This window comes from Streptomyces sp. CBMA123, assembly GCF_014596465.1.
In the GTDB taxonomy this organism is placed as follows: Bacteria; Actinomycetota; Actinomycetes; order Streptomycetales; family Streptomycetaceae; genus Kitasatospora.
The window spans coordinates 1-42467 of the sequence record NZ_MECK01000601.1 but is presented as its reverse complement, the minus strand read 5'-3'; the positions used below and the strand labels follow the sequence as shown (position 1 = coordinate 42467).

The window sequence follows — 42467 nt, the reverse complement described above, 5'->3', positions numbered from 1 at the left end:
CTCCGGCCGGGCCGCCGCCGCCGGTGCCGCCGGCAGCGCCGGGACCCGTGAGCCGGGCGACACCACCGCGGCCGGCGGGAGCAGCAGCACCGGCGGCACCACCGCGGGCCGCGACGCCAGTGACCACACCACCGGACCGACCTTAGAAGGAGCCGAGCAGTGAGCAGCTCGCCCAGCCCGACCGCCGCCGAGATCTCCTGGGTGCTGAGCCCGCTGCTGGAGCTGCCGGGGGTGCTGCACGCGGTGGTCGCCACCGGTGACGGCCTCGTCGAGGCCGCCTCCGACGGCCTCGGCCGGGCCTCCGCCGAGCGGGTCGCCGCGATGACGGCCACCGTGCACGCCGCCGCCCGCGCCTTCACCACCGCGTTCACCGACACCGAGCGGCCGCGGCTGGCCCAGACCGTGGTGGAGTCCGACCTCGGCTACGCCATCGTCGTCCCCGCCGGAGAGAACACCTCGCTCGCCGTGTTCACCGCCCCGGACGCCCAGCTCGGCAACGTGGCCTACCAGATGCAGCTCCAGGTCGCCGCCCTGGGCCGGGCGCTCGCGAGCCCGCCCCGGCAGCAGAGCGCCGGGCCGCAGGGCGCCGGCCGGCGGGCCACCGGGCAGCGGGCCGCCGGGTCGCAGGGCACCGCCGCCGGGTCATGAACGAGCGTGCGCGGATGAGTGAGCGAAGCGAGGTGGAAGCATGAGCGCCGTCCCCCGCAGGCGGATGGTGCCTGCCTACCTGGCCACCGGCGGCCGCAGCCGCCCCGGCACCGAGGGCTTCGAGCGGCTGACCGTGCTGTTCGCGGACCGGGCCGACCGGGCCGAACCGCCGGCCGACCTCGAACCCGAACACCGCCGGCTCTGGGAACTGCTGCGCCCCGGCGCGCTGACGGTGGTGGAGGCCGCCGCGCACCTGAGCCTGCCGGTCAGCGCCACCGTCTTCCTGGCAGCCGACCTGGTCGAGGCCGGCTGCCTGCACGCCCGCGCGCCGATCCCGCGGGCCCAGCAGACCGACCGCTCCATCGTCGAGAGGCTCCTCGTTGGACTCCGTGCGCTCCGGTGACCCCGGCCCCGGCTCTCCCGCCGGGCGGTCGCGCCGGGTGGGCTACCTGCCCGACCGGGACCAGACACTGATGAAGCTGGTGGTCGCCGGCCCGTTCGGGGTCGGCAAGACCACGCTCATCCGCACCCTCTCCGAGATCGCCACCCTGCACACCGAGGAGGCGATGACCGAGACCGGACGACCGGTGGACGACCTGGCGGGCCTGCCCGAGAAGTCCACCACCACCGTCGCGGTGGACTTCGGCCGGCTCACGCTGCCCGGCAACACGGTGCTCTACATGTTCGGCACCCCCGGCCAGCGGCGCTTCTTCCCGCTGTGGCAGGACATCGCCCGCGGCGCCCTGGGCGCCCTGGTGCTGGCCGACACCCGCCGGCTGGCCGACTCCTTCGAGATCATGGACATGGTCGAGGAGCAGGGCCTGCCGTACGCCGTCGCCGTCAACCGCTTCCCGGACTCCCCGGACCACCCGCCCGAGGTGCTGCGCGCCCACCTGGACCTGCACGCGGCGACCCCGCTGCTGCTGTGCGACGCGCGCGAGCGCGGCAGCAGCATCGACGCGCTGATCGCCCTGGCCGAGCACGTCCTCGACACCCTGCCCGCAGGCCCCGACACCCACGAGGGACAGTGACCACCGAAACCCGACCGACCCCGATCTACGGCCCGGTCTTCGCCGCCGACCCCCAGCTGGTGTACGAGCGGCTGCGCCGCCACGGCGCGGTCGCCCCGGTGGAGATCGCCCCCGGGGTCGCGGCCCTGCTGGTCACCGACTACCAGGCCGCCCTGGACTTACTGCGCGACACCGACACCTTCTCCAAGGACTCCCGCGCCTGGCAGGCGACCGTCCCGCCGGACTCCCCGCTGCTGCCGGTGCTCGGCTACCGCCCGACCGCGCTGTTCAGCGACGGCGCGACGCACGCCCGCTACCGCGCGGTGATCACCGACGGCCTCGCCCTGTTCGAACCGCACCGGCTGCAACGCCAGGTCGCCGAGGTCGCCCACCAGCTGATCGACCGCTTCGCGGCGGTCGGCAGCGCCGACCTGATCGCCGAGTACGCCCGCCAGCTGCCCGCCTTCGTGCTGACCACCTGGTTCGGGGTGCCCGAGGACGAGCACGCCCAGGTGGTCGCCGCGATCACCGGGCTGATCGAGTCCACCGCGAAGGCCGGCGCCGCGTACGGCAAGCTCGTCGCGGTGGTCACCGCGATGGTCGCCGAGCGCCGCGAGCGCCCCCGGCACGACCTCGCCTCCTGGTTCGTCACCCACCCGGTCGGGCTGGACGACGACGAGGTGATCCGGCAGATCACCCTGACCATGATCGCCGGACACGAGCCGACCACCAACCTGATCGGCAACGCCCTGCTGCGCCTGCTCACCGACGCCCGTTACGCCGGCTCGCTGTTCGGCGGCGCGATGACCGCCCACCAGGCGATCGACGAGGTGCTGTGGCACGAGCCGCCGTTGGCCAACCTCTCCGCCCACTATCCGCGGTACGACATCACCTTCCACGGCCGGGAGATCGCGGCCGGCTCGCTGGTGCTGGTCTCGTACGCGGCCGCCAACTCCCAGGCCGCGCCGCCGACCGACGGCGACGGGCTGCGCAGCGGCGAGAGCGCCCACCTGGCCTGGGCGGCCGGCCCGCACGCCTGCCCGGCCCGGGACCCGGCCCTGCTGATCGCGATCACCGCCATCGAGCAGCTGACCAGCCGGCTCAGCGACCTCGAACTCGCCACTCCGGCCGAGGAGTTGCTCTGGCGCCCGGGGCCCTTCCACCGAGCCCTGGTGCACCTGCCGGTCCGCTTCGCGCCGCTGGCCGGATAGCCCGAAGGCCCGGACGGCGATCGTCCGGGCCTTCGGTGCCGGCTGCTACTCGGCCGGCCGCAGCGTCAGCGAGATGCTGTTGATGCAGTACCGCTGGTCGGTCGGCGTGCCGTAGCCCTCACCCTCGAAGACGTGCCCCAGGTGCCCGCCGCACTTGGCGCAGCGCACCTCGACCCGGCGCATGCCGAGGGTGGTGTCCTCGATGTACTGGACCCGGTCCTCGGCCAGCGGCGCGTAGTACGAGGGCCAGCCGCAGTGGCTGTCGAACTTGGTCTCGGAGCTGAACAGCTCCGCCCCGCAGGCCCGGCAGCCGTACACGCCGACCGTCTTGGTGTCGGTGTACTCGCCGACGAACGGGCGCTCGGTGCCCGCCTCGCGGAGCACGTGGTACTCCTCGGGGCTGAGCTGGGCGCGCCACTCGGCCTCGGTCTTCTGGATCTCGTAGCTCATCACGACTCCCGCTCGGCGTACGTCGGACCTTGTCGGACGTTGTCAGACGTTGGAGGCAACGTTCGCGAGGTGCTTCAGAATTTCGGGCCCGAGGTTGGTGACGTCGCCGGCGCCCATGGTGAGCAGCAGGTCGCCCGGGCGGGCCAGGCCGGCCAGCAGGGCGGGGGCGGCGGCGAAGTCGTGCTCGGGGGTGACGTCGGCGCCGGCCCGGCGGGCGGCGTCGATGATCAGCTCGCTGGTGACGCCCGGGATCGGGTCCTCGCGGGCCGGGTAGATGTCCAGCACCACCGAGGCGTCGGCCAGCGCCAGGGCCTGGCCCATCTCCTCGGCGAGCTGCTGGGTGCGGCTGAACAGGTGCGGCTGGAAGACCACCAGCACCCGGCCCGCGCCCTCCAGGCCCTCGCGGATGGCCTCCAGATCGGCGGTCATCTCGGTCGGGTGGTGGGCGTAGGAGTCGATCACCTGGACGCCGGCCGCCTCGCCCTTGAGCTGGAGGCGGCGGCGCACGCCGGTGTAGGCGCCGAGCGCCTTGGCCAGGTCGGCGGCCGGGACGCCCAGCGCGACGCCGGCGGCCAGCGCGGCGACCGCGTTGTGGGCGTAGTGCCGGCCGGGCACCGAGACGGTGAAGGCCAGCTCGGCGCCGTCCAGTTCCACGGTGACCTCGCTGGTCATACCGCGGGCGACGACGGACAGGACGCGCAGGTCGGCGTCCTCGGCGGCGCCGACGGTGACCACGTTGAGCCCCTCGCGCCCGGCCACCCGGGCGGTCAGCTCGCGGGCGCCGTCGTGGTCGGCGGAGACCACCAGGGTGCCGCCGGGGGTGATCCGGCCGACGAAGGTCTCGAAGGACTCGTAGATCTCGTCGATCGAGGCGTAGTTGGCGTGGTGGTCCAGCTCCACGTTGAGCACGATCGCCACCTCGGGCGCGTACTTGTGGAAGCTGCGGTCGCTCTCGTCGGCCTCGGCGACGAAGATCTCGCCGGTGCCGTGCTGGGCGTTGGAGCCGGGCGCGTCGAGGTCGCCGCCGATCGCGTAGGACGGCTCCAGACCCAGCTCGCCGAGGGCGACGGCGAGCATGCTGGTGGTGGTGGTCTTGCCGTGGGTGCCGGCCACCGCCAGCGCCCGGCGGCCGCCCATCAGCGCGGCCAGCGCGTCGGAGCGGTGCACTACCGGGATGCCGCGCTCGTGGGCGGCGACCAGCTCCGGGTTGTCGGCGCGGATCGCGCTGGAGACCACGATGCTGCTGGCGCCGTCCGGCACGTGCTCGGCGGCGTGGCCGACGTGCACCGCGGCGCCGAGGGCGCGCAGCGCGAGGACGGTCTCGGACTCCTTGGAGTCGCTGCCGGAGACGCTGGCACCGCGCACTGCGAGGATCTTCGCCAGGCCGGACATCCCGGCGCCGCCGATGCCGATGAAGTGCGGGGCGTGCAGGTCGTGCGCGGCGTCGTTCAAGGCGTGGCTCCGTACGGGCGATGGCTGTGTGGGCAGATGGGTCCGGCGAGGCGCGGGACGCGCGAGAGGTGCGACGCGTACGAGACGCGCGAATCGTCCTCGCGGAGGGACCGCAAGGACGATTCTGCACCACCGGCGCGCGGTGCTACGCGGAGCTACGAGTCGCTGGCGAACAGCCGCAGCACCGGCACCCCCACCTTGTGGCGGGCCTGGGAGGCCCAGTCGCGGTGGAAGAACTCCTCCACGAAGTGCGGTGAGGTGAGCACCACCACCTCGTCCGCCCGGTGCTCCTCGACCGCCGCGCGCAGCCGGTCCAGCGGCTTCTCCTCGACCAGCTCGCCGATCGCCTCGGCGCCGGCCCGGCGCAGGTGGCGCAGGCTGTGCTCGAGCGATTCGCCGGCCACGGTCGGGCCGCCCTCGGACTCGTCGTGCTCGTGCACCACCTTGTCGAGGTGGCCGAGGGCGACGTCGTCGAGCGCCCGCAGCAGTTCGTCCTGCTTGCCGCGCGGCTGCATCAGGACGACGAAGGACACCTTCTCGTCGCTGTGGAGCGTGGTGACGAGCTCCACGTCCGCGTCCGAGAGCGCCTTTTCGATCATCAGTACCGTCTTGAACACGTGAGTCCCTTCCAGTGGCCGGCCCCCGGGCCCCGGCATCGCATAACGGGATCACGATCGGGGGGTCACGGGGTCATCCGAACCCAGGTGACGCAGGTAGCGAGTGAAGAGGAATCCTTTCTGCTCGATCAATGAGACCAGCCGCATCCGCTGCACGTCAGGCATTTCCGCATCGTGGACGATGCGCGGCGCGTCGCCGCCGGTGAGCAGCGGGGCCAGCGACAGGCACAGCTCGTCCAGCAGGCCCGCCGCCGCCAGCTGCCCCAGCAGCCGCGGTCCGCCCTCGGTCAGCAGCCGCGTCCAGCCCCGTTCCACCAGGGCCGCCACGCCCGTCCGCAGGTCCACCGAGCCGCGCCCGGCGAGCACCAGGTCGGCCACCGCGGCGACCTCCCGGCGGCGCTCCTCGGGGGCGTCCTCGACGGTGATCACCACCGTCCTGACCAGCGGTTCCGTGAACAGCGGCGCGCCCAGGTCGAGGTTCAGCGAACGGCTCACGACCGCGATCGCCGGGGCCGTCGACTGCCCCGCCGCCGCCCGCGCGGCCGCGAACTCCCGGCGCGCCCGGGCCGGCCGGTAACCCTCCGCCCGGACCGTCTCGGCGCCCACCAGCACCACGTCCGACAGGGCCCGCAGCACGCCGAAGATCCGCTTGTCGGCGTCGCCGGACAGCCCCTCGGACAGCCCGTCGAGCTTCGCCGCGCCGTCCAGCCCGGCCACCATGTTGGCGCGCAGCCACGGGCGCCCCCGATTCACCTGGTCGGGGTACGCGTAGACGGCGGCGAGCGATTCCAGGTCGGACGGATCCGCGACCGGAGCGCCCAGCGGGCTGATCAACTGGTGCATGCCCTCAGTGTTCCACCGCGGGCCCTCCGGAGGGGTTTCAGGGGCGGCCGGGACCAGGCGTACCCTCTACTACCGTGCCCGCAGCCTCCCGCCCCGCCACCGCGACCGAGTCGATAGCCGCCGCGAGCGCGGCCGGCGCCCCGATCGCGCTCACCGACCGCCGCCCCGTCGTGCCCGCCGAGCGCCTGGTCGCCGAGATGGTCCCGCCGCCCCGGTTCGCCGACGTGAGCTTCGGGACGTACATCCCGGACCAGACCCAGCCCAGCCAGTACGAGGCCGTCCAGGTCCTGGAGGAGTTCGCGGCGACCCTCGGAGGAGGAAACGGTTCCGCGCCCAAGCGCAGCTGGTTCCGCCGCTCCGCCCCCGCGCCCACCGGCCCGGCCGGGGTCTACCTCGACGGCGGCTACGGCGTCGGCAAGACCCACCTGCTCGCCTCGCTCTGGCACGCCGCCCCCGGCCCCAAGGCCTTCGGCACCTTCGTCGAGCTGACCAACCTGGTCGGCGCGCTCGGCTTCCAGCAGGCCGTCCAGACCCTCTCCGGGCACACCCTGCTGTGCATCGACGAGTTCGAACTGGACGACCCGGGCGACACCGTGCTGGTCTCCACCCTGCTCGGCCGGCTGGTCGAGAACGGCGTCAAGCTGTGCGCCACCTCGAACACCCTGCCGGAGAAGCTCGGCGAGGGCCGCTTCGCCGCCGCCGACTTCCTGCGCGAGATCCAGGGCCTGTCCGCGCACTTCCGCCCGATGCGGATCGACGGCCAGGACTACCGCCACCGCGGCCTGCCCGACGCCCCGCCGCCGTACGCCGACGACGCCGTCGAGGCCGTCGCCACCCGCACCCCCGGCGCCTCGCTGGACGACTTCGACGCCCTGCTCGCCCACCTCCCCGCCGTCCACCCCAGCCGCTACGGCGCGCTGCTGGACGACGTCACGGCGGTCTGCCTGCGCGGCGTGCGGCAGGTCGACGACCAGTCCACCGCCCTGCGCCTGGTCGTCCTCGCCGACCGGATGTACGACCGCGAACTGCCCATCACCGCCTCCGGCCTGCCCTTCGACCAGGTCTTCCCGGAGGACATGCTGCGCGGCGGCTACCGCAAGAAGTACCTGCGCGCCATCTCCCGCCTGGTCGCCCTCGCCCGCGACAGCGAGAAGCTGAAGCAGGGATGAACCCCTTCCGGGGCGGGGGCCACGAGCTCGACCTCGGCAACGGCGCCACCGAGGTGCTGGTCGAGGTCCTGATGCTCGCGGTCACCGCCCCGGCCCGGGACGACTGGCAGCACGCCTTCGCCGCCGAGCTGGCCCGCCAGGACCAGAACCTGATGGGCCGCGGCACGGTCGGCCTCGACCTCGACGCGCTCGACTGGGGCCCGGACCCGGAACGCGGCCGGGCCTTCGCCCTCGCCGTGGTCGATCTCGCCCTCACCCACCACCGCTGGGACGAGCTCGACTACCACCCCGCGTCCGCCGAGGCCGACCTCCACGCCCTGCGCCGCATCCTCACCGCGAGCGGGGTGGACCCGACCCGGCCGCTGATCGAACTGCTCGCCGCGGCTTTCGACGCCGCGGTCCGCATCGACCCGGCCCGCGAGCCTGCCAGAAGGTTCGAGGCCCACGCGGCCTGACCGGAACGGCGTCGGTTGTCGGTGGGGGGTCGTACGGTGGAGGCGTGCGTCCCATCACGAGTATTGAGCGGTCCGTGGCGCCCTTCGAGGTCGTCAGCCCTTTCCAGCCGAACGGTGACCAGCCGGCGGCGATCGCCGAGCTGGAACGGCGGATCAGGGGAGGGGAGAAGGACGTCGTGCTGCTCGGTGCCACCGGCACCGGCAAGTCGGCCACCACGGCCTGGATGATCGAGAAGCTTCAGCGCCCCACCCTGGTGATGGCGCCGAACAAGACCCTGGCGGCCCAGCTGGCGAACGAGTTCCGCGAGCTGCTGCCCAACAACGCCGTCGAGTACTTCGTCTCGTACTACGACTACTACCAGCCCGAGGCGTACGTCCCGCAGACGGACACCTACATCGAGAAGGACTCCTCGATCAACGAGGAGGTCGAGCGGCTGCGGCACTCGGCGACCAACTCGCTGCTCACCCGCCGCGACGTGATCGTGGTCGCCTCCGTCTCCTGCATCTACGGCCTCGGCACCCCGCAGGAGTACGTGGACCGGATGGTTCCGCTCAAGGTCGGCCAGGAGATCGACCGCGACGTCCTGCTGCGCCGCTTCGTGGACATCCAGTACGCCCGCAACGACGTGGCCTTCACCCGCGGCACCTTCCGGGTCCGCGGCGACACCATCGAGATCTTCCCGGTCTACGAGGAGCTCGCCGTCCGGATCGAGATGTTCGGCGACGAGATCGAGTCGCTCTACACCCTGCACCCGCTCACCGGCGAGATCATCAGCCAGGACGAGCAGATCTACGTCTTCCCCGCCTCGCACTACGTGGCCGGCCCCGAGCGCATGGAGCGGGCGATCACCGGCATCGAGCAGGAGCTGGAGCAGACGCTCGGCAAGCTGGAGAAGCAGGGCAAGCTGCTGGAGGCCCAGCGGCTGCGGATGCGCACCACCTACGACATCGAGATGCTGCGCCAGATCGGCACCTGCTCGGGCGTCGAGAACTACTCGATGCACTTCGACGGCCGCGAGCCCGGCTCGGCGCCGAACACCCTGCTGGACTACTTCCCGGAGGACTTCCTCCTGGTCATCGACGAGTCGCACGTCACCGTGCCGCAGATCGGCGCGATGTACGAGGGCGACGCCTCGCGCAAGCGCACGCTGGTGGAGCACGGCTTCCGGCTGCCGTCCGCGATGGACAACCGCCCGCTGAAGTGGGAGGAGTTCCTGGGGCGGACCGGCCAGACGGTGTACCTGTCGGCGACGCCGGGCCCGTACGAGCTGTCGCGCGGTGACGGGCAGGTCGAGCAGATCATCCGCCCGACCGGTCTGATCGACCCCGAGGTGATCGTCAAGCCGACCGAGGGCCAGATCGACGACCTGGTGCACGAGGTCCGTCAGCGGGTCGAGCGGGACGAGCGCGTCCTGGTGACCACGCTGACCAAGAAGATGGCCGAGGACCTCACCGACTACATGCTGGGCCTGGACATCCGGGTCCGGTACCTGCACAGCGACGTGGACACCCTGCGCCGGGTGGAGCTGCTGCGCGAGCTGCGGGCCGGCCGGTACGACGTGCTGGTCGGCATCAACCTGCTGCGCGAGGGCCTGGACCTGCCCGAGGTGTCGCTGGTGGCGATCCTGGACGCGGACAAGGAGGGCTTCCTGCGCTCCGGCACGTCGCTGATCCAGACGATCGGCCGCGCCGCCCGTAACGTCTCCGGCCAGGTGCACATGTACGCGGACCGGATCACCCCGTCGATGGAGAAGGCGATCGACGAGACCAACCGCCGCCGGGCCGTGCAGCAGGCCTACAACAAGGAGCACGGGATCGACCCGCAGCCGCTGCGGAAGAAGATCGGCGACATCCTGGACACCCTGGCCCGGGAGGACGTGGACACCGACGAGCTGCTCTCCACCGGCTACCGCGGGGCGGGCCAGAAGGGCGGCAAGGCCCCGGTGCCGATGCTGGGCGCGGAGCGCAAGCCGGCCAAGTCGCTGCCGGCCGCCGAGCTGGCCGAGCTGATCCAGGAGATGACGGACCGGATGCACACGGCCGCCGCCGACCTGCAGTTCGAGGTGGCGGCCCGGCTGCGCGACGAGGTCAAGGAGTTGAAGAAGGAGCTGCGGCAGATGCGCGAGGCCGGTGTGGCCTGATCGCGGGGCGCCGGGCTTGGCCGGTTCGGCACCGGTCAAGCTCGGCGGTGTCTCAGCCTTGCCACAAACCGGGTAACCCGGAGGAGTCGCGGGTGCCGCAGGCCCTAGGCTGGCCTGCGGCATCGCGCCCTCGGGACGGGGTCGCGGGCCGTCAGCAGAGGGGGCCTCAGCCGGGGGACGGCGACGGGGTGTTCCACCGGGGAGCCGTGCGGCAGCGACCGCGTGGCCGGCAGAGAGGACAACGTCGTGTCGGTGAACCTGGCCAAGGGGCAGCGGGTCAGCCTCCAGAAGGGGGCGGGCGCCACCCTGACCGTGGTGCGGATGGGGCTGGGCTGGCAGGCCGCCCCGAAGCGGGGCCTGTTCGGCAGCCGGACCAGGAAGATCGACCTGGACGCCTCGGCGCTGCTGTACGCCGAGCGGACCCCGTCCGACGTGGTGTTCTTCCAGCACCTGGAGTCCACCGACGGTTCGGTGTGGCACACCGGGGACAACCTGGAGGGTGGCTCGGGCGACGAGGACGACGAGGCGATCCTGGTCGACCTGCTGCACGTGCCGCCGCACATCACCCAGGTGGTGTTCACGGTCAGCTCGTACACCGGGCAGACCTTCGCCGAGGTGCGCCAGGCGCACTGCCGGCTGGTGGACGAGACCACCGGGCTGGAGCTGGCCCGCTACGAGCTGGCGGGCGGCGGGCCGCACACCGGGCAGATCATGGCGAAGGTGGTCCGGGACGGCAACGGCGGCTGGGAGATGCAGGCGATCGGCGCCCCGGCGAAGGGGCGGACCTTCCAGGACCTGCTGCCGGCGATCGAGCCGTTCCTCTGACGGTTTTTTACCTTCTTTACCTTTCCTTGCCTCCCCTGTTACTCTCGATGGCAGCGGAGGGGAGTATTCCTCGACAGCCGACCCCGTCATCACGGGTGCCCGTCGTGGCACCCCGGGGCGCTGGTCCCGGGTGAGCCTGTGGGCGGAAGAGACCTCCGGCAGTGACGATCTGTCTCGCCTAGCTGCCGGAGGAGCAGTAATGGACGTTTCCGTAACCATGTGGGCCACCACGATCGGTGTGCTGATCGCACTGATCGCGGCGGACTTCTTCATCGGAGGGCGCAAGCCGCACGAGGTCTCGATCAAGGAGGCCGGGATCTGGACGGTCGTCTGGGTCGTGCTGGCCCTGCTCTTCGGCGGTTTCCTCTGGTGGCACTCCGGCGGGCGGCCGGCGGGTGAGTTCTTCGCCGGCTACATCACCGAGAAGTCGCTCAGCGTCGACAACCTCTTCGTGTTCATCCTGATCATGGGCAAGTTCGCGGTGCCGAAGATCTACCAGCAGCGCGTGCTGATGTTCGGTGTGATCATCGCGCTGGTGCTGCGGGCGGGGTTCATCGCCGGCGGTGCCGCGCTGGTCACCCAGTTCTCCTGGGTGTTCTTCCTCTTCGGCGCCTTCCTGATCTGGACCGCCTGGAAGCTGATCAAGGAAGCCAGGGCCGACGAGGAAGAGGAGGAGTTCGAGGAGAACCGGCTGCTCAAGTCGATCACCCGGCGCTTCCCGTCCACCGACGACTACCGCGGCACCAAGCTGTTCGTGGTGGAGAACGGCCGCCGGCTGATCACCCCGATGCTGATCGTCATGCTGGCGATCGGCACCACGGACGTGCTGTTCGCCCTGGACTCGATCCCGGCCATCTTCGGCCTGACCCAGGACCCGTACATCGTCTTCACCGCCAACGCCTTCGCCCTGATGGGCCTGCGCCAGCTGTACTTCCTGATCGGCGGGCTGCTGAAGAAGCTGGTCCACCTGAGCTACGGCCTCTCGGTGATCCTCGGCTTCATCGGCGTGAAGCTGGTGCTGCACGCCGCCCACGAGGCCGGCGCGCACGTCCCGGAGATCGGCATCCCGTTCTCGCTGGGCTTCATCGTGGTGGTGCTGGCCGTGACGACGGTGACCAGCCTGATGGCCTCGAAGAAGGCCGAGCGCGCCGAGCAGGCCGAGCAGACCGAGCAGGCCGAGCGGCGGGAGCCCGAGAAGCTGGACGCCTGAGCCGTCCGACGACCGCGCGGGGGCCCCGCGACGCAGACCGCGTCGCGGGGCCCCCGCGCGTCCGGGAGCGGAGGTCACCAGCCCCGCTCGCGCCACTCGTCGAGGTGCGGGCGCTCCGCGCCGAGGGTGGTGTCGTTGCCGTGGCCGGGGTAGACCCAGGCCTCGTCGGGCAGGACGTCGAAGATCTTCTCGTTGACGTCCCGGTAGAGGGTCTTGAAGGCCTCCGGGTCGCCCCAGGTGTTGCCGACGCCGCCCGGGAAGAGGCAGTCGCCGGTGAACACGTGCGGGTGGCCCTGGGGGTCGTCGTAGACCAGCACGATCGCGCCCGGGGTGTGCCCGACCAGGTGCCGGACGGTGAGCCCGACCTCCCCGACCCGCAGCGTGTCGCCGTCCGCGAGCCGCAGCTCGGTGGGCACGTCGATGCCCTCGGCGTCGTGCTCCCCGGCGGCGGTGCGGGCGCCGGTGGTGGCGACCACCTCGGCCAGCGCCCCCCAGTGGTCGTGGTGCCGGTGGGTGGTGACCACGGTCGCGAGCTCGTCCCCGACCGTCTCCAGCAGCGCCGGGGCGTCGGCGGCCGCGTCGATCAGCAGCTGCTCGTCGGTGGCCCGGCAGCGCAGCAGGTAGGCGTTGTTGTCGTACGGGCCGACGGCCACCTTGGTGATGATCAGGTGGGCCAGCTCCCGCACGTCCGGCGGCCCGCCGACCTTGACCGCTCCGTGGTACGTCATCCGTCCGCTCCTCGTCCGGGTCCGGTTGCTACAGGGTTCAGGATCATCCTCGCGCCGTCAGCCCAGCGGGGGAAGCTGGGGGAGCGCGGTGTCGGGGGTGCGCTTCAGGTCGGCGCCGTCGGAGCGGCCGGAGAGCCAGGCGAGGAGGGCGCGGACGGGGCCCTGGACGGTCAGGGCGGGCTCGCCGGTGCCGATCAGGCCGCGGTCCCCGGTGTCCTCGGTGACCAGCTCGACGGCGGGCAGGTCGGCGCCGGCCAGCTTGGCGACGAGCTTGCGGAACTCGACGACCGCGAAGGCCTCCGGCCAGCGGGCGGGGGTGTAGCCGCCGTCCAGGTCGACCGCGTGGTACTCGAGCTCGCCGAGGCGCTTCCAGACGAGCTCCCAGGCCGGGAAGACCGCGCCCGAGCGGTGCCGCACCTCGGCGGCCCAGTCCTCGTCGGTCATCAGCGCGGCCGCGGCGAGGAAGCGCTCGTCGGACTCGCGCAGGTCGGCGAGCTGCTCGTCCAGCGGGCGGCCGGCGCCCTCCTGGATGTCCTCCTCGCGGGCGTTCTCGCTGGCGTACTGCGGGATGTCGGTGCCGGTGCGGGCGCCGGTCAGCAGGTTGACCAGGGAGTCGGCGTTGCGGGCGATGTGGGTCAGGACGTGGCCGCGGGTCCAGCCGGGGAGCGCGGAGGGCTCGGTGACGGCCTCCGGCTTGAGCTCGGCGACGGTCTGCAACAGCTCCCGGGTGCTGTCCGCCACCAGGGCGAGCCGCTCGGCGGCGTGGGCGGCTGCGGACTGCGGGTCGGTCATCGAATCTGCCTTCTGTACGGGGCGGCGCGTTGCCCGGAGCGGGCCTCGCTCGTTGACCCGTCGACGCTACCGCCGAATCCGAGCCCTGAGCAGGGCCTTTTTCGGTCCGGGTACGGACGGTCCGGCGGGCGCTCTCACTCGTTCGGGTGGACTCCGCTGGACAAAGTCGAGATTCGAACGTCTGAGCTATAGGCTGGCTGCCGCATCCTGGAAGAAGAACACCCCACACACCGCAAGCCCTCTCGTCCGGAGAAAGGCGCCAGAAGCAGTGGCCGACCGCCTCATCGTCCGCGGTGCTCGCGAGCACAACCTCAAGAACGTCTCGCTCGACCTGCCCCGCGACTCCCTCATCGTCTTCACGGGCCTCTCCGGCTCCGGCAAGTCCTCGCTCGCCTTCGACACGATCTTCGCCGAGGGCCAGCGCCGCTACGTCGAGTCGTTGTCCTCCTACGCCCGCCAGTTCCTCGGGCAGATGGACAAGCCCGACGTGGACTTCATCGAAGGCCTCTCCCCGGCCGTCTCGATCGACCAGAAGTCCACCAACCGCAACCCCCGTTCGACCGTCGGCACGATCACCGAGGTCTACGACTACCTGCGCCTGCTGTTCGCCCGGATCGGCAAGCCGCACTGCCCGCACTGCGGCCGCCCGATCGCCAAGCAGTCGCCGCAGGCGATCGTCGACAAGGTGCTGGAGCTGGCCGAGGGCACCCGGTTCCAGGTGCTCAGCCCGGTGGTGCGCGAGCGCAAGGGCGAGTTCGTCGACCTGTTCGCCGACCTCCAGTCCAAGGGCTACTCGCGCGCCCGGGTCGACGGCGAGACGATCCAGCTCGCCGAGCCGCCGAAGCTCAAGAAGCAGGAGAAGCACACCGTCGAGGTGGTCATCGACCGCCTGACCGTCAAGGAGAGCGCCAAGCGCCGGCTCACCGACTCGGTGGAGACGGCCCTGCGGCTCTCCGGCGGCATGGTCGTGCTCGACTTCGTCGACCTCCCCGAGGACGACCCGGAGCGCGAGCGGATGTACTCCGAGCACCTCTACTGCCCGTACGACGACGTGTCGTTCGAGGAGCTGGAGCCGCGCTCGTTCTCCTTCAACTCGCCGTTCGGCGCCTGCCCGGACTGCTCGGGCCTGGGCAACCGGATGGAGGTCGACCCGGAGCTGGTCGTGCCGGACGTCGAGCGCTCGCTCGACGAGGGCGCGATCCACCCCTGGTCGGCCGGGCACGCCAAGGAGTACTTCCAGCGCCTGATCGACGCGCTGGCCGAGGAGCTGGGCTTCCGCACCGACCTCCCCTGGGCCGGGCTGCCCGCCCGCGCCAAGAAGGCGCTGCTGTACGGGCACAAGCACCAGGTGCAGGTCCGCTACCGCAACCGCTTCGGCCGCGAGCGCTCGTACAGCACCGGCTTCGAGGGCGCCGTCCCGTTCATCCAGCGCCGGCACACCGAGGCGGAGAGCGACAGCAGCCGCGAGCGCTTCGAGGGCTACATGCGCGAGGTGCCCTGCCCGACCTGCCAGGGCACCCGGCTCAAGCCGGTGGTGCTCGCGGTCACCGTCGAGGAGAAGTCGATCGCCGACGTCTCGTCGATGTCGATCAGCGACTGCGCCGAGTTCCTGGGCGCGATGAAGCTCAACGACCGGGACAAGCAGATCGCCGAGCGGGTCCTCAAGGAGGTCAACGAGCGGCTGCGCTTCCTGGTCGACGTCGGCCTGGACTACCTGTCGCTGGACCGCGCGGCCGGCACCCTGTCCGGCGGCGAGGCCCAGCGCATCCGGCTGGCCACCCAGATCGGCTCCGGCCTGGTCGGCGTGCTGTACGTGCTGGACGAGCCGTCCATCGGCCTGCACCAGCGGGACAACCACCGGCTGATCGAGACGCTGGTGCGGCTGCGCGACATCGGCAACACCCTGATCGTGGTCGAGCACGACGAGGACACCATCAAGACCGCGGACTGGGTGGTGGACATCGGCCCGGGCGCCGGCGAGCACGGCGGCAAGGTGGTGCACTCCGGTTCGCTGAAGCAGCTGCTGACCAACAAGGAGTCGCTGACCGGCCAGTACCTCTCCGGCAAGCGGTCCATCCCGATCCCGGCGGGCCGCCGCGACCGGGACAAGAAGCGCCAGCTGACCGTCCACGGCGCCCGCGAGCACAACCTCAAGGACGTCACGGTCGGCTTCCCGCTCGGGACGCTCACCGCGATCACCGGGGTCTCCGGCTCCGGCAAGTCGACGCTGGTCAACGACATCCTCTACACCCACCTCGCCCGGGAGCTGAACGGCGCCCGCAGCGTGCCCGGCCGGCACACCCGGATCACCGGCACCGACCTGGTGGACAAGGTGGTGCACGTCGACCAGTCGCCGATCGGCCGCACCCCGCGGTCCAACCCGGCCACCTACACCGGGGTGTTCGACCACGTCCGACGGCTCTTCGCGGAGACCCAGGAGGCCAAGGTCCGGGGCTACCTGCCCGGCCGGTTCTCGTTCAACGTCAAGGGCGGCCGCTGCGAGAACTGCACCGGTGACGGCACCATCAAGATCGAGATGAACTTCCTGCCGGACGTCTACGTGCCGTGCGAGGTCTGCCACGGCGCCCGGTACAACCGGGAGACGCTGGAGGTGCACTACAAGGGCAAGTCCATCGCCGAGGTGCTGGACATGCCGATCGAGGAGGCGCTGTCCTTCTTCGAGGCCGTCCCGGCGATCGCCCGCCACCTGCGGACGCTCAACGACGTCGGCCTCGGCTACGTCCGGCTCGGCCAGTCCGCGCCGACGCTCTCCGGCGGCGAGGCGCAGCGCGTCAAGCTCGCCTCCGAGCTGCAGAAGCGCTCCACCGGGCGGACGGTCTACGTGCTGGACGAGCCCACCACCGGCCTGCACTTCGAGGACATCAGCAAGCTGATCACGGTGCTCAGCGGGCTGGTCGACAAGGGCAACACGGTGATCGTGATCGAGCACAACCTCGACGTGATCAAGACCGCCGACTGGGTCGTCGACATGGGCCCCGAGGGCGGCTCCGGCGGTGGCATGGTGGTCGCCGAGGGCACCCCCGAGCAGATCGCGGCCGTCCCGGAGAGCCACACCGGCAAGTTCCTCCGGGACATCCTGCCGGGCGACTTCGCGGACGCCCCGGTCCCGGCGCCCGCCAGGAAGGCACAGGCCAAGAAGGCGGCCGCCAAGAAGGCCCCGAGCAAGCGGGCCGTCGCGGCGAAGAAGTGACCCCGACCGCCCCGCCGCTCCCAGGACGTCCCGGGAGCGGCGGGGCGCGTGCGGCATAGACTTCCGTGGTCCCTCGCAGCAGCAACAACCGTAGGAGCGCACCGATGTCCGAGGCCCCCGAGAGCCCCGCCACCTCCCGCCGCACCCTGCTCTGCGGCGCCGCGGCCGTGCTGGCGGCGGCACCGTGGCGGTCACCGGCTGCGCCTCCTCGGCCGGCTCCAGCGACTCCAACAGCGCCGCCCCCAAGGGCCCGGTGGACCTCGGCCCGGCCTCGGCCGTGCCGGAGGGCGGCGGCACGGTGTTCCGCGAGCAGAAGATCGTGGTGACCCAGCCGACCGCCGGCCAGTACAAGGCGTTCAGCGCCAAGTGCACCCACGCCGGCTGCATCGTCGACCAGGTCAAGAACCAGCAGATCCAGTGCCCCTGCCACGGCAGCCGCTTCGCCATCGCCGACGGCGCGGTGCAGGACGGCCCGGCCCCCAGTCCGCTGCCCGCCTACACCGTCACGGTCGAGGGCGGGAACCTCAAGGTGACCCCGAGCTGAAGCAGTTGAGCGCCTCCCGATCGATCTCCTCCCCACGGCCCCGACCGCACTCGGTACGGTGGACCCATGGCTGACCCGAGCACCTACCGCCCGGCGCCGGGCGCGATCCCGACCTCCCCGGGCGTCTACAAGTTCCGTGACGCCCACGGCCGGGTCATCTACGTCGGCAAGGCCAAGAGCCTGCGGCCGCGGCTGTCGTCCTACTTCCAGGACCTCGCCGGACTGCACCCGCGCACCGCGACCATGGTCACCACCGCCGCCTCGGTGGAGTGGACCGTGGTCGCCACCGAGGTCGAGGCGCTCCAGCTGGAGTACTCCTGGATCAAGGAGTACGACCCCCGGTTCAACGTCAAGTACCGCGACGACAAGAGCTATCCGGAACTCGCCGTCACCCTCGACGAGGAGTACCCGAGGGTGCAGGTGATGCGCGGGGCGCACAAGAAGGGCGTGCGCTACTTCGGCCCGTACGGGCACGCCTGGGCGATCCGCGAGACGGTCGACCTGCTGCTGCGCGTCTTCCCCGTCCGCACCTGCTCCAACGGCGTGTTCAAGCGCGCCCGGCAGGTCGGCCGCCCCTGCCTGCTCGGCTACATCGGCAAGTGCGCCGCACCCTGCGTCGGCAAGGTCTCGGCGGACGAACACCGGGCGCTGGCCGAGGACTTCTGCGACTTCATGGCCGGGCGCACCGGCAACTACCTGCGCCGGCTGGAAGACCAGATGCAGGAGGCCGCCGCCGACCTGGAGTACGAGAAGGCGGCCCGGCTGCGGGACGACATCGGCGCCCTCAAGCGCGCGATGGAGAAGAACGCCATCGTGCTCGCCGACGCCACCGACGCCGACCTGCTGGCCCTCGCCGAGGACGAACTCGAGGCCGCCGTCCAGATCTTCCACGTCCGCGGCGGCCGGGTGCGCGGCCAGCGCGGCTGGGTCACCGACAAGGTCGAGGACGTCGACACCGCCGGCCTGGTCGAGCACGCCCTCCAGCAGCTCTACGGCGGCGCCGCCTCCGAGGAGCGCAACGAGTCCGTCCCGCGCGAGGTGCTCGTCCCCGCCCTGCCCGAACCGGCCGCCCCCGTCCGGGAGTGGCTCAGCGGGCTGCGCGGCAGCCAGGTCGACCTGCGCGTCCCGCAGCGCGGCGACAAGAAGGACCTGATGGCCACCGTGCAGCGCAACGCCCAGCAGGCGCTGGCGCTGCACAAGACCAAGCGCGCCTCCGACCTCACCACCCGCAGCCGCGCCCTGCAGGAGATCGCCGACGCCCTGGAGCTGGACTCCGTCCCGCTGCGCATCGAGTGCTACGACATCTCCCACCTCCAGGGCGAGGACGTGGTCGCCTCGATGGTCGTCTTCGAGGACGGCCTGGCCCGCAAGAGCGAGTACCGGCGCTTCCAGATCAAGGGCTTCGCGGGCCAGGACGACGTCCGCTCGATGCACGAGGTGATCAGCCGGCGCTTCCGCCGCTACCTCCAGGAGCGCGAGCAGACCGGCGAGTGGGCCGTCCCGGAGGAGGACGAGCCCGACACCGGCACCCGCGACGAGGAGGGCCGCCCCAAGCGCTTCGCCTACCCGCCGCAGCTTCTGGTGGTCGACGGCGGCCAGCCGCAGGTCGCTGCCGCCCAGCGCGCCCTGGCGGAGCTGGGCATCGACGATGTCGCGCTGTGCGGCCTGGCCAAGCGCCTGGAGGAGGTCTGGCTGCCCGGCGAGGACGACCCGGTCGTGCTGCCCCGCTCCAGCGAGGGCCTCTACCTGCTCCAGCGGGTGCGCGACGAGGCCCACCGCTTCGCCATCGGCTACCAGCGCGCCAAGCGTTCCAAGCGACTCACCGCCGGGGAACTGGACTCCGTCCCGGGCCTCGGAGAGACTCGCCGCCGGGCGCTGCTCAAGCACTTCGGCTCGCTGAAGAGGCTCCGGGCCGCCACCGTCGACGAGATCTGCGCGGTACCCGGCATCGGGCGCCGCACCGCGGAGACTGTTGCGGCGGCGTTGTCGTCCCGTACACCCGCCGCACCCGCGGTCAACACCGCGACCGGCGAGATCATCGACGACGGGGCCGCCGAGCCGGTGGCCGCAGTACCGCAGACCGCACCATCCCAGGAGACGCCATGACGGCCGACGCCGCCCGTCCGTCGGCGCGCCCCGACCCCGCCCGCCTGTCCGGGACGGGGAAGGGCGGCCGTGCCGTGTGCGTTCTCCTCAGCAGAAAGACCGAGAGCGGGGAACCGAAGTGACCGTGTCAGACGTGGCCGAGAACGCGCCGGAGCTGGTGATCATCTCCGGTATGTCCGGAGCCGGCCGTTCCACCGCCGCGAAGTGCCTGGAGGACCTGGGCTGGTTCGTGGTGGACAACCTGCCGCCGGCCCTGATCCCGACCATGGTCGACCTGGGCGCCCGCTCCCAGGGCAACGTCGCCCGGATCGGCGTGGTCGTGGACGTCCGCGGCCGGCAGTTCTTCGACGACCTGCTCACCTCGCTCGACGAGCTGGAGAAGCGCGGCGTCCGCCTCCAGGTGGTCTTCCTGGACTCCTCCGACGACGCGCTGGTCCGCCGCTTCGAGAGCGTGCGCCGCCCGCACCCGCTGCAGGCCGACGGCCGGATCGTGGACGGCATCGCCCAGGAGCGCGACCTGCTGCGCGACCTGCGCGGCGAGGCCGACCTGGTGATCGACACCTCCAACCTCAACGTGCACCAGCTGCGCGCCAAGCTGGACGCCCAGTTCGCCGACCACGACGAGCCCGAGCTGCGCGCCACCGTGATGTCCTTCGGCTTCAAGTACGGCCTGCCGGTCGACGCCGACCTCGTGGTGGACTGCCGATTCCTGCCCAACCCGCACTGGGTGCCCGAGCTGCGGGCCCGTACCGGCACCGACGCGGACGTCGCCGACTACGTGTTCCAGCAGCCCGGCGCCAACGAGTTCCTGGACGGTTACGCCCAGCTGCTGCGCATCATCACCGAGGGGTACCGACGGGAGGGGAAGCGCTACATGACGCTTGCCGTAGGCTGCACCGGTGGCAAGCACCGTAGCGTCGCCATGTCCGAGCGTCTGACCAAGCGTCTCATCGCCGACGGAGTCGAGACGGTGCTCGTCCACCGTGACATGGGACGGGAGTAACCGCCGCCTTCCCTGCCGGGCCGCCGGCGGAGCCGGTGGCGGGTCAGAGGAACGCGAGGTGATTGTGGCGGGATACGTGCCCGGGCGGCAGCCGCAGAGCAGGACCGGCGAACGGGCGGGCAGCCCCTCGCCGAACCGTCTGCGGAGCAGTCCCGCCCGGGCCAATCCGGCCCCCAGGATCACCGCGCTGGGCGGCGGCCAGGGCCTGTCCGCCTCGCTGTCGGCGCTGCGCCGGCTCACCAGCGACCTCACCGCGGTGGTCACCGTCGCCGACGACGGCGGCTCCAGCGGGCGGCTGCGCGAGGAGCTGGGCGTCCTGCCGCCCGGGGACCTGCGCAAGGCGCTGGCCGCGCTGTGCGGCGACGACGACTGGGGCCGCACCTGGTCAGAGGTGATCCAGCAGCGCTTCACCGGCAACGGCGAGCTGGGCGGCCACGCGGTCGGCAACCTGCTGATCGTCGCCCTCTGGGAGAAGCTCGGCGACCCGGTGGCGGCGCTGGACTGGGTCGGCCGGCTGCTGAACGTCCAGGGGCGGGTGCTGCCGATGTCGGCGGTGCCGCTGGACATCGAGGCCGCCGTGCGCGGCCACGACCCGGACCGCCCGGCCGAGGTCTCGGCCGTCCGCGGCCAGGCCAGCGTCGCGGTCACCCCCGGCACCGTGCAGTCGATCCGGCTGCTGCCGGACGGGCCGCCCGCCGTCCCGGAGGCGGTCACCGCCGTCCGGGAGGCGGACTGGGTGGTGCTCGGCCCCGGCTCCTGGTTCACCAGCGTGCTGCCGCACCTGCTGGTGCCCGAGCTGGCCAAGGCGCTGGTCGAGACCCGCGCCCGCCGCCTGCTCACCCTGAACCTGGCCCCGCAGCCCGGCGAGACCGAGGGCTTCACCCCGCAGCGTCACCTGGAGGTCATCGCCGACCACGCTCCCGACCTCGCCGTCGATGCGATCCTGGTGGACGAGCGCGCCGTCACCGGCGGTGCCTTCGGCCAGGCGGACCTGGCCGGTCTGGAGAAGGCCGCCGAGCGGATGGGCGCGGCTCTGGTGCTCGGCACGGTGGCCCGCACCGACGGCACCCCGCGACACGACCCGGAGCTGTTGGCAGCCGCGTACGACCGGATTTTCCGGACACATGGAAGGATCGGGCCATGGCGATGACTCCAGCGGTGAAGGACGAGATCAGCCGGCTCCCGGTCACCCGGGCCTGCTGTCGCAAGGCGGAGGTGTCGGCGATCCTGCGGTTCGCGGGCGGACTGCACATCGTGAGCGGCCGCATCGTGATCGAGGCGGAGCTGGACACCGGGGCGGCGGCACGGCGGCTGCGCAAGGACCTGCTGGAGATCTTCGGGCACTCCTCCGACCTCGTGGTGATGGCCCCCGGCGGGCTGCGGCGCGGCAGCCGCTTCGTCGTCCGGGTGGTCAAGGACGGCGAGCTGCTGGCACGCCAGACCGGTCTCGTGGACGGCCGCGGCCGGCCGATCCGGGGCCTGCCCCCGGCGGTCGTCTCCGGCGCCACCTGCGATGCCGAGGCGGCCTGGCGCGGGGCCTTCCTCGCCCACGGCTCGCTCACCGAGCCGGGCCGCTCCTCCTCGCTGGAGATCACCTGCCCCGGTTCCGAGGCGGCGCTGGCGCTGGTCGGCGCGGCCCGCCGGCTCGGCATCCCGGCCAAGGCCCGCGAGGTGCGCGGGGTGGACCGGGTGGTCATCCGCGACGGCGACGCCATCGGCGCGCTGCTGACCCGGCTCGGCGCCCACGAGTCGGTGCTCGCCTGGGAAGAGCGCCGGATGCGGCGCGAGGTCCGGGCCACCGCCAACCGGCTCGCCAACTTCGACGACGCCAACCTGCGCCGCTCGGCCCGTGCCGCGGTGGCGGCCGGTGCCCGGGTGCAGCGCGCGCTGGAGATCCTCGGCGAGGAGGTGCCCGAGCACCTGGCCGCGGCCGGCCAGCTGCGGATGCAGCACAAGCAGGCCTCGCTGGAGGAGCTGGGCGCGCTCGCCGACCCGCCGCTGACCAAGGACGCGGTGGCCGGCCGGATCCGCCGCCTGCTGGCGATGGCCGACAAGCGGGCCGCCGAGCTCGGCCTGCCGAGCACCGAGGCCAACCTGACCGACGAGATGGCGCTCAACTGATCTGTTCCGCAGGGCGCGCCCGCCCCGAGTCGAAGGTCCGAGCGGCCCGGCGGCGAGTGGGTGGGCAACAGCGGCCGGTGTCCGGATTCCGGGCACCGGCCGTCGTCGTGTCCGGGCCCGCGCCGAGAGCCGAAATTGGTCAAGACCACTTGACCAGGACCAACGGCCCCGGCGGGCAAGGACGGAGGGCCCGGAATCACGCCACGCCACGTCTTGCCAGGTGGCGCGATGTGCCCTCCCAGGGTCCGGAGGGGTAGGGTCGTAGGCGGTCGGGGACTTCCCAAATCTCATCCCCGTCGGCTCAGCGCCGGCGTACCTAACGAGGAGATCGGTTCGTGACGATCCGGGTAGGCATCAACGGCTTCGGCCGCATCGGCCGCAACTTCTTCCGCGCCGTCAAGGCCCAGGGCGCGGACATCGAGATCGTCGGTGTCAACGACCTCACCGACACGAAGACCCTGGCTCACCTGCTGAAGTACGACACCACCCTGGGCACCTTCCCGGGCGAGGTCTCGCACACCGAGGACAGCATCACCGTCGACGGCCACACCTTCAAGGTGACCGCCGAGCGTGACCCGGCCAACCTGCCGTGGGCCGCCCTGGGCGCCGACATCGTCGTCGAGTCCACCGGCATCTTCACCAAGGCCGAGGCCGCGAAGAAGCACCTCGCCGCCGGCGCGAAGAAGGTCATCATCTCGGCGCCCGCCACCGACGAGGACGTCACCATCGTCCTGGGTGTCAACGACGAGAAGTACGACGCCGCCAACCACCACATCATCTCCAACGCCTCCTGCACCACCAACTGCGTGGCGCCGATGGCGAAGGTGCTGAACGAGAGCTTCGGCATCGTCAAGGGTCTGATGACCACCGTCCACGCGTTCACCAACGACCAGGTGACCCTGGACTTCCCGCACAAGGACCTGCGCCGTGCTCGTGCGGCCTCGCAGAACATCATCCCGACCTCGACCGGTGCCGCCAAGGCGACCGCCCTGGTCCTGCCGGAGCTGAAGGGCAAGCTGGACGGCACCTCGCTGCGCGTCCCGGTCCCGACCGGCTCGATCACCGACCTGGTCGTCACCCTGGAGCGCGAGGTCACCAAGGACGAGGTCAACGCGGCCTTCCAGAAGGCCGCGCAGGAGGGCCCGCTCAAGGGCATCCTGGCCTACACGGAGGACCCGATCGTCTCCTCGGACATCGTCAACGACCCGGCCTCCTGCATCTTCGACAGCCAGCTCACCATGGTCCAGGGCAACCAGGTCAAGGTGCTCGGCTGGTACGACAACGAGTGGGGCTACTCGAACCGCGTCGTCGACCTGGTCACCCTCGTCGGTGGCCAGCTCTGACGCGGTGGGAGCTGACGTGATGTAGGGGCGAGGGCCCGGACGGCGAAACGAGCCGACCGGGCCCTCGCTCTGCGTACAAGGACTTCTCAGGCGGCCCCTGCGCCGTGCCGCCTCTGCGCATCAACCATCTCGCCAGGAGACCGAAGAACCCGTGAAGACCATCGAAGACCTGGACGTCGCCGGCAAGCGCGTCTTCGTACGCGCTGACCTGAACGTCCCGCTGTCGGACGGCCGGATCACCGACGACGGCCGGATCCGCGCCGTCGCCCCGACCATCGCCAAGCTCGTCGAGCGCGGCGCCAAGGTCGTCGTCGCCTCCCACCTCGGCCGCCCCAAGGGCGCGCCGGACCCGCAGTTCTCGCTCGCCCCGGTCGCCGTCCGCCTCGGCGAGATCCTCGGCCGGGACGTCGCCTTCGCCACCGACACCGTGGGCGACTCCGCCACGGCCGCCGTGGCCGCGCTGGCCGGCGGCGAGGTCGCGCTGCTGGAGAACCTGCGCTTCAACGCCGGTGAGACCAGCAAGGACGACGCCGAGCGCAAGGCCTTCGCCGAGCAGCTGGCCGCCCTGGCCGACCTGTACGTCGGCGACGGCTTCGGCGCCGTGCACCGCAAGCACGCCTCGGTGTACGACCTGCCGGGCCTGCTGCCGCACGCCGCCGGCGACCTGATCGCCACCGAGGTCGGCGTGCTGAAGAAGCTCACCGAGGACGTCGCCCGCCCGTACGTCGTCGTGCTCGGCGGCGCCAAGGTGTCCGACAAGCTCGGCGTGATCGACAACCTGCTGGAGAAGGCCGACCGGATCCTGATCGGCGGCGGCATGGCGTACACCTTCCTCAAGGCCCAGGGCCACGAGGTCGGCATCTCGCTGCTGCAGGAGGACCAGATCCCGACCGTCCTGGAGTACCTGGACCGGGCCGAGAAGCGGGGCGTCGAGTTCGTCCTGCCGAAGGACGTCCTGGTCTCGGCCGACTTCCCGGACCTCAAGGGCAAGACCCCGGCCACCTTCCAGACCGTCGACGCGGACAGGATCCCCGCCGACCAGGAGGGCCTGGACATCGGCCCGAAGACCCGCGAGCTGTACGCGGCGAAGCTGGCCGACGCTGGCACCGTGTTCTGGAACGGCCCGATGGGCGTCTTCGAGCACCCGGACTACGCGAACGGCACCAAGGCCGTCGCGCAGGCCCTGGTCGACAGCGACGCGTTCACCGTGGTCGGTGGCGGCGACTCCGCCGCGGCCGTCCGCATCCTGGGCTTCGACGAGACGAAGTTCGGGCACATCTCGACCGGCGGTGGCGCGAGCCTCGAGTACCTGGAGGGCAAGACCCTCCCCGGTCTCGCCGCCCTGGAAGGCTGAAAGCATGACTGAGCGTCTCCCGCTGATGGCGGGCAACTGGAAGATGAACCTCAACCACCTCGAGGCCATCCAGCACACCCAGAAGCTGGCGTTCGCGCTGGCCGACAAGGACTACGAGGCCGTCGAGGTCGCCGTCCTGGTGCCGTTCACCGACCTGCGTTCGGTGCAGACCCTGGTCTTCGGCGACAAGCTGAAGATCAAGTACGGCTCGCAGGACATCTCCCAGCACGACGGCGGCGCCTACACGGGCGAGGTCTCCGGCCCGATGCTGGCCAAGCTCCAGTGCACCTACGCGGTGATCGGCCACTCGGAGCGCCGCCAGTACCACGGCGAGAACGAGGAGATCGTCAACGCCAAGGTCAAGGCCGCCTACCGGGCCGGGGTCACCCCGATCCTGTGCATCGGCGAGCCGCTGGAGATCCGCAAGGCCGGCACCCACGTCGAGCACACCCTGGCCCAGCTGGACGGCGCCCTGGAGGGCGTCCCGGCGGACCAGGCCGAGTCGATCGTGGTCGCCTACGAGCCGGTCTGGGCGATCGGCACCGGCGAGGTGGCCACCCCGGAGGACGCGCAGGAGGTCTGCGCCGCCATCCGCGGGCGGCTCGCCGAGCTGTACTCCGCCGAGCTGGCCGACAAGGTCCGTGTGCTGTACGGCGGTTCGGTCAAGTCGTCGAGCGCGGCCGGTCTGATGGCCAAGCCCGACATCGACGGCGGCCTGATCGGCGGTGCCTCGCTGGACGCCGACGAGTTCGTCAAGATCGTGCGCTACCGTGAGCAGGCAGTAGGCTAACGCCGCCGCAGCAACGTAGGCTTTGGGGCCGGACCGCCGTACGCGGCCCGGCCCCTTCGCGAAGATACGAGAGAGTTGGTCCCGTCGTGGTTCTCGGGTTCTCGATTGCCCTGATCATCTTCAGTGCGCTGATGATCCTCTTGGTGCTTCTGCACAAGGGGAAGGGCGGCGGTCTTTCCGACATGTTCGGCGGTGGCGCGATGTCCACCGGCGGCGGTTCGGCGGTGGCCGAGCGCAACCTGGACCGCATCACCATCGTGGTCGGCGTGGGCTGGTTCGCCTGCATCATCGTGCTGAGCCTGGTCATGAAGTACAAGAGCTGACGCAACCCTGACGCCCCGTCGCCCGAGCGCCTATCCTGGGACGGTCGGGGGCGGAGGCGATGGTGGCGGAAGCTTAAGTCCTGCTTACACTAGGACGACTTTCGCCACCGACGCGCACCGCGGCGGGTCGGCGCAACAGCACGCAGGGAGTCAGACCGTGGCAAGTGGCAACGCCATCCGTGGCAGCAGGGTCGGGGCAGGCCCGATGGGGGAGGCGGAGCGCGGTGAGTCCGCTCCGCGCAACCGGATCTCCTTCTGGTGTGCCAACAAGCACGAGACCCGGCCCAGCTTCGCCGCCGAGGCCGTCATCCCGGACACCTGGGACTGCCCGCGCTGCGGCTTTCCGGCCGGCCAGGACGAGGACAACCCGCCCGCACCCTCGCGCAACGAGCCGTACAAGACCCACCTCGCCTACGTCCGGGAGCGGCGCACCGACGCCGACGGCGAGGCGATCCTCGCCGAGGCGCTGGCCAAGCTGCGCGGCGAGATCTGACGCACGAGCGAGATCCGGGGCGAGCCGAGCGCCGAACGGACTGACGACAAAGGGCGCCACCGTCGAGTGACGGCGGCGCCCTTCGGCGTTCCCGCTGTTACGCCGAGGCCGGCGGGTACAGCTGCGGCGGGATCCGCTCGGCGGCGGCGCGGTCCAGCAGCCACAGGGTGCGGCTGCGGCCGTACGCGCCGGAGGCCGGGGCCTGCAGCTCGCCGGGGCCGGACAGGGCCAGCGCGACCGCGCCCGCCTTGTCCTCGCCGGCGGCCAGCAGCCAGACCTCACGGGCCGCCCGGATCGCCGGGAGGGTGAGCGAGATCCGGGTCGGCGGGGGCTTGGGGGCCCCGCGCACGCCGATCACGGTCAGCTCGGTCTCCCGCACGCCCGGGTGCTCCGGGAAGAGCGAGGCCACGTGGGTGTCCGGGCCGACGCCGAGCAGCAGCACGTCGAAGGCCGGGACGCCGAACCGGTCGCCCGGTCCGGCGGCCTTCGCCAGCTCCTGCGCGTAACGGGCGGCGGCCGCCTCCACGTCCGAGCCGTCCACGCCGTCCGAGGCGGGCATCTCGTGCACCCGCGCCGGGTCGAGCGGAACGGCGTCCAGCAGCTCGGCGCGGGCCTGGACGGCGTTGCGGTCCGGATCGGCGGCGGAGACGAAGCGCTCGTCGCCCCACCAGAGGTCCAGCCGGCCCCAGTCGACCGCGTCGCGCGCCGGGGAGGCGGCGATCGCGGCCAGCAGGGCGTTGCCGTTACGGCCGCCGGTGAGCACCACCGAGGCGGTGCCGCGGGCGGCCTGGGCGTCCACGATCCGGGTGATCAGCCGGGCCGCGGCCGCCTGGGCCATCAGCTCCTTGTCCCGGTGGACGACCAGCTGCGGGGTCGCGGCGGTCATGCGCTGCCCTTGGCGGCGCGCTTGCCCGCGGCCTTCTTCGCGGTCGGCTTCTCCGCGTCGGCGGTCACCCGGGTCGCATTGGCCACCGCGGCGTCGGCGGCCGCGGCCGCCGCCTCGCCGACCGAATCGGCCGCGGCCGGATCGGCCAGCGCCGGGTCGGCCGCCGGGCCGGACTCGGCGTGCTCGCGCAGCCGCTCGACGGGCGTGCGCACGGCCGTCGAGTAGATGTCGTCCGGGTCCAGCCGGCGCAGCTCCTCGGCGATCAACTCCGCGGTCTCGCGCCGCTTGAGCGCCACCTGGCGGTCCGGCGAGCCGGGCATGGAGAGCGTGCCCATCAGGCCGTCCGGGCGGTCCAGGGTGATGTCCCCGCCGGTGGTGCGCAGGTGCACCGCGGTGATGCCGGGGCCGCCGGTGACGACCCGCTCGACCGGCACGTGCAGCCGGTTGAGCAGCCACAGGCCGAGCAGTTCGACGCTGGGGTTGTAGGACTCGCCCTCGACCATCACCGAGGTGATGGCGGACGGCCGCTGGTCCAGCGCGGCGGCCAGCATCGAGCGCCAGCCGGTGATCCGGGTCCAGGCCAGGTCGGTGTCGCCCGGGGTGTAGCTCTCGGCCCGCTGGGCGAGCTGACCGACCGGGGACTCGGCGGTGACGGCGTCGGTGATCCGGCGCTGGGCGAGCGCGCCCAGCGGGTCCTGCGCCGGGTGCTGCGGCGCGTTGTCCGGCCACCAGACCACGGTCGGGGCGTCCGGCAGCAGCAGCGGCAGGACCACCGACTGGGCGTGCAAGGCGAGTTCGCCGTGCATGCGCAGGATGACCGTTTCTCCGGAGCCGGCGTCCGAGCCGACCAGGATCTCGGCGTCCAGCCGGGTCTCGGCACGGGCCCGGGGCGAGCGGCCGGCGCGCTTGATCACCGCGAGGGTTCGCATCGGATGCTCACGGGAGGCCTCGTTGGCGGCCTTGAGGGCGTCGTACGCGCTGCCCTCGTCGGTCACGATCACCAGGGTGAGCACCATGCCGGCGGCGGTGGAGCCGCTGGCCCGGCGCGCCTCCATCAGCTGGGCGTTGATCTTGCTGGAGGTCGTGTTGGTGAGGTCGATCTTCATGGCCGGCGCCAGCTCCTGCCGTCTCGTGCGAGCATCTCGTCCGCCTCGGACGGGCCCCAGGTGCCCGCCGGGTACTGGGCGGGCTTGCCGTGGGCGTCCCAGTACTTCTCGATCGGGTCGAGGATCTGCCAGGAGAGCTCGACCTCCTGGTGACGCGGGAACAGGTTGGCGTCGCCGAGCAGCACATCGAGGATGAGCCGCTCGTACGCCTCCGGGCTGGACTCGGTGAAGGACTCGCCGTAGGCGAAGTCCATCGTGACGTCCCGGACCTCGAAGGAGGTGCCCGGCACCTTGGAGCCGAACCGCACCGTCACGCCCTCGTCCGGCTGGACCCGGATGACCAGGGCGTTCTGCCCCAGCTCCTCGGTCGCGTAGGAGTCGAACGGCAGGTACGGGGCGCGCTGGAAGACCACCGCGATCTCGGTGACCCGGCGGCCCAGCCGCTTGCCGGTGCGCAGGTAGAACGGGACACCCGCCCAGCGGCGGTTGTTGATCTCCAGCTTGATCGCCGCGTAGGTGTCGGTCTTGGAGTCCGGGTCGATGCCGTCCTCGTCCAGGTAGCCGGCCACCTCCTCGCCGCCCTGCCAGCCGGCCGCGTACTGGCCGCGCACGGTGTGCCGGCCGAGGTCGGCCGGGAGCTTGACCGCGCTGAGCACCTTGAGCTTCTCGGCCACCAGCGCCTTCGGGTGGAAGGACGCCGGCTCCTCGATGGCGGTGAGCGCCATCAGCTGCAGCAGGTGGTTCTGGATGACGTCACGGGCGGAGCCGATGCCGTCGTAGTAGCCGGCCCGGCCGCCGATGCCGATGTCCTCGGCCATGGTGATCTGCACGTGGTCGACGTACGACCGGTTCCAGATCGGCTCGAACATCTGGTTGGCGAAGCGCAGTGCCAGGATGTTCTGGACCGTCTCCTTGCCCAGGTAGTGGTCGATCCGGAAGACCTCGTCGCGCGGGAAGACCTCGTGGACGACCTTGTTGAGCTCCTGGGCGCTCTCCAGGTCGTGGCCGAAAGGCTTCTCGATGACGGCGCGGCGCCAGGAGCCCTGCGGCGGGTCGGCCAGGCCGTGCTTCTTGAGCTGCTGGACGACGGTCGGGAAGAACTTCGGCGGGACGGACAGGTAGAAGGCGAAGTTGCCGCCGGTGCCCTGGGCCTTGTCCAGCTCCTCGATGGTCTCGCGGAGCTTGTCGAAGGCCTCGTCGTCGTCGAAGGTGCCCTGGACGAAGCGCATGCCCTTGGCGAGCTGCTGCCAGACCTCCTCACGGAACGGGGTCCGGGCGTGCTCCTTGACCGCGTCGTGGACCTCCTTGGCGAAGTCCTCGTCCTCCCACTCGCGGCGGGCGAAGCCCACCAGGGAGAAGCCCGGCGGCAGCAGACCCCGGTTGGCCAGGTCGTAGATGGCCGGCATCAGCTTCTTGCGGGACAGGTCGCCGGTGACCCCGAAGATGACCAGGCCGGACGGCCCCGCGATGCGCGGGAGCCGCCGGTCGGAGGGGTCACGAAGCGGGTTGACCGGAGCGGGCGGGAGGTCGTCCGCGTCCGATTCCGACGTCAACTCGGGGAAATCAGTGCTCACTTGGTGTGCTCCGCTTTCGTGCGCTGGCTGTGTGAGCGGGGGTCACTTCTCGTTGGCGAAGGAGGCCAGCGAGGCGGTGACAGTGTCGAGCAGTTCCTGCCAGGACTGCTCGAACTTCTCCACGCCCTCGTCCTCCAGCACCTGGACGACGTCGTCGTAGTCCACGCCGGCGGCCGCGATGGCGTCCAGGACGGCCTTGGCGTCGGCGTAGTTGGGGACGATGGTGTTGCCGGTGATCACGCCGTGGTCGCCGGTGGCGTCCAGGGTGGCCTCGGGCATGGTGTTGACGGTGCCGGGGGCGACCAGCTCGGTGACGTACAGGGTGTCCGGCAGGGCCGGGTCCTTGACGCCGGTGGAGGCCCACAGCGGGCGCTGCGGCTTGGCGCCGGCGGCCTCCAGGGCCTTCCAGCGGGCGTTGCCGGCGGTCTTGCCGTCGACGCTGCCGAAGACCTCCTCGTACGCCTGGTAGGCGAGGCGGGCGTTGGCCAGGGCGGCCTTGGAACGCAGGTTCCGGGCGTCGCCGCCGATCTTGTCCAGGCGCTTGTCGATCTCGGTGTCCACGCGGGACACGAAGAAGGAGGCGACCGACTCGATCTGGGAGAGGTCCAGGCCCTTGGCCTTGGCGGTCTCCAGGCCGGTCAGGTAGGCGTCGATGACGGCCTTGTAGCGGTCCAGGGAGAAGATCAGCGTGACGTTGACGCTGATGCCCAGGCCGATGACCTCGGCGATGGCGGGCAGGCCGGCCTTGGTGGCGGGGATCTTGATCAGGACGTTCGGACGGTCGACCAGCCACCACAGCTGCTTGGCCTCGGCCACCGTCGGGGCGGTCTCGTGCGCCAGGCGCGGGTCGACCTCGATGGAGACCCGGCCGTCGCGGCCGTTGGAGGCGTCGTAGACCGGGCGCAGCACGTCCGCGGCGTCGCGCACGTCCGAGGTGGTGATCATGCGGATCGCCTCGTCGGTGGTGACCTTGCGGACCGCGAGGTCGCGCAGCTGGCTGTCGTAGGAGCTGTCGCCGCTGCCGGCGATGGCCTTCTGGAAGATGGTCGGGTTGGTGGTGACACCCACCACGTGCTTGTTCTGCACCAGCTCGGCCAGGTTGCCGGAGTTCAGCCGCTTGCGGCTGAGGTCGTCCAGCCAGATCGCAACGCCTTCGTCGCTGAGGCGCTTCAGTGCGTCAGTCATGGTGCTTCAGTCCCTTGTTCTTCTGCTTCGTGGGGTAGTCAGAGGGGGCCGCGTGCCCGCGTGCGGGCGGGCACGCGGCCCGGAACGCGTTAGCGGTTGACGGCCTCGAGGGAGCGCAGGGCGTTGTGCGCCTCCGCCACCACGCGCTCGGCGGTCAGGCCGAACTCCTCGAACAGCACCTGGTAGTCGGCGGAGGCACCGAAGTGCTCCAGCGAGACGATCCGGCCGTGGTCGCCGACCAGCTCGCGCCAGCCCTGGGCGATGCCGGCCTCCACCGAGACGCGGGCCTTGACCGACGGCGGCAGCACGCTGTCGCGGTAGGCCTGGTCCTGCTCCTGGAACCACTCGAAGGACGGGACGGAGACGACGCGGGTGGCGATGCCCTCGGCCTCCAGGACCTCGCGGGCCTGGACGGCCAGCTGGACCTCGGAACCGGTGCCCAGCAGGATCAGCTGCGGGTCACCGTTGCCGGCCTCGGCCAGCACGTAGGCGCCCTTGGCGGTGCCCTCGGCGGAGGCGAAGACCTCGCGGTCGAAGGTCGGGACGTTCTGACGGGTGAGCGCCAGGCCGACCGGGCCGGGGTGGCTGCTCTGGCGCTCGATGAGGGTGCGCCAGGCGACGGCCGTCTCGTTGGCGTCCGCCGGGCGGACCATGGCCAGGCCCGGGATGGCGCGCAGCGAGGCCATGTGCTCCACCGGCTGGTGGGTCGGGCCGTCCTCGCCGAGGCCGATCGAGTCGTGCGTCCAGACGTAGGTGACCGGCAGCTTCATCAGCGCGGCCAGACGGACGGCCGGGCGCATGTAGTCGGCGAAGACCAGGAAGGTGCCGCCGTACACGCGGGTCCCGCCGTGCAGCGCGATGCCGTTCATGGTCGAGCCCATGGCGTGCTCGCGGATGCCGAAGTGGATCGTCCGGCCGTACGGGCTGGCGGACTTCAGCGGGTTGCCCTCGGGGAGGAAGGAGCTGTCCTCGTCGATCGTGGTGAGGTTGGACTCCGCGAGGTCGGCCGAGCCGCCCCACAGCTCCGGGATCACCGCGCCGAGCGCCTTGAGGGTCTCGCCGGAGGCCTTGCGGGTGGCGACGGCCTTGCCGGCCGGGAAGGAGGGGATGGCCTTCTTCCAGCCCTCGGGCAGCTCGCCGGCCTGGATGCGGTCGAACTCGGCGGCCCGGTGGGCGTTCGCGGCGCGCCAGGCGTCGAAGCCCTGCTGCCACTGGTCGCGGGCGGCCTTGCCGCGCTTGATGACCTGGCGGGCGTGCTCGATGACCTGGTCGCTGACCTCGAAGGTCTTCTCCGGGTCGAAGCCCAGGACCTTCTTGGTGGCGGCGATCTCGGCCGCGCCGAGCGCCGAGCCGTGCGCCTTGGCGGTGTTCTGGGCGTCCGGGGCAGGCCAGGCGATGATGGTGCGCATCGCGATCAGCGACGGGCGGGAGGTCTCCGCCTTGGCGGCGGCCAGCGCACCGGCGAGGGCCTCGACGTCGATGTCGCCGTTGGCCTTCGGGGTGACGCGCTGCACGTGCCAGCCGTACGCCTCGTAGCGCTTGAGGACGTCCTCGGAGAAGGCCGTCTCGGTGTCGCCCTCGATCGAGATGTGGTTGTCGTCGTACAGGGCGACCAGGTTGCCCAGCTTCTGGTGGCCGGCCAGCGAGGAGGCCTCGGCGGAGATGCCCTCCTCCAGGTCGCCGTCGGAGACGATGGCCCAGATGGTGTGGTCGAAGGGGGACTCCCCGGCCGCCGCCTCCGGGTCGAACAGACCGCGCTCGTAACGGGCGGCCATCGCCATGCCGACCGCGTTGGCGATGCCCTGGCCCAGCGGGCCGGTGGTGGTCTCCACGCCGGCGGTGTGGCCGTGCTCGGGGTGGCCCGGGGTGCGGCTGCCCGCGACGCGGAAGGCCTTGAGGTCATCCAGCTCCAGGCCGTAGCCGGAGAAGTACAGCTGGGTGTAGAGCGTCAGGCTGGTGTGCCCGGGGGAGAGGACGAAGCGGTCGCGGCCGACCCAGGCCGGGTCGGTCGGGTCGTGGCGCAGGAAGCGCTGGAAGATCAGGTAGGCAGCGGGGGCCAGCGACATGGCCGTCCCGGGGTGCCCGTTACCGACCTTCTGGACAGCGTCCATCGCCAGGACCCGCGCCGTGTCAACCGTGCGCTCGTCCAGGTCGCTCCACTCGAATGCGTTCGTCGGCGCAGTGCTCACCCTGTCTCAGGGCTCCTTCCATTGTGAAGAGTGACCCCGTGAATGGGGACCGGGTCGGCCACGGCGCTGTGGTCCCGACTGTGGATGGTGCCGGTCACGGAGGGTAGATCCCGCTTCTGCGTGCGAGCCTACCGTCCGGGCCGGGGCTCACCCTCCGTGCCGGGACAACCGGGATTTCCGCATGGTGATTCCCACTAGGGCGTTACGACTTGTTTTGTCCCAGGCTCTCCCGGTTTGCCGGGGCCTGCCGCCCGGGTGGTCGGGACGGGTTGCGGAGCCGCGCCGGAGCCGTTTCGTGGCTTCACCCAGTCGGCTCACCCCGGGGTGTGCCATCCGCCTCGCCGGGGGACCCCGGAGCCGGATGGGATATATGGAGCGTCTAAGGTGGCGTGGTACGCGCAGAGCGGACGATTCGGGACCCTTCGTTCCTGTGGCCGCCTGCGAGGATTCATCTTCAGTTGGGGTGTTAGTGACCGCCGTCGAAACCCGTCCCGCCGGGGTCACCGGGGCGACTCCTGCGCACCGGCCCATCGGGGCCCGTGTCGGCGCCTTCGTCGCACTGACCAAGCCGCGGATCATCGAGCTGCTGCTGATGAGCACGGTGCCGGTGATGTTCCTGGCCCAACAGGGCGTGCCGAACATGCTGCTGGTGCTGAAGGTCGTGGTCGGCGGCTACCTCTCGGCGGGCGGCGCCAACGCCCTCAACATGTACATCGACCGCGACATCGACGCGCTGATGACCCGTACCGAGCGGCGGCCGATCGTCACCGGGATGGTGTCCCCGCGTGAGGCACTGGTCTTCGGCATCACGCTCGGGGTCGTCTCCACCCTGGTGCTCGGCTACGGCGTCAACTGGCTCTCCGCCGGACTGGCGCTCGGCGCGCTGCTGTTCTACGTGTTCGTCTACACGCTGGGGCTCAAGCGGCGCACCTCGCAGAACATCGTCTGGGGCGGCATCGCCGGCTGCATGCCGGTGCTGATCGGCTGGTCCTCGGTGACCAACTCGGTGTCCTGGGCGGCCGTCGCGCTGTTCCTGGTGGTGTTCTTCTGGACGCCGCCGCACACCTGGGTGCTGTCGATGAAGGTGCGCGAGGACTACGAGCGGGCCGGCGTGCCGATGCTGCCGGTGATCAAGGGCAACGTCGCGGTCGGCAAGCAGGTCGTCGCCTACTCCTGGGTGATGGTGGCGGTCTCCCTGGCGGTCTGGCCGCTCGGGCACATGAGCTGGCTGTACCCCGTCGCCGCGGTGCTGCTCGGCGGCTTCTGGCTGCGCGAGGCGCACGCGCTGTACGCGCGGGCCAAGGCCGGGATCGTGGGCGCGAAGCTGAAGGAGATGCGGCTGTTCCACTGGTCGATCACCTATCTGTCGCTGCTGTTCGTGGTGTGCGCGATCGATCCGTTCGTGAAGTGAAGTGAAGTGAAGTAAGGCTTGTCGGACGGCGAGGAGCCCCGGTCCTGGTGGACCGGGGCTCCTCGCGTGTCCGGGGTCCTCGGTTTTCCGGGGCTCGTTCCGCGTTCGGCGGCCGGGTAGTTCGGAGTTCAGCGGCTGGGTAGTTCGGACGGGCCGACGTGGTCGTCCAGCCAGTCCCGGAGTGGCTGGGAGGCGCGCAGGAACGCGGCGATCCGGGTGCGGGCCGTGCGGGTGCCCAGCCACTCGGCGGGCTCCCACTCCTGCCAGGCCACCAGGCCCTTGTGGCGCAGCAGCTCGATCCTCGGGTGGTCCTTGGCGTAGCCGCGCGGAGCCGACTTGAGGGAGTCCCGGCCGTGGACCTGCGGGCCGTCCTTCTCCACCCGGGCGATCACCCTGAGGAGTTCGGCGCCGCTGACGTCCTCGGCGACGGCGGCACGGTAGCGCTCCAGCTGGTCCGGGGCGAGCTGGTACATGCCGTTGCCGCAGGCCAGGCCGTCGGCGGAGAGCTGGATGTAGCCGCCCGACTCCAGATGCGCGCCGATGTGCGTCTTGTACGGGGACTTGTCGGCGCTGAAGCGGACGTCGCGGTTGGGGCGGAAGATCTTCCCCGGCCCGAACTCCGGCTCCAGCTCGGCGAGCAGCAGCTCCATCGGGGCGCGTACGGTGTCGTCGTACTGCTCCTTGTGGGCCTGCCAGAAGGTCTTCGAGTTGTCGGCTTCGAGGTGCGCGTAGAAGTCCAGCGCCTCGGCCGGCCAGCCTTTGAAGGTCACCTCTCCAGTATGTGGCCCGGTGCACAGGGTGCTCTTGTCGCCAGGTCGTCTACCGGTGGGTAGCATGCGGGCATGAGCAGCGCAGAGACCGCCACCGCCGCGCCGGACGCCCGTACCGAGCGCCGCGCCAAGCGCATCGCCAAGCACCTGACCAGCTTCGCCCAGCAGCACGGCGGCAGCGCCGACGCGGTCGTCGAGTACGTCGGCGCCGTGGCCACCCGGATCGTCGTGGTCGGCGCGGACGGCGCCTGGGGCGACCAGGTGGCCCCGACGTACGCGGTCGGCCGCCGGGCCGCCGAGCTGGCCGGGCTCACCCTGCACGACGACTTCGAGGGCGAGCTGGGCCTCAAGGTGAAGACCGGCCCGTACGAGTGGAAGCGGATGGCGGGGCTGCAGCTCGGCGGCTGATCACGGTCTCGTGTGTGCGACGGCCCGGCTCCCCGGATGGGGGAGCCGGGCCGTTGGCCGTTTCAGATGGGGAGGCTCCAGCCAGGGCCGTCCTCGTGGCCGATCCAGACGCGTTGTCCCGACCTGGAGACGGTGAACCCGAAGCCCTCCTGATGCGGCTCGCCCGCCCTCTGCCAGGCTTCGATGGCGCTCTCCACCTGGTCCCAGAGCCGGAGCGGGCCCCGCTGGACGACGGTCCAGCCGCCTCCCGGGGCCGGCATGGTCCGGGCCTGTGATCCCGTGGCCACGTCGGAGAGGATCTGCTGTCCGCCGACGCCCATCCGCTCGGCCGAGGGCGCTGCGAGCTGGGAGACCCAGTTGCCCGTCCAGGTGCCGATGATCTCGGGGTCGATCCGGGTCGGGCGTTCGTCGCCGGGGAGCAGTGACAGGCTCTGGCGGGGCGGCCGGTCGTGCGGGCGGGCGATCATGAAGCTGGTGTAGCCGGGCAGGAATCGGCCGGTGGCTTCTCCGGGACCGGTCACGACCAGCAGCGCGAGACCGAAGCCGAAGGACCAGCCGGACAGCGTGACCAGGATCCGGCCGCCGGGCTTCACCTGGTGCAGCCACGGGGGCGGCACGTAGCGAACCGAACAGGTGGCGACGAGTCGGTCGTAGGGGCCTCCGTCCGGGTCGCCGAGCAGTCCGTCGCCGATGATCAGGCGTGGGGAGTACCCGGCTGCCTTGAGGGCGGCTGCAGCGGCCTCGCCCACCCCCGGGTCGTATTCGACGCTGGTGAGGTTGGCGTTCCCGAGCCGGTGCGCGCCGAGGGCGGTCGAGTAGCCGGTGCCGGTGCCGATCTCGAGCACCCGGTGGCCGGCCTCGGCGCCGAGCTGGTGCCACATGCGCAGGACCAGGGACGGCAGGGTGGACGACGAGGACGGAACCCCCGTGACGGTGCCGCCGGTCACGTCCTCGGGGCGGGTGCGCCCGTCGAGTTGGGTGATCAGCGTTTCGTTGCTGTAGACCTGCTCCAGCCAGCCGGGCTCGCCCCGGAACACGGGCCGGTAGGCGGTCGGGTAACTTCCCTCGACCGGAAGGAAGTAGGAACCGACGAACAGTTCCCGGGGGACCGCTCTGGCGGCGTGCTCCCAGGCCGGATCGGTGATCTTGTCCTCCCCGGTGAAGCCGTCCACCAGGGCAGTACGGAGCTGAGCCGGTGTACTCACGTGTCGGGACCTCTCTCCAGCTGATCGGCAATGGCGCGGGCGATCGCGGCGCTGGTCCTGGCCGGCTGCCACGCCCACTGGCAGTTCGGGTTGCACTCAAGGAAGTACCAGTCGCCCGAGGCGGTCACGGCGAAGTCGAACGCGCCGTACACCAAACGGAATTCAACGAGGTAGGCGGCGACCGACCGCGCGACCGGTTCGGGGATCTCCACCGGCGCGCACGTCATCCGGTCCTGCCGGTGGCGCCAGTCGAGATCGGGGCTGTCGATCCGGACGCCGAACAGGCGGTCTCCGACGGCGGTCACCCGCGCGTCGAAGGCCTTCCACCCGGACGACCGGGACTCGACGGTCGGCCAAGACGCGCAGGACCACGTCGGCTGTCACGTCGTAGGGGCCGGTCAGGACCAGAACCGCCCGGTGTCGATCCGGTGTCATGTCAGCCCGCGCCCTGATCCTGGTCGTTCGCGGGCATGCTGTCCATGTCGGTCGGCTGGTTCTGCTGCCCGCTCTGGCCGTCGCCGCCGCCCGTGCTCGTGGGCGTGCTGGTTTCGGTGCTGGTGCCGTGCGCACCCATCTCGACCGTGCGGCCGTGCTCGTCTACGAACACGGCGACCTGCGTTTCGGGATCGATCACGGGCGTCAGGGCGGGGATCGGGCTGGACTCCGGGTACGGCCCCATGCGGGTGGTGCCCCACGGTGCGGTGGTCATCTGTGCTGCGCCTCCTGATGGACAGGGTGGCTGGGGTGGTCGAGCCATGGCCACTGGGTGTTCGCAGTGACGGTGAGGCCGAAGCGGGTGGGGGCTGGGCGGTCGTGCTGCTCCCACCAGTGGTGGGCGGCGGTGACCTCGTCCCAGAGGCGGCGGGGGCCGTACTGCCAGACGGTGAAGCGGTTTGCTCGGTCATGGTTGTGGTCGACGGCGGCCCAGGAGCGGGTGTCGGTGGTCGCGATCCAGAGCCGGGCGTCGACGCCGTCGACGCCCGGCTCGTGTTCCCAGGCGGTCCACACGTCGCCGAGCCGTAGGCCGAGGGCGAAGCGGGCCTCCCAGTTGTCGCCCGTGACCTCCCACGGGGGCAGCGTGGTCTCGGATTCGTCCGGGACGTGCTCGTCCCGGACGACGTCGCGGAAGATCCGCAGGTCCTGCCGGTGGTTGCGCATCAGCATGAACGCGGAGTAGGGGCTGAAGCGGCCCTGGGCCCGGTCGCGTTCGACGGTGAGCTTGAGGAGTCCCCAGCAGAGCATCGGGTTGTCCCAGGGGGTGAGGATGACGCCGCCGGGGCGGGTCTGTTCGATCCAGGCCCAGGGGACGCGGCGGACCGAGCAGGTGGAGACGATCCGGTCGTACGGGTGGCGGCGGGGCCAGCCCAGGGAGCCGTCTCCGCGGACGAGGTCGACGTCCAGGCCTGCCGTGTTGAGGGAGGCCCAGGCTTGTTCGGAGACCTCGGGATCGATCTCGATCGAGGTGACGTGTCTGGGGCCGAGGCGGTGGGCGAGGAGGGCGGCGTTCCAGCCGGTGCCGGTGCCGATCTCCAGGACGTTCATGCCGGGGCGGACGTCGAGGTCTCGGAGCATGCGGACGACGATCGAGGGGGCCGAGGCGGAGGAGGACGGCCAGGCGGCGGTCGGGTCGGCGGCCGGCTGGCCGTCGTTGACCTGGGTGACGACGGGCGCGTCCGCGTACGCCGCCTCGAACCAACGTTGGTGGTCGGTGGAGAGGTCGCACGGTTCGTAATCGTCGTGGGTGTTCTCCAGCCAGATCCGTTCGGGGAGGAAGCGATGGCGCGGGACCGCCGTGATGGCCTTCTGCCACTCCGGAGGAACGGGGCCGTCGAGCGCTTCGCCGACGGCCCGGAGCAGGCCGCGCACGGCGGCCTGCTCCGGTCGATGCACGGGGTCCGTCACTTCTCGCCCTCGCCCTTCTTGTGCTTCGGCTCGGGCGCCGGCTGGGATCCGTCGGGGGACGGCTTGCTCGTGCCCGGGTCCTTCTTGCCGCCGTGCTTGCCGCCGCTGGGCTTGTCGGTTCCCCAACCCATTCTTTCTCCTTGGGTGTTGATGTGTGTGTTGGTGATCCCGTCCGCGCCGCCGGGCCGACGGCGCGGACGGGAGTTCAGTGGGAGCGGTTGATCAGTACGAGGGCCGCGACGACGATGTGCAGCCCGGCCGCGGCGGATACGCCGTAGGCGGCCCAGACCTGCGTGGGGTCGGGGTCGGACGGCGGTGGCGGCGCGTCGTCGGGGGCGCAATCGGCGTCAGAGGGTTGCGAGTTCACCGGGGGGTCGGCGCAGGTGTCGCAAGGTCGGCGTGGACGACCTTGCCGAAGGGGAGAAGCGTGACGCCCCAGCGGCCATGGGTGAGCCGGTGGACCATCGCCAGCCCCCGGCCCGACGTGGCGTCGGGCCGGGCCTGGACCATCACGGGCATCGACCGGGAGCCGTCGCCGACGAGGATGCGGACGATGTGGTCGGTCGGATGGCGGATGCCGACGAGCATGCGGGTCTGGCAGCCGGTCTTGAGGGAGTTGGTGACCAGCTCGCTGACGATCACGGCAGCGTCGTCCACCAGGTCGCTCGGCCCCCACTCCCGCAGCTGCGCGCCGACGAACCGGCGCGCAGCTGCCACCGACTCCGGCTGGTAGGGCAGCAGCAGGTCCGATGTCGGCAGCACCGACATCGAATCGGTGCCAGGAGTCGCACGACACTCCATCGAAGCGTGCTGCATGGGAACTTCCAGGATGTCGGCCTCGAACACGACCATCTCCTCTAAATGAGGTGTTTCCATGCACTCATGTACATGAGTGACGAGTAGAAGAGTGCCCGACTCCTGTACATGAGTCAACCCGTCGCGAGAGGAACCTCGCGACGGGTTGAGAGAGTTGATTGTCAGTCAGTCATGTGCGGGGAAGCGATAGTCGAGAACGAACTGATCTGCGGCCATGACGGTGTCGCACACCTCCACCACGCGACCATCCGTGGTGATGGCCTCGCGAACGAGATGGATCACTGGCGCACCAGGGCTCAGCGTGAGCGCTTTGGTCTCGGGCTTGCTTGCGAGCCTGGCCCGCACGGACTCGGTGAACTCGGCGAGGGAGTGGCCATGCTCTTCGAGGCGGGCGTAGATGCCGCCGCCACCTGGGTTCTCGGCGAAGACTTCGGGGATGTCCTTGACTACATCCCACGGCAGGTATGACGTGGCCTCCTCGGTGGGTACCCCATCTCGGAAGTACCGGCGCTTCCGGGCCAGCACTTGGGTGTCTGCGGGAAGTCCCAAGCGATCGGCGATCTCAGGAGGTGCTGCTATGGGGCCCACGAACAGCACGGTCACGGACGGGACGCCGCCGGAGGTCTCCGCCTCTGCGAGGTACGCGGCCTTGCCGGCTTTGCGGTGGGCGCGGCGGAATCGGTCCGCAGACTTCCGCTGTACCGGAGGGCGGGAGCGGACAAAAGAGCCTCGACCGTGGTGCGTCTCGATCAGCTGCGTCGTTCGGAGTTCGGCGATGGCCTTGCGAACCGTCCCGGAAGCGACTCCGTACCGTTGCATGAGCTCCGCTTCGCTGGGCACGGTCGCACCGGGAGCAAGAGCGCCCGACTTGACCTGTGCGGCGATGTCAGCCGCGATCTGTAGGTACTTCGCTGTGGCCGACGAGGCCACTTCACCACTCGCCATAGTCCTTCAGGGCTCCTATCCTCCTGCACATGAGTAACAGCGCCGGGAAGTCCCAGTCAACGCCGCTCCACTCCGTGTCCGTCGCGGGGGTGGTGGTGCGCGAGGACGGTCGGGTGCTGGCGATTCGCCGTGCTGACAACGGGACTTGGGAACCTCCGGGTGGCGTGCTGGAGCTGGACGAGGCTATCGAGGACGGGGTGCGCCGCGAGGTCTACGAGGAGACCGGGATCAAGGTCGGCGTGGAAAGGCTGACCGGCGTGTATAAGAACGTGAGCCGAGGGATCGTTGCTCTCGTTCTCCGCTGCCGACCGGAGAGCGGGGGAGAGCGACTCTCGGACGAGTCGGTCGAAGTCAACTGGCTCACACCGGTTGAGGTCTCCGAGCGCATGGCCGAGGTCTACGCGGTACGTGTCTTGGACGCGCTTCGGGACGACGTGGCATCAAGCGTTCGGACCCACGACGGCCGACATCTGCTTTGACAACGTTGATACGCCTGCGGTCTCTCAGTGGTAGGGCGGTGCGACGGTGGCGGTTCGGCTCTTGGACGGCAGCCAGGCGGCTGAGCTGGAGGGCCAGTTGAAGGAGGTGTTCGCGGAGGCGTTCGTGGAGCCTCCTTACGGCGAGGGGCCGGCCGACGTGGAGCGGGCGTTTCGCCGGTTCCGCTCGCAGGTGCGTCGGCGGGGGTTCCGGGCGGCGATTGCCTTCGACGGAGACACCGTTGTGGGCATGGCGTACGGCTACCCGCTGTCGGAGAGCACCGGATGGTGGGACACGTTGATCGATCCGGTGTCCGAGGACCTCAGACGTGAGGACGGAGAGCGGACATTCGGTCTCTTCGAGCTGGCAGTTCGGCCCGAGTGGCGTCGCCAAGGCGTCGCCACTCGCATGCACCGCGACCTCATCGAAGGAATCGACAACGCCCGGGTGATGCTGAACAGCCGACCGGAGGCGATCGCGGCCCAGGCGTCCTACCGAGCGTGGGGCTATGCGCGCGTCGGGTCGGCCATCCCCTGGGAGGGCGCGGCTCGGCACGATGTGATGGTGCTGGATCTGGACCGTCCGATGGCACGGGCCTGAGATGACATGGCGAAGGGCCCCCATCCGTCTTGGGTTCTAGGAGTCGTTGCAACACCCCAGTTCAGGGGATGCATTGGACTTCGAGATCCGCAAGGACCGGACAGCTCAGGGGCCTGTGAGGTTGAGCCGGGAACGGGCGGCATACTCCCGGCTC

Annotated in this window: 44 protein-coding genes; 24 read left to right on the top strand and 20 right to left on the bottom strand. The window is 71.1% G+C overall.

All coding sequences use genetic code 11. From position 1 onward, the window contains the following. Nucleotides 1-159 precede the first annotated feature (159 nt). The 4 genes from BG452_RS38195 to BG452_RS38180 all read left to right on the top strand — a co-directional run bounded on the left by BG452_RS38195 (nt 160) and on the right by BG452_RS38180 (nt 2869). Entirely contained in the window at nt 160-648 is a 489-nt protein-coding gene (locus BG452_RS38195) for a roadblock/LC7 domain-containing protein (protein WP_188308925.1), read from the top strand. Between the two features lie 40 nt (nt 649-688). Beyond that, entirely contained in the window at nt 689-1051 is a 363-nt protein-coding gene (locus tag BG452_RS38190; protein WP_188308924.1) for a DUF742 domain-containing protein, read from the top strand. Between the two features lie 70 nt (nt 1052-1121). Further along, nucleotides 1122-1679 (top strand): GTP-binding protein, encoded by a 558-nt coding sequence (locus tag BG452_RS38185; RefSeq protein ID WP_188308932.1) that lies wholly within the window; start codon nt 1122-1124, stop codon nt 1677-1679. Further along, nucleotides 1676-2869, top strand: a complete 1194-nt coding sequence (locus BG452_RS38180; protein WP_188308923.1) for a cytochrome P450 — start codon at nt 1676-1678, stop codon at nt 2867-2869. Before BG452_RS38185 ends, BG452_RS38180 begins: the two co-directional genes overlap by 4 nt. 45 nt (nt 2870-2914) lie before the next feature. Here the strand turns inward: BG452_RS38180 and msrB are convergent, their stop codons facing one another. From msrB to BG452_RS38160, 4 genes are all read right to left on the bottom strand, one after another. Then, the gene (gene msrB / locus BG452_RS38175; RefSeq protein WP_188308922.1) at nt 2915-3319 is read right to left on the bottom strand and encodes a peptide-methionine (R)-S-oxide reductase MsrB; all 405 of its coding nucleotides are present in this window, start codon (nt 3317-3319) and stop codon (nt 2915-2917) included. Nucleotides 3320-3361: 42 nt separating this feature from the next. Beyond that, nucleotides 3362-4771, bottom strand: coding sequence for a UDP-N-acetylmuramate--L-alanine ligase (gene murC / locus BG452_RS38170; protein ID WP_223243335.1), 1410 nt, complete (start codon nt 4769-4771; stop codon nt 3362-3364). 155 nt (nt 4772-4926) lie between these two features. Continuing rightward, entirely contained in the window at nt 4927-5388 is a 462-nt protein-coding gene (locus BG452_RS38165) for an indole-3-glycerol phosphate synthase (RefSeq protein ID WP_188308921.1), read from the bottom strand. 51 nt (nt 5389-5439) lie between these two features. After that, nucleotides 5440-6231, bottom strand: coding sequence for a pyrimidine reductase family protein (locus tag BG452_RS38160; RefSeq protein ID WP_188308920.1), 792 nt, complete (start codon nt 6229-6231; stop codon nt 5440-5442). 113 nt (nt 6232-6344) lie between these two features. Here BG452_RS38160 and zapE point away from each other — a divergent pair, with 113 nt between their 5' ends. The 5 genes from zapE (at nt 6345) to BG452_RS38135 (ending at nt 12031) form a co-directional block, all read left to right on the top strand. Then, a complete protein-coding gene (zapE, locus tag BG452_RS38155) occupies nt 6345-7400 on the top strand; it encodes a cell division protein ZapE (protein ID WP_317621420.1) in 1056 nt (351 codons plus the stop codon). After that, on the top strand, nt 7397-7855 hold the full coding sequence (locus BG452_RS38150) for a hypothetical protein (protein WP_188308918.1): 459 nt from the start codon (nt 7397-7399) through the stop codon (nt 7853-7855). Before zapE ends, BG452_RS38150 begins: the two co-directional genes overlap by 4 nt. Nucleotides 7856-7899: 44 nt before the next feature. Continuing rightward, on the top strand, nt 7900-9996 hold the full coding sequence (gene uvrB / locus BG452_RS38145; protein ID WP_188308917.1) for an excinuclease ABC subunit UvrB: 2097 nt from the start codon (nt 7900-7902) through the stop codon (nt 9994-9996). A 246-nt stretch (nt 9997-10242) separates the two neighbouring features. Continuing rightward, nucleotides 10243-10821 carry a TerD family protein gene (locus tag BG452_RS38140; RefSeq protein ID WP_188308916.1) on the top strand — a complete coding sequence of 193 codons (579 nt, stop codon included), beginning with the start codon at nt 10243-10245 and terminating at the stop codon, nt 10819-10821. Nucleotides 10822-11020: 199 nt separating this feature from the next. Beyond that, entirely contained in the window at nt 11021-12031 is a 1011-nt protein-coding gene (locus BG452_RS38135) for a TerC family protein (RefSeq protein ID WP_188308915.1), read from the top strand. A gap of 74 nt (nt 12032-12105) precedes the next feature. Here the strand turns inward: BG452_RS38135 and BG452_RS38130 are convergent, their stop codons facing one another. Next, nucleotides 12106-12759, bottom strand: a complete 654-nt coding sequence (locus tag BG452_RS38130) for an MBL fold metallo-hydrolase (RefSeq protein WP_188308914.1) — start codon at nt 12757-12759, stop codon at nt 12106-12108. A gap of 57 nt (nt 12760-12816) precedes the next feature. Beyond that, entirely contained in the window at nt 12817-13551 is a 735-nt protein-coding gene (locus BG452_RS38125) for a maleylpyruvate isomerase family mycothiol-dependent enzyme (RefSeq protein ID WP_188308913.1), read from the bottom strand. 268 nt (nt 13552-13819) lie between these two features. Here BG452_RS38125 and uvrA point away from each other — a divergent pair, with 268 nt between their 5' ends. From uvrA to BG452_RS38070, 11 genes are all read left to right on the top strand, one after another. Further along, a complete protein-coding gene (uvrA, locus tag BG452_RS38120; protein ID WP_188308912.1) occupies nt 13820-16762 on the top strand; it encodes an excinuclease ABC subunit UvrA in 2943 nt (980 codons plus the stop codon). A gap of 184 nt (nt 16763-16946) precedes the next feature. Further along, nucleotides 16947-17306, top strand: a complete 360-nt coding sequence (locus BG452_RS38115; RefSeq protein WP_317621419.1) for a Rieske (2Fe-2S) protein — start codon at nt 16947-16949, stop codon at nt 17304-17306. A gap of 66 nt (nt 17307-17372) precedes the next feature. Beyond that, complete coding sequence (gene uvrC, locus BG452_RS38110) at nt 17373-19412, top strand: excinuclease ABC subunit UvrC (RefSeq protein ID WP_188308911.1); 2040 nt, start codon at nt 17373-17375, stop codon at nt 19410-19412. A 118-nt stretch (nt 19413-19530) separates the two neighbouring features. Further along, nucleotides 19531-20415 (top strand): RNase adapter RapZ, encoded by an 885-nt coding sequence (rapZ, locus tag BG452_RS38105; protein ID WP_317621418.1) that lies wholly within the window; start codon nt 19531-19533, stop codon nt 20413-20415. A gap of 64 nt (nt 20416-20479) precedes the next feature. Next, nucleotides 20480-21565 carry a uridine diphosphate-N-acetylglucosamine-binding protein YvcK gene (locus tag BG452_RS38100; RefSeq protein WP_188308928.1) on the top strand — a complete coding sequence of 362 codons (1086 nt, stop codon included), beginning with the start codon at nt 20480-20482 and terminating at the stop codon, nt 21563-21565. After that, nucleotides 21556-22536, top strand: coding sequence for a DNA-binding protein WhiA (gene whiA / locus BG452_RS38095; RefSeq protein WP_188308910.1), 981 nt, complete (start codon nt 21556-21558; stop codon nt 22534-22536). The genes BG452_RS38100 and whiA overlap by 10 nt, the downstream gene beginning before the upstream one ends. A gap of 335 nt (nt 22537-22871) precedes the next feature. Beyond that, the gene (gene gap / locus BG452_RS38090; RefSeq protein ID WP_188308909.1) at nt 22872-23879 is read left to right on the top strand and encodes a type I glyceraldehyde-3-phosphate dehydrogenase; all 1008 of its coding nucleotides are present in this window, start codon (nt 22872-22874) and stop codon (nt 23877-23879) included. A 151-nt stretch (nt 23880-24030) separates the two neighbouring features. Next, nucleotides 24031-25233, top strand: a complete 1203-nt coding sequence (locus BG452_RS38085; RefSeq protein WP_188308908.1) for a phosphoglycerate kinase — start codon at nt 24031-24033, stop codon at nt 25231-25233. A 4-nt stretch (nt 25234-25237) separates the two neighbouring features. Continuing rightward, nucleotides 25238-26023 (top strand): triose-phosphate isomerase, encoded by a 786-nt coding sequence (tpiA, locus tag BG452_RS38080; RefSeq protein ID WP_188308907.1) that lies wholly within the window; start codon nt 25238-25240, stop codon nt 26021-26023. Between the two features lie 86 nt (nt 26024-26109). Continuing rightward, nucleotides 26110-26346 carry a preprotein translocase subunit SecG gene (secG, locus tag BG452_RS38075; protein ID WP_188308906.1) on the top strand — a complete coding sequence of 79 codons (237 nt, stop codon included), beginning with the start codon at nt 26110-26112 and terminating at the stop codon, nt 26344-26346. Between the two features lie 157 nt (nt 26347-26503). Continuing rightward, nucleotides 26504-26839 (top strand): RNA polymerase-binding protein RbpA, encoded by a 336-nt coding sequence (locus tag BG452_RS38070; protein ID WP_184938344.1) that lies wholly within the window; start codon nt 26504-26506, stop codon nt 26837-26839. 97 nt (nt 26840-26936) lie between these two features. Here BG452_RS38070 and pgl read toward each other — a convergent pair whose 3' ends face one another. The 5 genes from pgl to tkt form a co-directional block, all read right to left on the bottom strand. Next, nucleotides 26937-27725 (bottom strand): 6-phosphogluconolactonase, encoded by a 789-nt coding sequence (pgl, locus tag BG452_RS38065; RefSeq protein WP_188308905.1) that lies wholly within the window; start codon nt 27723-27725, stop codon nt 26937-26939. Beyond that, nucleotides 27722-28831 (bottom strand): glucose-6-phosphate dehydrogenase assembly protein OpcA, encoded by a 1110-nt coding sequence (gene opcA / locus BG452_RS38060; protein WP_188308904.1) that lies wholly within the window; start codon nt 28829-28831, stop codon nt 27722-27724. Before opcA ends, pgl begins: the two co-directional genes overlap by 4 nt. Continuing rightward, on the bottom strand, nt 28828-30384 hold the full coding sequence (gene zwf, locus BG452_RS38055; protein ID WP_188308927.1) for a glucose-6-phosphate dehydrogenase: 1557 nt from the start codon (nt 30382-30384) through the stop codon (nt 28828-28830). The genes opcA and zwf overlap by 4 nt, the downstream gene beginning before the upstream one ends. 63 nt (nt 30385-30447) lie before the next feature. Further along, nucleotides 30448-31590 carry a transaldolase gene (gene tal / locus BG452_RS38050; RefSeq protein WP_188308903.1) on the bottom strand — a complete coding sequence of 381 codons (1143 nt, stop codon included), beginning with the start codon at nt 31588-31590 and terminating at the stop codon, nt 30448-30450. Nucleotides 31591-31679: 89 nt separating this feature from the next. Beyond that, the gene (tkt, locus tag BG452_RS38045) at nt 31680-33779 is read right to left on the bottom strand and encodes a transketolase (RefSeq protein ID WP_188308902.1); all 2100 of its coding nucleotides are present in this window, start codon (nt 33777-33779) and stop codon (nt 31680-31682) included. A gap of 463 nt (nt 33780-34242) precedes the next feature. Between tkt and BG452_RS38040 the strand changes: the two genes are divergently transcribed. Further along, nucleotides 34243-35190 carry a heme o synthase gene (locus tag BG452_RS38040; protein ID WP_188308901.1) on the top strand — a complete coding sequence of 316 codons (948 nt, stop codon included), beginning with the start codon at nt 34243-34245 and terminating at the stop codon, nt 35188-35190. A 128-nt stretch (nt 35191-35318) separates the two neighbouring features. On the opposite strand, the gene BG452_RS38035 is transcribed toward BG452_RS38040, so the two are convergent. After that, complete coding sequence (locus BG452_RS38035) at nt 35319-35960, bottom strand: DUF2461 domain-containing protein (RefSeq protein WP_317621417.1); 642 nt, start codon at nt 35958-35960, stop codon at nt 35319-35321. Nucleotides 35961-36032: 72 nt separating this feature from the next. Here BG452_RS38035 and BG452_RS38030 point away from each other — a divergent pair, with 72 nt between their 5' ends. Further along, a complete protein-coding gene (locus tag BG452_RS38030; protein WP_188308899.1) occupies nt 36033-36368 on the top strand; it encodes a hypothetical protein in 336 nt (111 codons plus the stop codon). A 62-nt stretch (nt 36369-36430) separates the two neighbouring features. On the opposite strand, the gene tgmC is transcribed toward BG452_RS38030, so the two are convergent. From tgmC to BG452_RS37995, 8 genes are all read right to left on the bottom strand, one after another. Further along, the gene (gene tgmC / locus BG452_RS38025; RefSeq protein WP_188308898.1) at nt 36431-37573 is read right to left on the bottom strand and encodes an ATP-grasp peptide maturase system methyltransferase; all 1143 of its coding nucleotides are present in this window, start codon (nt 37571-37573) and stop codon (nt 36431-36433) included. Next, nucleotides 37570-37878 (bottom strand): hypothetical protein, encoded by a 309-nt coding sequence (locus BG452_RS38020; RefSeq protein ID WP_223243334.1) that lies wholly within the window; start codon nt 37876-37878, stop codon nt 37570-37572. Before BG452_RS38020 ends, tgmC begins: the two co-directional genes overlap by 4 nt. Before the next feature lie 131 nt (nt 37879-38009). Beyond that, nucleotides 38010-38282 carry a putative ATP-grasp-modified RiPP gene (gene tgmA / locus BG452_RS38015; RefSeq protein WP_188308897.1) on the bottom strand — a complete coding sequence of 91 codons (273 nt, stop codon included), beginning with the start codon at nt 38280-38282 and terminating at the stop codon, nt 38010-38012. After that, complete coding sequence (locus BG452_RS38010; protein WP_188308896.1) at nt 38279-39475, bottom strand: methyltransferase domain-containing protein; 1197 nt, start codon at nt 39473-39475, stop codon at nt 38279-38281. Before BG452_RS38010 ends, tgmA begins: the two co-directional genes overlap by 4 nt. Continuing rightward, the gene (locus BG452_RS47425; RefSeq protein ID WP_262986108.1) at nt 39472-39606 is read right to left on the bottom strand and encodes a hypothetical protein; all 135 of its coding nucleotides are present in this window, start codon (nt 39604-39606) and stop codon (nt 39472-39474) included. The genes BG452_RS38010 and BG452_RS47425 overlap by 4 nt, the downstream gene beginning before the upstream one ends. Nucleotides 39607-39680: 74 nt before the next feature. Continuing rightward, on the bottom strand, nt 39681-39842 hold the full coding sequence (locus tag BG452_RS38005; RefSeq protein ID WP_188308895.1) for a hypothetical protein: 162 nt from the start codon (nt 39840-39842) through the stop codon (nt 39681-39683). After that, nucleotides 39839-40321 (bottom strand): ATP-binding protein, encoded by a 483-nt coding sequence (locus tag BG452_RS38000; RefSeq protein ID WP_188308894.1) that lies wholly within the window; start codon nt 40319-40321, stop codon nt 39839-39841. Before BG452_RS38000 ends, BG452_RS38005 begins: the two co-directional genes overlap by 4 nt. 135 nt (nt 40322-40456) lie before the next feature. Further along, nucleotides 40457-41236, bottom strand: a complete 780-nt coding sequence (locus BG452_RS37995) for a GntR family transcriptional regulator (RefSeq protein WP_188308893.1) — start codon at nt 41234-41236, stop codon at nt 40457-40459. A gap of 17 nt (nt 41237-41253) precedes the next feature. On the opposite strand from BG452_RS37995, the gene BG452_RS37990 reads away from it, so the two are divergent. Together BG452_RS37990 and BG452_RS37985 are read left to right on the top strand one after the other, a co-directional pair. Beyond that, the gene (locus BG452_RS37990; protein ID WP_188308926.1) at nt 41254-41715 is read left to right on the top strand and encodes an NUDIX hydrolase; all 462 of its coding nucleotides are present in this window, start codon (nt 41254-41256) and stop codon (nt 41713-41715) included. 61 nt (nt 41716-41776) lie between these two features. Beyond that, nucleotides 41777-42313: a GNAT family N-acetyltransferase gene (locus BG452_RS37985; RefSeq protein ID WP_188308892.1), complete on the top strand. Its 537-nt coding sequence runs from the start codon at nt 41777-41779 to the stop codon at nt 42311-42313. Nucleotides 42314-42467 lie beyond the last annotated feature (154 nt).

What these genes read in the sequence shown, in the direction of transcription:
- BG452_RS38190 (WP_188308924.1), top strand. Translation starts at nt 689, where the DNA reads ATGAGCGCCGTCCCCCGCAGGCGGATGGTGCCTGCCTACCTGGCCACC.
- whiA (WP_188308910.1), top strand. Translation starts at nt 21,556, where the DNA reads ATGGCGATGACTCCAGCGGTGAAGGACGAGATCAGCCGGCTCCCGGTC.
- BG452_RS37995 (WP_188308893.1), bottom strand. Translation starts at nt 41,236, where the DNA reads ATGGCGAGTGGTGAAGTGGCCTCGTCGGCCACAGCGAAGTACCTACAG.
- uvrC (WP_188308911.1), top strand. Translation starts at nt 17,373, where the DNA reads ATGGCTGACCCGAGCACCTACCGCCCGGCGCCGGGCGCGATCCCGACC.
- BG452_RS38135 (WP_188308915.1), top strand. Translation starts at nt 11,021, where the DNA reads ATGGACGTTTCCGTAACCATGTGGGCCACCACGATCGGTGTGCTGATC.
- opcA (WP_188308904.1), bottom strand. Translation starts at nt 28,831, where the DNA reads ATGAAGATCGACCTCACCAACACGACCTCCAGCAAGATCAACGCCCAG.
- tal (WP_188308903.1), bottom strand. Translation starts at nt 31,590, where the DNA reads ATGACTGACGCACTGAAGCGCCTCAGCGACGAAGGCGTTGCGATCTGG.
- BG452_RS38150 (WP_188308918.1), top strand. Translation starts at nt 7,397, where the DNA reads ATGAACCCCTTCCGGGGCGGGGGCCACGAGCTCGACCTCGGCAACGGC.
- tgmA (WP_188308897.1), bottom strand. Translation starts at nt 38,282, where the DNA reads ATGACCACCGCACCGTGGGGCACCACCCGCATGGGGCCGTACCCGGAG.
- msrB (WP_188308922.1), bottom strand. Translation starts at nt 3,319, where the DNA reads ATGAGCTACGAGATCCAGAAGACCGAGGCCGAGTGGCGCGCCCAGCTC.
- BG452_RS38030 (WP_188308899.1), top strand. Translation starts at nt 36,033, where the DNA reads ATGAGCAGCGCAGAGACCGCCACCGCCGCGCCGGACGCCCGTACCGAG.
- BG452_RS38160 (WP_188308920.1), bottom strand. Translation starts at nt 6,231, where the DNA reads ATGCACCAGTTGATCAGCCCGCTGGGCGCTCCGGTCGCGGATCCGTCC.
- pgl (WP_188308905.1), bottom strand. Translation starts at nt 27,725, where the DNA reads ATGACCGCCGCGACCCCGCAGCTGGTCGTCCACCGGGACAAGGAGCTG.
- BG452_RS38185 (WP_188308932.1), top strand. Translation starts at nt 1,122, where the DNA reads ATGAAGCTGGTGGTCGCCGGCCCGTTCGGGGTCGGCAAGACCACGCTC.
- BG452_RS38125 (WP_188308913.1), bottom strand. Translation starts at nt 13,551, where the DNA reads ATGACCGACCCGCAGTCCGCAGCCGCCCACGCCGCCGAGCGGCTCGCC.
- BG452_RS47425 (WP_262986108.1), bottom strand. Translation starts at nt 39,606, where the DNA reads ATGGGTTGGGGAACCGACAAGCCCAGCGGCGGCAAGCACGGCGGCAAG.
- tpiA (WP_188308907.1), top strand. Translation starts at nt 25,238, where the DNA reads ATGACTGAGCGTCTCCCGCTGATGGCGGGCAACTGGAAGATGAACCTC.
- BG452_RS38130 (WP_188308914.1), bottom strand. Translation starts at nt 12,759, where the DNA reads ATGACGTACCACGGAGCGGTCAAGGTCGGCGGGCCGCCGGACGTGCGG.